Annotated in this window: 54 protein-coding genes (1 of these 54 only partly in view); 32 read left to right on the top strand and 22 right to left on the bottom strand. The window is 66.9% G+C overall.

Annotation, left to right across the window (positions count from 1 at the left end; genetic code table 11):
• Window positions 1-50: 50 nt before the first annotated feature.
• Complete coding sequence (locus tag P0086_RS20800; protein ID WP_275789537.1) at window positions 51-1,178, bottom strand: anhydro-N-acetylmuramic acid kinase; 1,128 nt, start codon at window positions 1,176-1,178, stop codon at window positions 51-53.
• Window positions 1,179-1,278: 100 nt separating this feature from the next.
• Here P0086_RS20800 and tyrS point away from each other — a divergent pair, with 100 nt between their 5' ends.
• On the top strand, window positions 1,279-2,532 hold the full coding sequence (gene tyrS / locus P0086_RS20805) for a tyrosine--tRNA ligase (protein ID WP_112610795.1): 1,254 nt from the start codon (window positions 1,279-1,281) through the stop codon (window positions 2,530-2,532).
• 325 nt (window positions 2,533-2,857) lie between these two features.
• On the opposite strand, the gene P0086_RS20810 is transcribed toward tyrS, so the two are convergent.
• Window positions 2,858-6,247 carry a DUF3971 domain-containing protein gene (locus P0086_RS20810; RefSeq protein ID WP_275789541.1) on the bottom strand — a complete coding sequence of 1,130 codons (3,390 nt, stop codon included), beginning with the start codon at window positions 6,245-6,247 and terminating at the stop codon, window positions 2,858-2,860.
• 155 nt (window positions 6,248-6,402) lie between these two features.
• Between P0086_RS20810 and bcp the strand changes: the two genes are divergently transcribed.
• The 5 genes from bcp to P0086_RS20835 all read left to right on the top strand — a co-directional run bounded on the left by bcp (window position 6,403) and on the right by P0086_RS20835 (window position 11,205).
• Entirely contained in the window at window positions 6,403-6,870 is a 468-nt protein-coding gene (bcp, locus tag P0086_RS20815) for a thioredoxin-dependent thiol peroxidase (RefSeq protein WP_275789544.1), read from the top strand.
• A gap of 4 nt (window positions 6,871-6,874) precedes the next feature.
• Window positions 6,875-7,720 (top strand): ferritin-like domain-containing protein, encoded by an 846-nt coding sequence (locus P0086_RS20820; RefSeq protein ID WP_148148991.1) that lies wholly within the window; start codon window positions 6,875-6,877, stop codon window positions 7,718-7,720.
• A gap of 91 nt (window positions 7,721-7,811) precedes the next feature.
• A complete protein-coding gene (locus P0086_RS20825; RefSeq protein WP_275789550.1) occupies window positions 7,812-9,113 on the top strand; it encodes a M23 family metallopeptidase in 1,302 nt (433 codons plus the stop codon).
• 178 nt (window positions 9,114-9,291) lie between these two features.
• On the top strand, window positions 9,292-10,782 hold the full coding sequence (locus P0086_RS20830) for a DEAD/DEAH box helicase (protein ID WP_112599876.1): 1,491 nt from the start codon (window positions 9,292-9,294) through the stop codon (window positions 10,780-10,782).
• 9 nt (window positions 10,783-10,791) lie between these two features.
• Window positions 10,792-11,205, top strand: a complete 414-nt coding sequence (locus P0086_RS20835; RefSeq protein ID WP_148653340.1) for an NUDIX domain-containing protein — start codon at window positions 10,792-10,794, stop codon at window positions 11,203-11,205.
• Between the two features lie 19 nt (window positions 11,206-11,224).
• On the opposite strand, the gene P0086_RS20840 is transcribed toward P0086_RS20835, so the two are convergent.
• The 7 genes from P0086_RS20840 to P0086_RS20870 are packed head-to-tail and all read right to left on the bottom strand — an operon-like array spanning window position 11,225 to window position 16,924.
• Window positions 11,225-11,557, bottom strand: coding sequence for a TfoX/Sxy family protein (locus P0086_RS20840; protein WP_275789555.1), 333 nt, complete (start codon window positions 11,555-11,557; stop codon window positions 11,225-11,227).
• 3 nt (window positions 11,558-11,560) lie between these two features.
• On the bottom strand, window positions 11,561-13,192 hold the full coding sequence (locus P0086_RS20845; protein ID WP_275789558.1) for a molybdopterin-binding/glycosyltransferase family 2 protein: 1,632 nt from the start codon (window positions 13,190-13,192) through the stop codon (window positions 11,561-11,563).
• Window positions 13,189-13,890, bottom strand: a complete 702-nt coding sequence (locus P0086_RS20850; protein WP_275789560.1) for an XdhC family protein — start codon at window positions 13,888-13,890, stop codon at window positions 13,189-13,191. The genes P0086_RS20845 and P0086_RS20850 overlap by 4 nt, the downstream gene beginning before the upstream one ends.
• Window positions 13,890-14,219, bottom strand: a complete 330-nt coding sequence (locus tag P0086_RS20855) for an XdhC family protein (protein ID WP_112599871.1) — start codon at window positions 14,217-14,219, stop codon at window positions 13,890-13,892. Before P0086_RS20855 ends, P0086_RS20850 begins: the two co-directional genes overlap by 1 nt.
• Before the next feature lie 11 nt (window positions 14,220-14,230).
• A complete protein-coding gene (locus P0086_RS20860; RefSeq protein ID WP_275789564.1) occupies window positions 14,231-15,475 on the bottom strand; it encodes a VWA domain-containing protein in 1,245 nt (414 codons plus the stop codon).
• Window position 15,476: 1 nt separating this feature from the next.
• Window positions 15,477-16,406 (bottom strand): MoxR family ATPase, encoded by a 930-nt coding sequence (locus P0086_RS20865; RefSeq protein WP_112610641.1) that lies wholly within the window; start codon window positions 16,404-16,406, stop codon window positions 15,477-15,479.
• A 23-nt stretch (window positions 16,407-16,429) separates the two neighbouring features.
• The gene (locus tag P0086_RS20870; RefSeq protein WP_112599868.1) at window positions 16,430-16,924 is read right to left on the bottom strand and encodes a flavin reductase; all 495 of its coding nucleotides are present in this window, start codon (window positions 16,922-16,924) and stop codon (window positions 16,430-16,432) included.
• 183 nt (window positions 16,925-17,107) lie between these two features.
• Between P0086_RS20870 and P0086_RS20875 the strand changes: the two genes are divergently transcribed.
• From P0086_RS20875 to purB, 6 genes are all read left to right on the top strand, one after another.
• Window positions 17,108-18,193, top strand: a complete 1,086-nt coding sequence (locus tag P0086_RS20875) for an ABC transporter substrate-binding protein (protein ID WP_275789568.1) — start codon at window positions 17,108-17,110, stop codon at window positions 18,191-18,193.
• A 1-nt stretch (window position 18,194) separates the two neighbouring features.
• Window positions 18,195-19,214 carry a P1 family peptidase gene (locus tag P0086_RS20880; protein WP_275789570.1) on the top strand — a complete coding sequence of 340 codons (1,020 nt, stop codon included), beginning with the start codon at window positions 18,195-18,197 and terminating at the stop codon, window positions 19,212-19,214.
• A gap of 146 nt (window positions 19,215-19,360) precedes the next feature.
• A complete protein-coding gene (gene rpe / locus P0086_RS20885) occupies window positions 19,361-20,038 on the top strand; it encodes a ribulose-phosphate 3-epimerase (RefSeq protein ID WP_112599865.1) in 678 nt (225 codons plus the stop codon).
• Window positions 20,035-20,763 (top strand): DUF2259 domain-containing protein, encoded by a 729-nt coding sequence (locus P0086_RS20890; RefSeq protein ID WP_275789572.1) that lies wholly within the window; start codon window positions 20,035-20,037, stop codon window positions 20,761-20,763. Before rpe ends, P0086_RS20890 begins: the two co-directional genes overlap by 4 nt.
• Window positions 20,764-20,768: 5 nt before the next feature.
• Window positions 20,769-21,290 (top strand): hypothetical protein, encoded by a 522-nt coding sequence (locus tag P0086_RS20895; RefSeq protein WP_275789575.1) that lies wholly within the window; start codon window positions 20,769-20,771, stop codon window positions 21,288-21,290.
• A 61-nt stretch (window positions 21,291-21,351) separates the two neighbouring features.
• Window positions 21,352-22,659: an adenylosuccinate lyase gene (gene purB, locus P0086_RS20900; protein WP_112599863.1), complete on the top strand. Its 1,308-nt coding sequence runs from the start codon at window positions 21,352-21,354 to the stop codon at window positions 22,657-22,659.
• Between the two features lie 95 nt (window positions 22,660-22,754).
• On the opposite strand, the gene P0086_RS20905 is transcribed toward purB, so the two are convergent.
• Window positions 22,755-23,069: a DUF1476 domain-containing protein gene (locus tag P0086_RS20905; RefSeq protein WP_112599862.1), complete on the bottom strand. Its 315-nt coding sequence runs from the start codon at window positions 23,067-23,069 to the stop codon at window positions 22,755-22,757.
• Window positions 23,070-23,312: 243 nt separating this feature from the next.
• Between P0086_RS20905 and purC the strand changes: the two genes are divergently transcribed.
• The 11 genes from purC to P0086_RS20960 all read left to right on the top strand — a co-directional run bounded on the left by purC (window position 23,313) and on the right by P0086_RS20960 (window position 30,869).
• Complete coding sequence (gene purC, locus P0086_RS20910; RefSeq protein ID WP_097140942.1) at window positions 23,313-24,077, top strand: phosphoribosylaminoimidazolesuccinocarboxamide synthase; 765 nt, start codon at window positions 23,313-23,315, stop codon at window positions 24,075-24,077.
• A gap of 64 nt (window positions 24,078-24,141) precedes the next feature.
• Window positions 24,142-24,384 (top strand): phosphoribosylformylglycinamidine synthase subunit PurS, encoded by a 243-nt coding sequence (purS, locus tag P0086_RS20915; protein WP_097140943.1) that lies wholly within the window; start codon window positions 24,142-24,144, stop codon window positions 24,382-24,384.
• 18 nt (window positions 24,385-24,402) lie between these two features.
• Entirely contained in the window at window positions 24,403-24,660 is a 258-nt protein-coding gene (locus P0086_RS20920) for a hypothetical protein (RefSeq protein WP_275789581.1), read from the top strand.
• Window positions 24,657-25,331, top strand: coding sequence for a phosphoribosylformylglycinamidine synthase subunit PurQ (gene purQ, locus P0086_RS20925; RefSeq protein WP_275789583.1), 675 nt, complete (start codon window positions 24,657-24,659; stop codon window positions 25,329-25,331). Before P0086_RS20920 ends, purQ begins: the two co-directional genes overlap by 4 nt.
• A 46-nt stretch (window positions 25,332-25,377) precedes the next feature.
• A complete protein-coding gene (locus P0086_RS20930; protein WP_112599859.1) occupies window positions 25,378-25,782 on the top strand; it encodes a hypothetical protein in 405 nt (134 codons plus the stop codon).
• Between the two features lie 88 nt (window positions 25,783-25,870).
• Window positions 25,871-26,218: an arsenate reductase (glutaredoxin) gene (gene arsC / locus P0086_RS20935; protein WP_148179922.1), complete on the top strand. Its 348-nt coding sequence runs from the start codon at window positions 25,871-25,873 to the stop codon at window positions 26,216-26,218.
• A 109-nt stretch (window positions 26,219-26,327) separates the two neighbouring features.
• Window positions 26,328-28,565, top strand: a complete 2,238-nt coding sequence (gene purL / locus P0086_RS20940) for a phosphoribosylformylglycinamidine synthase subunit PurL (protein ID WP_148657036.1) — start codon at window positions 26,328-26,330, stop codon at window positions 28,563-28,565.
• 20 nt (window positions 28,566-28,585) lie between these two features.
• The gene (locus P0086_RS20945; RefSeq protein WP_112599856.1) at window positions 28,586-28,819 is read left to right on the top strand and encodes a BolA family transcriptional regulator; all 234 of its coding nucleotides are present in this window, start codon (window positions 28,586-28,588) and stop codon (window positions 28,817-28,819) included.
• 10 nt (window positions 28,820-28,829) lie between these two features.
• Window positions 28,830-29,075, top strand: a complete 246-nt coding sequence (locus P0086_RS20950; protein ID WP_275789590.1) for a hypothetical protein — start codon at window positions 28,830-28,832, stop codon at window positions 29,073-29,075.
• A 122-nt stretch (window positions 29,076-29,197) separates the two neighbouring features.
• Window positions 29,198-29,533: a Grx4 family monothiol glutaredoxin gene (gene grxD / locus P0086_RS20955; RefSeq protein WP_112599854.1), complete on the top strand. Its 336-nt coding sequence runs from the start codon at window positions 29,198-29,200 to the stop codon at window positions 29,531-29,533.
• 127 nt (window positions 29,534-29,660) lie between these two features.
• Complete coding sequence (locus tag P0086_RS20960) at window positions 29,661-30,869, top strand: multidrug effflux MFS transporter (RefSeq protein ID WP_112612633.1); 1,209 nt, start codon at window positions 29,661-29,663, stop codon at window positions 30,867-30,869.
• A gap of 73 nt (window positions 30,870-30,942) precedes the next feature.
• Here the strand turns inward: P0086_RS20960 and P0086_RS20965 are convergent, their stop codons facing one another.
• The 4 genes from P0086_RS20965 to rpsD all read right to left on the bottom strand — a co-directional run bounded on the left by P0086_RS20965 (window position 30,943) and on the right by rpsD (window position 34,315).
• Entirely contained in the window at window positions 30,943-31,770 is an 828-nt protein-coding gene (locus tag P0086_RS20965) for an inositol monophosphatase family protein (protein ID WP_112610659.1), read from the bottom strand.
• A complete protein-coding gene (gene ttcA, locus P0086_RS20970; RefSeq protein WP_275789615.1) occupies window positions 31,754-32,626 on the bottom strand; it encodes a tRNA 2-thiocytidine(32) synthetase TtcA in 873 nt (290 codons plus the stop codon). The genes P0086_RS20965 and ttcA overlap by 17 nt, the downstream gene beginning before the upstream one ends.
• Before the next feature lie 55 nt (window positions 32,627-32,681).
• Window positions 32,682-33,611, bottom strand: coding sequence for a glutaminase (locus P0086_RS20975; RefSeq protein WP_112610663.1), 930 nt, complete (start codon window positions 33,609-33,611; stop codon window positions 32,682-32,684).
• 86 nt (window positions 33,612-33,697) lie between these two features.
• Entirely contained in the window at window positions 33,698-34,315 is a 618-nt protein-coding gene (gene rpsD / locus P0086_RS20980; protein WP_112599850.1) for a 30S ribosomal protein S4, read from the bottom strand.
• 359 nt (window positions 34,316-34,674) lie between these two features.
• Between rpsD and P0086_RS20985 the strand changes: the two genes are divergently transcribed.
• Window positions 34,675-35,733: an endonuclease/exonuclease/phosphatase family protein gene (locus tag P0086_RS20985; RefSeq protein WP_112610665.1), complete on the top strand. Its 1,059-nt coding sequence runs from the start codon at window positions 34,675-34,677 to the stop codon at window positions 35,731-35,733.
• A 31-nt stretch (window positions 35,734-35,764) separates the two neighbouring features.
• On the opposite strand, the gene P0086_RS20990 is transcribed toward P0086_RS20985, so the two are convergent.
• The 3 genes from P0086_RS20990 to P0086_RS21000 form a co-directional block, all read right to left on the bottom strand.
• Entirely contained in the window at window positions 35,765-37,279 is a 1,515-nt protein-coding gene (locus tag P0086_RS20990) for an ATP-binding protein (RefSeq protein ID WP_112600911.1), read from the bottom strand.
• Between the two features lie 151 nt (window positions 37,280-37,430).
• Window positions 37,431-38,234 (bottom strand): glutamate racemase, encoded by an 804-nt coding sequence (murI, locus tag P0086_RS20995; protein ID WP_275789618.1) that lies wholly within the window; start codon window positions 38,232-38,234, stop codon window positions 37,431-37,433.
• Window positions 38,221-39,054 carry an RNA methyltransferase gene (locus P0086_RS21000; RefSeq protein ID WP_148148970.1) on the bottom strand — a complete coding sequence of 278 codons (834 nt, stop codon included), beginning with the start codon at window positions 39,052-39,054 and terminating at the stop codon, window positions 38,221-38,223. Before P0086_RS21000 ends, murI begins: the two co-directional genes overlap by 14 nt.
• Before the next feature lie 177 nt (window positions 39,055-39,231).
• Between P0086_RS21000 and P0086_RS21005 the strand changes: the two genes are divergently transcribed.
• The gene (locus P0086_RS21005) at window positions 39,232-39,555 is read left to right on the top strand and encodes a hypothetical protein (RefSeq protein ID WP_275789620.1); all 324 of its coding nucleotides are present in this window, start codon (window positions 39,232-39,234) and stop codon (window positions 39,553-39,555) included.
• A 30-nt stretch (window positions 39,556-39,585) separates the two neighbouring features.
• On the opposite strand, the gene P0086_RS21010 is transcribed toward P0086_RS21005, so the two are convergent.
• Window positions 39,586-40,158, bottom strand: coding sequence for a hypothetical protein (locus P0086_RS21010; RefSeq protein ID WP_275789622.1), 573 nt, complete (start codon window positions 40,156-40,158; stop codon window positions 39,586-39,588).
• A gap of 277 nt (window positions 40,159-40,435) precedes the next feature.
• Between P0086_RS21010 and P0086_RS21015 the strand changes: the two genes are divergently transcribed.
• The 5 genes from P0086_RS21015 (at window position 40,436) to P0086_RS21035 (ending at window position 45,821) form a co-directional block, all read left to right on the top strand.
• Complete coding sequence (locus P0086_RS21015) at window positions 40,436-41,650, top strand: NADP-dependent isocitrate dehydrogenase (protein WP_112599843.1); 1,215 nt, start codon at window positions 40,436-40,438, stop codon at window positions 41,648-41,650.
• 110 nt (window positions 41,651-41,760) lie between these two features.
• The gene (locus P0086_RS21020) at window positions 41,761-42,162 is read left to right on the top strand and encodes a MarR family winged helix-turn-helix transcriptional regulator (RefSeq protein ID WP_275789624.1); all 402 of its coding nucleotides are present in this window, start codon (window positions 41,761-41,763) and stop codon (window positions 42,160-42,162) included.
• Between the two features lie 95 nt (window positions 42,163-42,257).
• Complete coding sequence (locus P0086_RS21025) at window positions 42,258-43,553, top strand: MFS transporter (protein WP_275789626.1); 1,296 nt, start codon at window positions 42,258-42,260, stop codon at window positions 43,551-43,553.
• A gap of 161 nt (window positions 43,554-43,714) precedes the next feature.
• A complete protein-coding gene (locus tag P0086_RS21030; protein WP_112599841.1) occupies window positions 43,715-45,052 on the top strand; it encodes a glycosyltransferase family 1 protein in 1,338 nt (445 codons plus the stop codon).
• 4 nt (window positions 45,053-45,056) lie between these two features.
• On the top strand, window positions 45,057-45,821 hold the full coding sequence (locus tag P0086_RS21035) for an HAD-IIB family hydrolase (RefSeq protein WP_275789628.1): 765 nt from the start codon (window positions 45,057-45,059) through the stop codon (window positions 45,819-45,821).
• Here the strand turns inward: P0086_RS21035 and P0086_RS21040 are convergent.
• The 3 genes from P0086_RS21040 to recA form a co-directional block, all read right to left on the bottom strand.
• Entirely contained in the window at window positions 45,818-47,047 is a 1,230-nt protein-coding gene (locus P0086_RS21040) for a GGDEF domain-containing protein (RefSeq protein ID WP_275789630.1), read from the bottom strand. The genes P0086_RS21035 and P0086_RS21040 overlap by 4 nt on opposite strands.
• 709 nt (window positions 47,048-47,756) lie before the next feature.
• Window positions 47,757-50,420 carry an alanine--tRNA ligase gene (alaS, locus tag P0086_RS21045; protein WP_148148963.1) on the bottom strand — a complete coding sequence of 888 codons (2,664 nt, stop codon included), beginning with the start codon at window positions 50,418-50,420 and terminating at the stop codon, window positions 47,757-47,759.
• Between the two features lie 387 nt (window positions 50,421-50,807).
• On the bottom strand, window positions 50,808-51,896 hold the full coding sequence (gene recA / locus P0086_RS21050) for a recombinase RecA (protein WP_112600352.1): 1,089 nt from the start codon (window positions 51,894-51,896) through the stop codon (window positions 50,808-50,810).
• A gap of 231 nt (window positions 51,897-52,127) precedes the next feature.
• On the opposite strand from recA, the gene P0086_RS21055 reads away from it, so the two are divergent.
• Entirely contained in the window at window positions 52,128-53,075 is a 948-nt protein-coding gene (locus tag P0086_RS21055; RefSeq protein ID WP_275789633.1) for a carbohydrate kinase family protein, read from the top strand.
• 64 nt (window positions 53,076-53,139) lie between these two features.
• Window positions 53,140-54,075 carry a pseudouridine-5'-phosphate glycosidase gene (locus tag P0086_RS21060; RefSeq protein ID WP_275789635.1) on the top strand — a complete coding sequence of 312 codons (936 nt, stop codon included), beginning with the start codon at window positions 53,140-53,142 and terminating at the stop codon, window positions 54,073-54,075.
• 104 nt (window positions 54,076-54,179) lie between these two features.
• On the opposite strand, the gene P0086_RS21065 is transcribed toward P0086_RS21060, so the two are convergent.
• On the bottom strand, window positions 54,180-56,745 hold the 3' portion of the coding sequence (locus P0086_RS21065; RefSeq protein WP_275789637.1) for a PAS domain-containing sensor histidine kinase. It continues 41 nt past the right edge of the window; 2,566 of the gene's 2,607 nt are visible here — the last part of the coding sequence; its start codon lies beyond the right edge, outside the window; its stop codon occupies window positions 54,180-54,182.

Below are 56,745 nucleotides of genomic sequence, written 5' to 3' on the forward strand. Positions count from 1 at the left end.
ACGGCGCCGCTTGAACCAACAGAATTGTTTCCAAATCACAACAGCACGCTCTAGCCACGCCGCTTCGCCACCACCCCGCCCGTGACCGCCGCCTTGACGCCCGTCGTGCCGGGAAAGGTCAGCGGCAAGCCTTCCAGCGAGCGGACCGCGAGATAGGCCCAGGCCTCGGCCTCCATGCTGTCGCCATCGAGCCCCGCTTCCTCCGCAGCCATCACCCGTGCCCCCTGCCCGCCCGCCAGATCGGCGAGGTCGGCCATGATGATCCGGTTCAGCCGCCCGCCGCCGCAGACCACGTAGGTCCTTGGTGGCTGCGGCAGATGTCCGGCGGATGTCAGGATGGCGGCGGCGGTGACATGCGCCAGCGTCCGCGCCCCGTCCTCCAGCGTCGCATCCCCGCCGGCCGGCGGGAGAAAGTCGTTGCGGTCCAGCGAACGCCGCACCGTCGCCGTGAAGAAGGGATGGTCGAGATAGCGCGCGGCAAGGCTGGCGACGACGCGGCCCTCGCTGGCGATCATGCCGCCCTGGTCGAAGGGGATGCCCGCCTGCGCCTCCACCCACTGGTCGATCAGCGTATTCCCGGGCCCGCTGTCGAAGGCGACGATCGCGCCGTCCGCGCCGACATAGGTCAGGTTCGAGATGCCACCGATATTGACGAAGACGACGGGAAAGGCGCAGTCGGCCGGCAGGTTGCGGGCGAGCGCCGCATGGTAGACGGGAATGAGCGGCGCCCCCTGCCCGCCCTCGGCCATGTCGTTGGCACGCATGTCGTAGACGACGTCGATGCCGGCCTCGCGCGCAAGCAGCGCCCCGTCTCCGAGCTGAACCGTCAGCGCCTGGTCGGGACGATGCAGCACGGTCTGGCCGTGGAAGCCGATCACGTCGACCGCCGCCGCCGTCAGGCCGTTTTCGTCCAGGAAGGCCCTGACCGCCTCGGCATGACGCAGTGTCAGCTCGCGCTCCACCGCCGCAAGATCGCCCGGCCGCTCGTCGCGGCGCCCGATCGCCTTCGCCGTTTCCAGTGCCGCCTGCAACCGCTTGCGGAATACCGGATCGTAGGCGACGCCCATCGTCGGCCCGCGCTCCACTGTGCCCTCGCCGTCCGTCCGCATCAGCGCGACGTCGATGCCGTCCAGGCTGGTGCCGCTCATCAGCCCGATCGCGGTTCGTATCCGTCCCATGACAAAATTCCAGAATCACTTTTGGAGTGATTATGCGCAAAAACAGTGCTAGATGCCGCGCCATTCGTTCGCATCACCTCCCCCACAAGAGAGAAGACCAATGTCGGGTTTCAAGTCAGATTTCCTTCGCACGCTCAGCGAGCGCGGCTTCATCCACCAGATTTCGGATGAGACCGGCCTCGACGACCTGCTCTGCAAGGAAACCGTGACGGCCTATATCGGCTTCGACCCGACCGCACCCAGCCTGCATGCCGGCGGGCTGATCCAGATCATGATGCTGCACTGGCTGCAGCAGACCGGCCACCGCGCGATCTCGCTGATGGGCGGCGGCACCGGCATGGTCGGCGACCCCTCCTTCAAGGACGAGGCGCGCCAGCTGATGACGCCGGAGACGATCGCAGCCAATATCGCCTCGATCAAGAAGGTGTTCTCCAGCTACCTGACCTATGGCGAGGGCCCGAAGGACGCGCTGATGATCAACAATGCCGACTGGCTGCTCGGCATCAACTACCTGGAATTCCTGCGCGACGTCGGCCGCCACTTCTCGGTCAACCGCATGCTGTCCTTCGACAGCGTCAAGATGCGCCTCGACCGCGAACAGTCGCTCTCCTTCCTCGAATTCAATTACATGATCCTGCAGGCCTACGACTTCGTCGAGCTGAACAAGCGCTATGGCACGCGCCTGCAGATGGGCGGCTCCGACCAGTGGGGCAACATCGTCAACGGCATCGACCTCGGCCACCGCATGGGCACGCCGCAGCTCTACGCGCTGACCTCGCCGCTGCTGACGACGGCCTCCGGCGCCAAGATGGGCAAGTCGATCTCCGGCGCCGTCTGGCTGAACCCGGACATGCTGTCGGCCTATGATTTCTGGCAGTACTGGCGCAACACCGAGGATGCCGACGTCACCCGCTTCCTGAAGCTCTACACGACGCTGCCGATGGACGAGATCGCCCGCCTCGCCGCGCTCGGCGGCTCGGAGATCAACGAGGTGAAGAAGATCCTCGCCACCGAGATCACCGCCATGCTGCACGGGCGCGAAAATGCCGAGCAGGCGGCCGAGACCGCCCGCAAGACCTTCGAGGAAGGCGCGCTCGCGGAGAACCTGCCCTCCGTCGAGGTCCCGAAGGCCGAGCTCGAAGCCGGCATCGGCCTCCTGTCGCTGATCGTCCGCGCCGGCCTCGCCGCCTCCAACGGCGAGGCCCGCCGACACGTGCAGGGCGGCGCCGTCCGCATCAACGACAAGGCCGTCAGCGACGAGCGGATGACGATCGGCAGCGCCGAAGTGACCGCCGACGGCGTCGTCAAGCTCTCGCTCGGCAAGAAGAAGCACATGCTGGTGCGTCCGGCCTGAGCCGGCCGAATCGCCATCGGAGGTGTCAATGTCCACAGAGGACGGAGCACACGAGTGGAGACGGTGCGACGAGTGTCGAAGCGAATACATCGCATCGACCTCCAAGATGCTGTCCCTGTGCCCCGAGTGCTCCCATCACCTCTATGGCTATGACAACTGCGATCATAGTTTTGAAGGTGGTCGCTGCGGGCTATGTGGTTGGGACGGCCAGAGGTCAAAATACATCCTGAAACTTATCGCCGGCTCGAACTGAATGGCCAACATGTCGTGAAGAAGCAGGGCCTTAAATGCTTCTTGCTTTCACAAGTGGAACGACGCCCCGCCCTCAGAACTCGAAGATGTTCCGGAACACGCCCGGCGCGATGACCGACAGCGGATTGACCATCAGCCGCGGCTGGTCGAAGGGGCCGGTCAGCTTGAAGGTGATGCCGATCAGGCCGCGGTCGCGGCCGTTGCCGAGGATGATGCCGATCAGCGGCAGTTCGGCAAAGAGGCGGTTGAGCCCGTAGGCGGGCATGAACGTGCCGGTCAGCTCCATCTGGCCGCTGGCATTGCGGACCATGCCCTGGAAGGTCGCGCCCACCGCATCGCCGCGCACCACGCCGTTTTCGACCCGCAACGTGCCGTCCTTCGACACGACGAAGGCAAAGCCCCGCTCGAAGCGCATCGAGCTCGTGTCGATCTCGCTGCGGACCGCGTCGTTGAGGCTCTTGCCGCCCGCGGGCGTCGATACCATCGAGCGCAGCTTCTCCTCGCCTTCCAGCCGGAACTGGCGGATGTCGACCGGGCCGCGCCAGGCGCCGTCCGCGCCCGCCTTCAACTTCACGTTCAGCAGCCCGCCGCCCATGTGCCGATAGATGTTGGCCAGCCGGGCGAGCGCGCCGGCATCGCCGGAGGTGATCTCCAGCGTCTGCTCGCCGCCCCCGCCGAGCTTCGCCACCACCGCTTGGCCGCTGCCCGTCACGCCGGACAGATCGAGATCGGTCATGCGGCTGCCGTTGTGCCCGTAGGATAGCTTGAAGCTGTCCAGCGCCTCGCCGTTGAAGCCGATCGCCCGGCCGATGTCGGCCCGGACCGACACCGCCGCCGCATCGCCGCCGCCACCGCCTGGACCGCCCGGCTTGTTCTTCAACCGCGCCAGCACCGGACGCAGGTCGGCGAGTTCCCCGTTCACCTTCGCCACATAGCCTCCGCGCGAGCGCGAGAGCTCGAGCGAATAGCGATCCTGGGCCGACAGGCGGACCTGTCCGAAGCGGGCGGAGCTTAGGCCGCCGTCCTTGAGCGCGAGCTCGCCGGTCACGGCAAAGCCGTCGCCGGAGAAGTCGAAATCGGACAGGCGCGTGACGCCGCCCTCCGGCTTGCCCAGCGCGAACGTCGCCTTGGCCGGGACCCCCGCCCCCTTCTCCCAGCCGATCCAGGGAAGCTGCACGAGGCTCTTGCCGAGATCGCTCTCGACCTTCTGGCTGCCGTCCGGCTGGGTGGTGATCAGGATGCCCACGGGCCCGGCCACGATATCGGCCAGCCCCGGAAACAGCCGTGCCCGGTCCTTCTCGGAGATGGTTCCCGAAATCGTCAGGTCGCGCTTCAGCCCGCCGCCCTGGCTCACCGGCTCGATCAGCGTCACCTCCAGCGGCACGCCGTCGATATACGCCTTCGCCTTGAGATCCGCCCGCTCGGGATTGATGACGAGATCGCCCTGGACGTTGGTGACCTTCCGGCCGGCCATCGGCTGCCTGAGATCGACGCCGAGCAGGTCGATATCGGCGGTCCATTGCGGCGGCGGCGGGTTCTGGTCGCGCACCAGGCCGAAGCGCGCCTTGACGTTGGCCTCGACGGGTCCCGAGAAGTCGTCCGGCACGAACGGCGTCTTCTTCAGAACGTCGATCGGCCGGTAGGTGACGAGTTCACCGATCGCGTCACCGGCGCCGGCGATGTTGAGGTCGATCTCGGCCATCAGCGGCCGCTCATAGGTGTTCGGCAGGACGACGGTGCCGTCCTTGACCGACACCGACCGCCCGGAGCCCATATAGGCCGTGCCGCCGGTAAGGCCGATCTCGATCCGCTCGCCATGCAATTCGAAATGACCGGCCGCGTCGCGCAGCGGCGGGATGTCGCCGGCGATGTTGAGGCGGGTGTCGGCGATGTCGAAGGTGATCGTCAGCTCGCTGCCGCGCAACTGCAGCCGACCTTCCGGCTCCGGCTCGCGATCGGCCGCCATCGAGACCTCGATGCGGCCGTTGGTCACCGTGCCGCCGTAGATGTTGGCGATCACCCACTGGCGTGCGCGCCTTCCGAGCCAGTAGGGCCAGAGCTGCTTGACGGTGGTGGCGTCCAGCGTATCGCCGACCATCGCGAAGTTCACCGCGGGGCTGCGGCCGCCGAGCGCGATGCCGAGCGAGCCGGCGAGCGAACCGCGCGGCGTCGAAACGCCGAGTTCGTCGAACAGGATCTGCTTGCTTTCCGGCAGCAGCCGGCCGGAGGCCTTCGCCTCGAAGCGCACCGGCGTCGCCCCCGTGTCGATCGGCGCGCCGACGGCGTTCTCCACGAGAACGTCGATGCCGAATCCCTTCTGCGTCTGGCCCGGCAACCGGTCCAGGTCGATCAGCCCGCCGGTGAAGGGGAAGGAGGATGCGCCGACATGCACCTCGGACTTGGCGATCTCGATCCCGCGGCGGTCATAGTCGTAGTAGGCCGCGACCCGGCTCGGCTTCACCTCCGCGCCCTCGCCGCCGAGATAGAGCATGCCGCCCTGCGTGGAGAGGCCGAGGTCCAGCCGCGGCTTCAGGCCCGCCCCGCCACGGACGGCGGAAACGGTGACGGCGACCGGCACGTCGAGGCCGGAACGGATGTCGCCCTCGGCGGTCCGCTGAAGCGTGAAGGGCGCCAGCGGAACGCCGGAGATCGTGCCGCTCACCTCTGTCGCGCCGCCGCTGCCGCTGGCCACGAGATCGATCGCGCCGGCCCTGCCGTCCAGGTTGAACTCGCCTGCAATCGACATCTCGCCGTCCCCGGTGCGGGCAAAGCCGATCTCCTCGATGTCGAGCGTCAGCGTCCGCCCGCCGGCGGCCGCGATCGGCAATGCCAGCTGGTTGATGCGGACGCGCCTCAGGTCGCTGCCTGCGACCATCGCCCCGATCCGCTCCAGCGCCGCAAAGGCCGCATCCTGATAGGCCGGGACGGCGTCGAGCCGCACCTTCGCAAGATCGATCGGTGGTCCCTTGGGCAAGAGCGCCGGGTTGAACATCGCCCCGTCGATATCGAGCCGCGAGGGCGCGACCCGGCCGGTGAGCAGGGCCAGCGGATCGAGCACGATCGCCACGGCCTCGGCGTTGGCGACGTTCTCGCCGCCGTCCTTGCGGCTGAAGGAGACATTCTCCGCGCGCAGCGCCAGGCCGCCGAGACTGGAGAAGCGGACGACCGTGTTTTCCACGGCGGCGGCATAGTTCGGGCCGACGGCACGATTGAGCGCGGCCGACGCCCGGGTGTTCAGCGTGCTGTCGATCAGCCCGCTCTCGACCGTCGCCACGACCAGGACGATGAGCAGGGCGACCACGCCGCAGATGCCGGCGAAAAGGCGCGCCAGAACCGAAAGATGGCCGGGCCGATCGGTGCAATGAAGGATGAGCGGCTCATGCGCCTGCGCAGACGGCAGTTCGTGCAGGGAGACGATATCGCCCCGGCCGAATCTCACCTTCTCGCCGCGGATGTCGCTCATGTCGCGGTTGTTCCATTCATCAAGTCGGCGCGCCGACGTCACCTCGCAGGACAGGCGTCCCGTCAGCCGAATGCGACTGGACGATTCCTGCTGGCACTATATACCGGGGATCGGGTCCGCATGACCTAAAAACCTGGCCAAAGAAAGGAAATACCATGGCGGAATTGTCTCCTGGTGCGCCGGCGCCGGATTTCTCCCTGCCGGCGGACGGCGGCGAGAACGTCTCGCTCGTGGCACTTCGCGGCAAACCCCTGGTGCTCTTCTTCTATCCGAAGGACGACACCGAAGGCTGCACGGTGGAAAACCTCGCCTTCTCGGCCCTCATCGGCGAATTCGACAAGGCCGGCGTGCGGGTGCTGGGCGTGTCGCCCGATCCCGTCAAGAAGCACGACCGTTTCAAGGCCAAGCACGACCTGAAGGTGACGCTGCTCTCGGATGAGGGCCACCAGACGCTGGAAGCCTACGGCGTCTGGAAGGAGAAGAGCATGTACGGCCGCACCTACATGGGCGTCGAGCGCACCACCTTCCTCATCGACAAGGACGGCAGGATCGCGGAGATCTGGCCGAAGGTGAAGGTGCAGGGCCACGCGGAAGCCGTCCTGGCGCGCGCGAAAGAACTTTAAGAAAATGCCTTATACGCCTGACCGGATAGACATTCCTCCGATCGGAAGCCTGCGCGGCGGCGCGACGCTGGCGATCCGTTCGGCCGACCTCGACGTCAAGACGGAGATCGCCCAGGAAACGGCGCGGCGATGGTTCGCCCGCACGCTTTCGGTGCGATCCCCGCTCGATCCGCCGCTTCCGGACCGACCGGGCCGGCCGCCGCGGCCGGAACTGGTGCCGCCGAAGAACATGAAGAAGCGCTCGCTGCACACGCTGAAGGGCCGAATCGCCCTCCTGCACGCGCTGGCCCATATCGAACTCAACGCCATCGATCTCGCGCTCGACATCGTCGCCCGGTTCACGACCCAGGGCGTGCCCCATTCCTTCTTCGACGGCTGGATGCAGGTCGCCTTCGAGGAAGCCAAGCACTTCCGGCTGATCCGCGACCGGCTGCGCGCCCTCGGCGCCGATTATGGCGATCTTCCGGCCCATGACGGGCTCTGGCAGGCCGCCCACAGCACCCGCAACGACCTGACGGCCCGGCTTGCGGTGGTTCCCCTGATCCTCGAGGCCCGCGGCCTGGACGTGACGCCGGTGCTGCAGGAAAAGATGCGCGAGACCGGCGACATCGAGAGCGCCGATATCCTCGACATCATCTACAACGACGAGAAGGGCCATGTCGCCGTCGGCGCCAAATGGTTCCGCTTCCTCTGCGCCCGGGAAAGGAAGGATCCGGCGGCGAGCTTCCAGCAGCTCGTGCGCGCCAACTTCCGCGGCTCGCTCAAGGCGCCGTTCAACGATGTCGCCCGGGCGGAGGCCGGCCTAACGCCGTCCTTCTACCGCAGCCTCGTTTCCGTCAGCCAGAGTTAACGATCCGCGCCCGCCCGCAAGCCTTTGTTAACCTTAACGGTGTGTAATTCCGTCTCACCAAGGGGCAAGACACTGGCTGTCGGGGGTTGTGGTGGCGGATCGTCCTGAAAATCGCGTCTTCGGCAAGAAAGAGCAGCAGCATATCATCATCCTCGCCTCCGGCGACCGCATCCGCCACATGACCATCCGCCCCTGGATGCTCGCCGTCACCTTCTGCTTCGCCGGCATGTTCACCATCGGCTACCTGGCCGCCACCTCCTACCTCGTGCTGCGCGACGGCCTGATCGGCGCCACCATGGCGAGGCAGGCGCGCATGCAGCACGACTATGAGGATCGCATCTCCGCACTGCGCGCCCAGGTCGACCGGGTGACAAGCCGCCAGCTTCTCGACCAGCAGGTGGTCGAGGAGAAGGTCGAGAAGCTCTTCCAGCAGCAACTGGCGCTGACCGAGCGCAACGGCAAGCTCGACTCGCTCCTGAACCGGGCGGACGACGCCGGTCTCCCCGCAACGGCCGAACCCGAGCCGCAGCCCGCAGAACTCGGATACGGTCGCCGCGCTGACGCCGCCCCGGGCCTGAAGGCGATCGACCGGCTGCTCGGCAAGAGCACGGCAGCCGTCGCATCGCAGCCGGCATCCGCGCCGGCCCTGGCCTACGCCGCGCCCGGCGAATCGGTCGCCGACCGCACCGACAGGATGTTCTCCCGGGTGACGCTCTCGCTGAAGGACATCGAGCGCCAGCAGCTCTCCCGGATCGCGACACTGACCACGGGCGCCGCCGAGACGGCCGATGCGATCGAGGCTATCCTTGCCCGCAACGACATCGCGGTGCCGGCCGAAGGCACCCCGGAGGGAACCGGCGACGCCATCGGCGGACCCTTCGTCGAGCCGGAGACCGGCGACAGCTTCGAGACCTCGATGGGGCAACTGGACACCGCGCTCAACCGGCTCGAACTGATGCGCGGCACCGTGCGCCGGCTACCCTTCGCCAACCCCTCGCCCGGCAGCCCGGTGACGAGCCGCTTCGGCAACCGCACCGATCCCTTTCTCGGCCGCCTCGCCCTGCATGCCGGCATCGATTTCCGGCTCCCGGTCGGCAGCGAAGTCCGCGCCACGGGCGCGGGGACCGTGGTGACAGCGGCCCGCACCGGTGGCTACGGCAATCTCGTCGAGATCGACCACGGCAGCGGCCTGACGACCCGCTATGCGCACCTGTCGCGGCTGCTGGTCAAGGCGGGCGACACGGTCGACGCCGGCGAGGCGATCGGCCTGTCCGGCTCCACCGGCCGCTCGACCGGTCCGCACCTCCACTACGAGGTCCGCCGCGACGGTCGCGCCAGCGATCCCGCCCGCTTTCTTTCGGCCGGTCGCAAGCTCTCGACCTACATGAATTGAGGCCATCGGGCGAAAAGCCGCAGGCGACCTTAACCTTGCCTTCACCTGCGGATCCGCAAGAACCGTTCGTTTCCTTGACTTTCCGGCGCTTTCAGACTATGTGCGCTGCATCCAGCGGGCATCCCTACAGCTGAAACCCCAAGCGTTCGCAAGAACCGGAACGGAAACAGATTTCCCTTTGACCACTTTTTCAGATCTTGGCCTGAGCCAAAAGGTACTTTCCGCAGTCACCGACGCGGGCTACACGATTCCCACTCCGATACAGGCCGGAGCGATCCCACCCGCCCTGCAGCGCCGGGATATCCTGGGCATCGCGCAGACCGGCACCGGCAAGACCGCATCCTTCGTGCTGCCGATGCTGACGATACTGGAGAAGGGTCGGGCCCGGGCGCGGATGCCGCGCACGCTGATCCTCGAGCCGACCCGCGAACTCGCCGCCCAGGTCGCCGAGAACTTCGACAAGTACGGCAAGAATCACAAGCTCAACGTCGCGCTCCTGATCGGCGGCGTTTCCTTCGACGAGCAGGATCGCAAGCTTGAGCGCGGCGCGGACGTCCTGATCGCCACGCCCGGCCGCCTGCTCGACCATTGCGAGCGCGGCAAGCTCTTGATGACCGGCGTCGAGGTTCTCGTCATCGACGAGGCCGACCGCATGCTCGACATGGGCTTCATCCCCGACATCGAGCGCATCGCCAAGCTCATCCCCTTCACCCGCCAGACGCTGTTCTTCTCCGCCACCATGCCTCCGGAGATCCAGAAGCTGGCCGACCGCTTCCTGCAGAACCCCGAGCGCATCGAGGTGGCCCGTCCCTCCTCCACCGCCAAGACGGTGACGCAGCGTTTCGTCGCCGCACACGCCAAGGACTACGAGAAGCGCTCCAAGCTGCGCGACCTGATCCGCGCCCAGCAAGAACTGAAGAACGCGATCATCTTCTGCAACCGCAAGAAGGACGTCGCCGACCTGTTCCGCTCGCTCGACCGCCACGGCTTCTCCGTCGGCGCCCTGCACGGCGACATGGACCAGCGCTCGCGCATGACCATGCTGGCCAACTTCAAGGACGGCAACATCCAGTTGCTCGTCGCCTCCGACGTCGCCGCCCGCGGCCTCGACATTCCCGACGTCAGCCACGTCTTCAATTTCGACGTGCCGATCCATGCCGAGGACTACGTCCACCGCATCGGCCGCACCGGCCGGGCCGGCCGCTCCGGCGCCGCCTTCACGCTGGTGACCAAGCGCGACACCAAGTTCTCCGACGCCATCGAGAAGCTGATCGGCCAGTCGGTCGAATGGCTGGACGGCGATCTCTCCACCCTGCCCGCGCTCACCGAGAGCGACGAGCGCGAGAAGCCGCGCAAGGGCCGCGGCCGCGAGCGCGACAGAGATCGCGACCGGGACCGGGACCGGGAACGTGGAAGCAGTCATAAAAGCGACAACCGCCGCGACGACAATGGCAAGGAAGCCATCGCAGCGGACAGAGGGAGCGATGCCGTGAAAGCCGACCGCCAGAACGACACGAGGCCGAGCCAGCCGGTGCGCAACCAGCGTCCTGCCAACGACGACAACCGCGATCGCCGCAGCCGCTATCGCCGCGACGAGGACGACGGCCCGACGCCGGTCGGCTTCGGCGACGACATCCCGGCCTTCATGCTGATCGCCGGCAAGGCCTGATCCGCATCCATGCCCGTTCCAGGCTCCGAGGTCCCCGGCGTCGGTTGCGGCCTCGCCGTGCTTCGCGACGGCAGGCTGCTGCTCTACCGCCGCACCCGCCCGCCGGAAGCCGGCCACTGGAACATCGTCGGCGGCAAGGTCGACCACATGGAGCATTCCCGCGACGCCGCGCGTCGCGAGGCCGAGGAAGAGACCGGACTGTCGTTCGGTCGCCTCGACTTCCTTTGCCTGTCGGAACAGATCATCGAGACGGACGGCCAGCACTGGCTGTCGCTGATCTACGTGACCGAGGACTTTTCCGGCGAGCCGAGGGTGATGGAGCCGGAGAAGCTGCCGGAGTTCGGCTGGTTTTCCCTGAACGAGCTGCCCCAGCCCCTGTCACGCTTCACCGCTGCCGCGGCGGCGGCACTGCGCGCTCGCTGACCGCGGCACGGGCACAACCTCACTTTTTCGTCGGGCCGGCGCGAATGGCCGCCTCGAGCGCCAGCTTCACCCAGCAGGCCATCAGGTCCGGATCGTCGAAGGCGTCGTCCGGAATGGTCCAGTAGGGCATGCGCAGCGGCATGCCGGTCTTGCGCCCCTCGTACACCCATTGCCGGCAGCCGGAGACCTCGAATTCGGGGATCGTCACCTCGTCGGCCTTGAGCAGCACCTCGCCGTCCACCTCGAGCGCGACGATCAGGTCCCCGGCATAGATCCCCTTGCCGCCGAACATGCGCTTGATGGTCACCGGTCCCAGCGACTGGAACATCTCGTGGATCGCCTCGTTGTTCATCGCCTACCCCTTCAGAACGCCGCCCGCCTCGGCGATCGCCTCCGGCGTGTCCACGTCCAGATGCGCGGCCGGCCCGATCTCGACGTCGATGATGTCGAGGCCGGACGTCTCGATGATCTGGCGCGCACCGACGTCCCCGGAAAGCGCGCGGACCGCCGGGAAGGTCGCACGCGGCAGGATCACCGGATTGCCGCGCTTGCCGGCAGACACCGCCCGCACGATCGCATTGCCGCCGGCCCCGGCGAAGGCATCGATCAGCCTGCGCAGGTCCGCCGCCGTCACGCCCGGCATGTCGGCGAGATGGACGAGCACGCCGTCGCAATCAGCTCCCACCGCCTCGAGACCGGCGTTCAGCGACGTCGACATGCCTTCCTGGTAGAGCGGATTGCGGGATATGGCCACAGACAGGCCCGCGACGGCGGCCTCGATCTCCGCGGCCCGGTGGCCGGTGACGAGCACGACCTCCGACGGCGCTGCCTCGATCGCCGCTGCAACCGACCTGCGCACCAGCGGCACGGCGTCGAACTCGGCGAGCAGCTTGTGGCGCCCGCCGGCTCCCATGCGTCGCGCCTGCCCGGCGGCGAGCACGACGATCGCGACCTTTGCCGCAGCCTCGCCGCCGCCACGACGCTCGCCCTTGACCTCGCGCGGCCGCGGCCGCGTCGGGATCTCGGCCAAAAGCCCGCCGACCCCCATGCCCGTCAGTTCCGCCCGCCCCGGCGTCTCACCGGCGAGGATGCGGGCGAGCACCCAGTCGAAGCCGTTCTCCTTCGGGCTGCGCGCACAGCCCGGCGCGCCGATCACCGGTGTCTCGCCGATATGGCCGAGGACGAGGAGGTTGCCGGGATCGACGGGCATCCCCACCTGCTCGACGCGGCCGCCGGCCAGCCGGATCGCGGCCGGGATCACGTCGTCCGCATCGGAGACCGCCGACGCCCCGAAGACGACCACCAGTTCGTTGTCGCGAACGGCCGGCCCGAGCGCCTCGGCAAGCGCCGGCGTCTCGTGCGCCACCCGCGTCTCGCCGCTGAGCGTGCTTCCCGACGGCGACAGCCGGTGTTCGAGGAGCAGCCTCGTCTTGTCCATCACGCTCGGCTTCAGCGACGGCAGGACGGTGGCGATCAGGCCGACCCGGCGCGCCGCAAACGGCTTGACGAGGAGCGCGCCGCCACCTCTCAGCGCCGCCGCCGCGCGTTCGACCGCGTCCTCGGCCACCGCCAGCGGAATGATCTTGATCGTCGCCACCATGTCGCCCGGGCGGACGGTGGCGTGATCCGGCAGGGTCGCGATCGTGATCGCCGGGTCGACGCGGTTGAAGCGGTCGATCGCCGTCCGGTCGGCGATCAGCAGGCCGTCGACGGCGGCATGAATGTTGACGCGCCCGGTCGCGGGCACGGTGAAGGTCAGGTGATCGGGGCCGATCGCAGCGGCGAGCCGGGCGGCGGCGGCGTCCTCGTCCAGGTCGCCGGGCTCCAGGCGCACGGCGATGACGCTCTTGACGCCCGCGCCCAGCAATTGCCGGCAATCCGCCTCGTCGAGCCTGCGCCCCTTCGAGAAGGAAACGCCGTCGCCGCGCACGCCGTGTGCCAGGATCGATCCGGCGGCCGCCCCGGCGGGGATTTCGCCGAAAATCATGCCGCAGCTCCCCGATAGAGTTCGCGCCGGCGGAAGGCCTCGATGACCTCGGCGAGGATCGCGACCGCGATCTCGGCCGGGCTTGCCGCGCCGATGTCGAGGCCGATGGGCGCGCGGATGCGCTCGATCATGGCCGCGCTCGCACCTTGCGAAAGCAGCCGCTCCACGCGCCTGGCATGCGTCTTGCGGCTGCCGAGCGCGCCGACATAGAAGCAGCCCGCCTCCAGCCCGGCCCGGATCGGGTAGTCGTCGATCTTCGGGTCGTGCGTCACCGCCACCAGCGCCGTATAGGCATCGAGCGGCCTCTGCTTCAGCACGTCCTCCGGCCAGTCGGCGACGAGATCGGTGCCGGCAAAGCGCTCGCCGGTGGCAAAGGCGGTGCGCGGATCGACGATCGTGAGATCGAAGCCTGAGACCTTCGCCATCGCCACCAGCGCCTGGCTGATGTGAACCGCGCCGATCACCACGATCCGCGGCGGCGGCAGGTGCACGTTGAGGAAATAGCTGCGCCCCTCGACCTCGACCACACCCGACCTGCCGGAGCGGAACGCGGCCGCGATCGCCTCGCCCAGCGGACCGACGACGGCATCGCCCTCGCGCACGAGCCGGTCGCGCCCGTCGCCGAGGTCGGTCAGGTACACCACGGCGCGGCGGGCGCGACGTTCGGCATTGAGTTTGCGCAGAATGTGCGGATCCATCAGCCGAGCCGCTCCAGGTAGACGCGGATGCGGCCGCCGCAGGAAAGCCCGACCCGCCAGGCCGTCTCGTCGGCGACGCCGAATTCGAGCATCCGCGGTTCGCCGCTGCCGATCACGTCGAGCGCCTCGGTGATGACCGCGCCCTCGACGCAGCCGCCCGACACCGAACCGTGAAAATTGCCGTCGCCGTCGATGACGAGGTGGCTGCCGGCCGGGCGCGGCGCCGAACCCCAGGTCTCCACCACGGTGGCGACCGCCACCGCGCGACCGTCATCCATCCAGCGCTCCGCCACGGCCAGCGGGTCGAGGGTATCCGTCGCGTCGTCCATGGCAGCCTCCGTCATGTCTGTGCGGCGAGAAACCGCCGCGGGTCAGCGCGCCCGCCGCTTTCGCCGGAAAGCGCTGCGACAAGTTGTCCGATGGCCTCTAGATTGTGCACGGCGCGCAGTTCGTCAACATGCGGCAGCATGGCCAGCACGCCCTTCGCGCGGGCCTCGAAGCCTTCGAAGCGCAGCAGCGGGTTCAGCCAGACGAGCCGCCGGCAGGAGCGATGCAGCCGGTCGATCTCCGCCTCCAGCGTCGCAATGTCCTCGCGCTCCAGCCCGTCGGTGATCAGGAGCACGATGGCGCCCTGCCCGAGCACGCGCCGGGACCAGAGCCTGTTGAACGCCTTCAGCGTCGCGCCGATGCGGGTTCCGCCCGACCAGTCCTCCACGGCCCGCGCGCACGCCTCCACCGCCTCGTCGGGATCGCGGTGGCGCATCTGCCGGGTGACGTTGGTCAGTCGCGTCCCGAACAAAAATGTGTGAACGCGCCGCCGCCGGTCCGTCAGCGCGTGCAGGAAATGCAAAAAGATGCGCGTGTACTGGCTCATCGAGCCGGAGATGTCGGCGAGCACCACGAGCGGCGGATGCACGAACTTCGGCTCGCGGTAGCGCGGCAGGATCAGCGCCCCGCCGGTGCGCATCGCCCGGCGCATGGTCGCGCGCGGGTCCACCGTCGCCCGGCCGGTGCTGGGCTGGAAGCGCCGGGTTCGGACCTCGTCCATCGGCAGGGTCAGGGCTGCGACCGCACGCTTGGCCTGGCGCAGTTCGGCCGCGGTCATCTGCGCGAAGTCCATCCTGCGCAGCACCTCGCTGACCGACGCGGTGAACCGGGCGTCGATCTCCACGTCCGGCTCCTCGCGCGGCGGCCGCCGGTCTTCGGGCGCGGCAAAGAGCGCATCGGCGATCCGCCGCTCGCCCGCCTTCCTGCGCGCTTGCTCCGCCTCCCGGCGCACCACCGGCGACATCATCGTAATCATCTTCTGGACGAGGTCGCGCGAACGCCAGAACAGCCGGAACGCCTCGTCGAAGATCGCCTGGTCCTCGTGGCGGGTGACGAGCGTGCAGTGGAGCGCGGTGTAGAATTCCTCGCGATCGCCGATGCCGATCGCCTGGACCGCCTCGATCGCGTCGGCGACGGCGGCCGGCCCGATGCGCATGCCGGCCTTGCGGAGCGCCCGGGCGAAGTGGACGATGTTGTCGGCCAGCCGGCCGTCGTCCGGCGGCCTTGCAGCGAGCGCGTCAGGCCCCGCCCCGGTCATCTCAGCCCGCCGCGCGCAGCTCGGACCTCACCTCGTCGAGGAGCTTGCGGCCCTCGCTCCCTTCGATCCGGGCGATGTCGTCCTGGTATTTCAGAAGCGTTCCGAGTGTGTCGGCGATCGTCTCCGGGTCGAGCGCGGTGCGGTCGAGCTCGGTCAGGGCGGTCGCCCAGTCGATCGTCTCGGCGACGCCTGGGTTCTTGAACAGGTCCATCGTCCGCAACCGCTGGACATAGGCGACGATCTCGCGCGACAGCGCCGCGTTGCAGCCGGGGATCTTGCGACCGATGATCTCCAGCTCCTGTGCCGCCGAAGGATAGTCGACCCAGTGGTAGAGGCAGCGGCGCTTCAGCGCATCGTGCACCTCGCGGGTCCGGTTGGTGGTGATGATGACGATCGGCGGCTCGGCCGCCCGGATCGTGCCGAGCTCTGGCACGGTGACCTGGAAATCCGACAGCACCTCGAGCAGGAACGCCTCGAAGGCCTCGTCGGTCCGGTCGAGCTCGTCGATCAGGAACACCGGCGCCCGGCCATCCGGCGAGGAGAGCGCCTGCAGGACGGGCCTGCGGATCAGGTAGCGGTCGGAGAAGATGTCGGATTCGATGCGGTCGCGGTCGGTGGTGCCCGCAGCCTCGGCGAGCCGGATCTCCAGCATCTGCGCGGGATAGTTCCACTCGTAGACCGCCGAGGACACGTCCAGCCCCTCGTAGCACTGCAGGCGGATCAGCGGCCGGTCCAGCGCCTTCGCCAGCACCTTGGCCACCTCGGTCTTGCCGACGCCGGCCTCGCCTTCGAGAAACAGCGGCCTCTTCATCTTCAGGGACAGGAACAGCACGGTCGCAAGGGCGCGCCCGGCCAGGTAGTTCTCCGTCGCCAGCATCTCCGCGGTCTCTTCGATCGACCGGGGAACGGATCCCGTCTTGTAAGCCGCCATGCGTCCTCCGCTTTCAAGCGAGGTTACAGCGAGCGATAGCCACGGTCCATATAGATGAGAGGCGGTTTCTGCGGGCCGTGAACGAGCCCGACGACCTCGCCGAACAGGATCATGTGCGTTGACATCACCTTGAACTCGATCAGCCGGCAGTCGAACGACGCCAGCGCCCCCTCCAGGATCGGCGCCCCGGTGACAAGCTCGCTCCATTGCCCCTCGGTGAAGCGGTCGCCGGGTATGGTCGGATCGCGGCCGGAAAAGACGTTGGCAAGCTCCACCTGGTCGGCTGCGAGCGCGTTCAGCGCGAAACGACCGCTCTTCTGAAAGATCTCGTTGCGCGGATTGGAGACGTTGAGGCAGGCCAGCACCATGGCCGGCGCGTCGGAAACCGAGCAGGCCGCGGTGATCGTCACCCCGCGCCTTTCGCCCTCGAATGCCGTCGTGACGATCTGGACGTGACCTGCGTATCGGCTCATGGCGTCGCGATAGAGCGGCGGGTCCAGCATCAATCGGTCCAACACAAAGATCTCCCTTGTTGTAAAAAGGGGATAGATGGAAACAATGAAGAAAAATGTAAGCGCCGCAACGGCGTTTTCCAATCTCTCGAGCCCGGGATAGCGGCATCCGCCCTAGCCTTCAATGCGAAAATTGACCGGAAGCAATCCGGTCGTGCAAGTATGCAGCGAAACGATACTGGTGAATTCATGCTCCGCCGCCTTCTTTTCGGCCTCATCCCCCTGCTGGCGCTGGCAGGCCCGGCCATCGCCGCCGGCCCCAGGATCGCCGTCGTCGCGCCGCTGTCCGGCCCGCTCGCCATTCTCGGCGAGCAGGTGCGCGCCGGCGCACGCGCGGCGGCGAAGGCAAGCGGGGCCGAGCTCGTCGAGATCGGCGAGGCCTGCGCCGAGGAGGGCGACAATGCGATCGCACCCGCCGTCGTTTCCGCCGGTGCGATCGCCGCGATCGGCTTCCTCTGCACCGAGGACCTGCAGTCCGCCCTGCCCGCGCTGGCGGATGCCAATATTCCCGTGCTGACCCTTTCCGCCCGCTCCGGCGTGCTGATGGAGGACGCGCTGAAACGGAACCGGCCCTTGTTCCGGCTGGCTCCGGCGCCGGGCATGGAGGCGCAGAAGGCGGTCGACGTGATCGCGGCGGAATGGGCGACGGAACCCTTCGCGCTCATCGACGACGGCACGATCCATGCCCGCGAGCTCGTCGAGGCCGTCAGGCTGAAGCTCGAGGAGCGCGGCATGAAGCCGGTGTTCGTCGACACCTACCGCCCGGCGCAGGAGCAGCAGATCGGGCTGGTCCGGCGATTGGCGCGGGCCGGCGCGACCCGCGTCTTCGTCGGCGGCGACCGCGGCGACATGGCCATCATCCTGCGCGATGCGCGCGCCGAGCGCCTGCCGCTCACCTTCATGGGCGGCGAGATGCTGATGGCCGCCGACACCCAGGTCAAGCTCGAAAACGGCGCCCGGGCGATCCTCCTGCCGACGGACGGCGTGACACCGGAGGCGATCGCGCTGGCGGCGGCGATGAAGCAGGCGGATCTCGTCGCCGAAGGCTACGTCTTCCCCGCCCATGCCGCCGTCACGGTCGTCAGCCGCGCCGCGGCCGCCGCCGGCGCGGCAAACCGGCCGTTGGCCGACGTGCTTCGGCAGCAGACCTTCCCCACCGTCCTCGGCCCGATCGGCTTCGGCGACGACCACGAACTGCGCGACAACCCCTACCTGCAGATGGAATGGCGGGACGGTCGCTTCCATCCGCTCGGCAACACGGCGGAGGGCGAGTGAGATGAAGCCCGGACCGCGCAACCTGATCACCGACGTCGAAGGCCTGCGGGTCGGCAACGCCGCCGACGCACGGCTGAAATCCGGCGTCACGGTCGTGCTCTGCGACAGGCCCGCCGTGGCCGCCGTCCAGGTGCTCGGCGGCGCGCCCGGCACGCGCGAGACGGACCTCCTCGAAGCCCACAACACCGTCCAGACGATCGATGCGATCTGCCTTTCGGGCGGCTCCGCCTACGGGCTGGACGCGGCCTCGGGCGTGCAGGCGGCGCTGCGGGAGATGGGGCGCGGCTTCGCCGTCGGCCCTCATCTCGTGCCGATCGTCCCGGCCGCGATCCTCTTCGACCTGATGAACGGCGGCGACAAGGACTGGGGCCGCTTTCCGCCCTATCGCGAACTCGGCCATGCCGCGACGCTTGCGGCCGCCGCAGATTTCTCCACCGGCACCGCCGGCGCCGGCACCGGCGCGACGACGGCGACCTTCAAGGGCGGCCTCGGCTCCGCCTCGACGGTGCTCGACAGCGGCGTCACCGTCGGCGCGCTGGTTGCCGCCAATGCGCTCGGTTCGCCGACCATCGGCTCGTCCCGTCATTTCTGGGCGGCGGCCTTCGAGGAGGGGGACGAGTTCGGCGGGCTCGGCCTGCCGCAGCTGATCCCCGCCGAGGCCCGGCGGCCGCGCACCAAGCTCGGCGGCGCGACGGACGCGCCCACCAACACGACGATCGCCGTCATCGCCACGGATGCCGTCCTGACCAAGGCTGAGGCCAGGCGGCTTGCGATCTCCGCGCATGACGGCTTCGCCCGCGCGCTGTGGCCTGCCCATACCGCGCTCGACGGCGACCTGGTCTTCGCACTCGCGACCGGGGCGAGCGGCAGGACGGTGGCGCTGGAAGGCTTCATCGAACTCTGCGCCGCCGCAGCCTCGACGATGGCGCGCGCGATTGCCCGCGGCGTCCACGACGCCACGCCCGAGCCGGGCGACCTCATCGGGTGCTGGCGCGACGCCCGCGCCGGGCAGAAACGCTGATCGGCTTCCGTTGCACTCCTTAGCCCTGACGACGTCGGCGCCGCAGCCCATGCCCGACGCCGCGCCTGCCGCCGCACGATCCGTCGTTGTCCGACATCCCCGGCAATGCTATGGGCACGGCAGCACAACATGCCTCGGAGCCCGACATGACCCGCCCCATCCGGATCGCCCCCTCCATTCTCGCCGCCGACTATGCCAGGCTCGGCCAGGAGGTGCGCGACGTCGTCGCGGCCGGCGCCGACTGGATCCATCTCGACATCATGGACGGCCATTTCGTGCCCAACATCTCCTTTGGCCCCGATGTCATCAAGGCGCTGCGGCCGCACACCGATGCCTTCTTCGACTGCCACCTGATGATCGCCCCGGCCGACCCCTATCTCGAGGCCTTCGCCAAGGCCGGCTGCGACAGCATCACCGTCCATGCCGAGGCCGGCCCGCATCTCGACCGGTCGATCCAGGCGATCAAGGCGCTCGGCAAGAGGGCCGGCGTCTCGATCAACCCGGCAACGCCCGAAGCGGTGCTGGACTACCTGCTGGACAAGATCGACCTCGTCCTCGTCATGACCGTCAATCCCGGCTTCGGCGGGCAGAAGTTCATTCCGGCGATGGAGGAGAAGATCCGCCGCGTGCGCAAGCTGATCGGCGAGCGGCCGATCGACCTGCAGGTCGACGGCGGCATCGCGCTGGACACGATCGCGCTTCCCGCGTCCGCCGGCGCCAACGTCTTCGTCGCGGGCTCCGCCATCTTCGGTGGCGGCCATGTTGACGCCTATCGCAAAACCATCGAAACTCTGCGCGCGAACGCAGAAGGGGCACGCGATTGAGGCAGATCGGCAAAATCGCCGCCATTGCGGCCGGCGCATTGCTTGCGCCGCCGGCTGCATTCGCCGGCGATTTCGCCCAGGTCCGCCCGATCGGCTTTTCCGAAGACGGCAAGATCTTCGCCTACGAGGAATTCGGGATCCAGGACGGCTCGGGTTCCGCCTACGCCAACATCTACTTTATCGACACCGCCAAGGATGAATATCTCCCCGGCTCGCCCATTCGCGTGCAGGCGCCGGAGAACGATTCGAGCCTCAGGCGGGTGCGGGCCGAGGCCGCAGCCAAGGCGAGCCCCGCAATCGCACACTACAGCCTCAACGACCATCCCGGCCAGCTGGTCGCCCTCAATCCCTACAGCGAGGTCGGCCCCGCCGCCGACAGCTTGCGCTACTACGCGTACCCGGCCGAACCCAGGGTCGGCGAGCCCTACACGCTTCGGCTCACCGAAACGCCCGCCCCCTTGCCGGCGGCATGCGAGGGCCTGGTCGACAAGGGCGTCGGTTTCACGCTCGAATTCACGGAAAAAGCCGGAAAGCCGGTATCGGAGGTCGTCTATTCCGAGGAGCGGACGCCGCAGAGCCGCGGCTGCCCGACCGGCTATCGCATCGCCGGCGTCGTGACATACGACACGCCGCAGCAGCCGATCCACATGGCCCTCGTCATGGTGCTGCGCTTTGGCTTCGAGGGGCTCGACGGGCGTTGGCTCGCCGTGCCGCTGAGGCCATAGCGGCGATGCACGTGCACCGCCAGCGACTGGAACTCGGGAAACCAACGCAAGCCGTACCGCTCCTGCCGGGATGGGTGGCGCTCGCGGGCGGGGCCGTCGTCTGGGGCCTGCTGATGGCCGCCTCGGCGCTCGTCTCCCTGTACGTCCGCAACCGGCTCGAGACCGCCCATCTCGCCCAACTGCTGGCGCTCTACCTTGCCGGCGGGGTCCTCGCCTGGCCGTTCGTGGTCTTCACTGCCCGTCTCGTCTCCCGCAACGCCCGGCTGGAGACCCGCTTTGCCGCTTGCCTGGTGCTGCTTGCCGTCGGAACCATCGCCATGACGGCCTTCCTGTTTGCGATGGACTATCGGCTCTTCTATTCGCAATGGCACCAGCCCTTGCTGACGAAGACCGGCATGCGCCAGGTCTTCGGAACCTCCGCTTCCGCGGTCTACCAGTTCGCCGTGATGGGGCTCGGGCTCTATCTTCCGGTCGGATTGCCGCTGCTTGCGGCGGTCAGCCTGTGGCTCGCCAAAGCCATGCGTTGAGCTTTCTGGCCATTCTTGGTAGAGGGGCGCCAACGCCCCCCTTGAAAGAAAGATCTAGCCGATGATCCCCCGCTATTCCCGCCCGGACATGGTCGCCATCTGGTCGCCCGAAACCAAGTTCCGCATCTGGTTCGAGATCGAGGCGCATGCCTGCGATGCGCTGGCCGAACTCGGCGTCATCCCGAAGGACGCGGCGAAGACCATCTGGGACAAGGGCGGCAAGGCGGTCTTCGACGTCGCCCGCATCGACGAGATCGAGGCGGTCACCAAGCACGACGTCATCGCCTTCCTGACCCACCTCGCCGAAATCGTCGGGCCCGATGCCCGCTTCGTTCACCAGGGCATGACCTCCTCGGACGTGCTCGACACGACCTTCAACATCCAGCTCGTCCGCGCCGCCGACATTCTGCTTGCCGGCCTCGATCGCGTCCTCGCCGCCCTGAAGACCCGCGCCTTCGAGCACAAGGACACCGTCCGCATCGGCCGCAGCCACGGCATCCATGCCGAGCCGACCACGATGGGTCTGACGCTCGCCCGCTTCTATGCCGAGATGAACCGCAACCGCGCCCGCCTCCTCGCCGCGCGCGCGGAAATCGCGACCGGCGCGATCTCCGGCGCCGTCGGCACCTTCGCCAACATCGACCCGCGCGTCGAGGAACATGTCTGCGCCGCACTCGGCCTCGTCCCCGAGCCGGTCTCCACCCAGGTCATCCCGCGCGACCGCCACGCCATGTTCTTCGCCACCCTCGGCGTCATCGCGTCCTCGATCGAAAACGTCGCAATCGAGATCCGCCACATGCAGCGCACCGAGGTGCTGGAGGCGGAAGAGTTCTTCTCGCCCGGCCAGAAGGGCTCCTCGGCCATGCCGCACAAGCGCAACCCGGTGCTGACCGAGAACCTGACCGGCCTTGCCCGCCTGGTGCGCATGTCGGTCGTCCCGGCCATGGAGAACGTCGCCCTCTGGCACGAGCGCGACATCAGCCATTCGAGCGTCGAGCGCGCCATCGGCCCGGACACCACCGTCACCCTCGACTTCGCGCTCAACCGGCTGGCCGGCGTCATCGAGAAGCTGGTGGTCTATCCGGAAAACATGGAGAAGAACCTCAACAAGTTCCGCGGGCTCGTTCATTCGCAGCGCGTTCTGCTGGCGCTGACGCAGGCGGGCGTTTCGCGCGAGGACAGCTACCGGCTCGTCCAGCGCAACGCGATGAAGGTCTGGGAACAGGGCAAGGACTTCCTCGAGGAGCTTCTGGCCGACCAGGAGGTGCGCGCGGCCCTTTCGGAAGAAGAGATCCGCGAGAAGTTCGACCTCGGCTATCACACCAAGCACGTCGACACGATCTTCAGGCGCGTCTTCGGCGAGGCCTGAGCCGGACGATACGAAAAAGGCGCGGTCGGGGACCGCGCCATTCTTCCATTCGAGTTCAGCCACCGCGCCATTAGGTGCGGCCGAGCAGGATGGTCTCAGCTGTTCTGGATCTGGTCGACCGCAACGCCGAGAAGCTCGACCATCTGGCTGCGGATGTCGTCCTCGCTCTTGGCGATGCCGGCAGCTTCGAAATCCGCCTTGATCTTGCGCACGACGTCCTCGTGTCCGGCTTCTTCGAAATCGGCCGCCACGACCTCCTTCGCATAGGCCTCGAGATCGCTCTTGCCGAGCAGTTGGCCGGCCCAGAGCCCCAGAAGCTTGTTGCGCCGCGCCTCGGCCTTGAAGCGAAGCTCTTCGTCCTTGGCGAACTTGGCTTCGAAGGCCTTTTCGCGATCCTGCATGGCGGTCATGTCACGACTCCCGTATATTTGATCCTGTTCCCGTAGGGACTGCCGACCCATAAATCAAAAGCGTGTCGAAAGTGCAATGTGAAGTTTGCGGCATGGCTTGCGGAAAGCCAAGGCCGGAAATCAAGGCCCTGAAATGCGGGGATCGGACGACTGGCCGATTGTGAAACCGGTACAATTCGTTTATGGACCCGGGAAAGAATTGATGCCGCGCTACCCAAGGGCGCCAAATACAGAGAAAAATCCATGAACCGTCGCCGCCGTATCTACGAGGGCAAGGCCAAGATTCTCTACGAGGGTCCTGAGCCGGGCACGCTGATCCAGTTCTTCAAGGACGACGCCACCGCCTTCAACAAGAAGAAGCATGACGTCATCGACGGCAAGGGCGTGCTGAACAACCGGATCTCCGAGTACCTCTTCACCCATCTGAACAAGATGGGCATCCCGACCCATTTCATTCGCCGCCTCAACATGCGCGAGCAGCTGATCAAGGAAGTCGAGATCATCCCGCTCGAGGTGGTCGTGCGCAATGTCGCCGCCGGATCGCTGTCGAAGCGCCTCGGCATCGAGGAAGGCACCGTCCTGCCGCGTTCGATCATCGAGTTCTATTTCAAGGCCGACAACCTCGAGGACCCGCTGGTCTCCGAGGAGCACATCACCGCCTTCGGCTGGGCGAGCCCGCAGGAACTCGACGACATCATGGCGCTCGCCATCCGCGTCAACGACTTCCTCTCCGGCCTCTTCCTCGGCGTCGGCATCCAGCTCGTGGATTTCAAGATCGAGTGCGGCCGTCTCTACGAGGGCGACATGATGCGCATCATCATCGCCGACGAGATCTCGCCCGACAGCTGCCGGCTCTGGGACGTCAACACCCAGGAAAAGATGGACAAGGACCGCTTCCGCCGCGACATGGGCGGACTGCTGGAAGCCTACCAGGAAGTCGCGCGCCGGCTCGGCATCATCAACGAGAACGAGCCGATCCGCGGCACGGGTCCCGTTCTGGTCAAGTAGTTGTGGCGGGACCGCCCGCCGGCCCTCAAGAGGGCCGCAAATGGACGCTTTTGAAGAGGAACACATGATCAAGGCACGCGTAACGGTCACGCTGAAGAACGGCGTTCTCGACCCGCAGGGCAAGGCGATCGAAGGCGCGCTCGGCAGCCTCGGCTTCGACGGCGTCGGCCACGTCCGCCAGGGCAAGGTCTTCGACCTCGAGCTGCAGACCGCCGACAAGGCGAAGGCGGAAGCCGAGCTGAAGGACATGTGCGAGAAGCTTCTGGCAAACACGGTAATCGAGAACTATACTATCGCCCTCGCCTGAAGGTTGAAGGAGCGTGCGATGGCCGACGTTGATGGTGACCTGCTCTACGAATTGCTCAAGAGAATGCAGTCCGATATCGCATCGCTTAAGTTCGAGATGGCGGGCACCAAAACCGAGATGATCAACATGCGCGGCGTAATGGTCTCCATGCAGCAAGACGTTCACCAGATCTATATGCGCCTCGACCGCGTTGACCAGCGCCTAGACCGTATCGACAACCGCCTCGAACTGCGCGAGCTCGCCGAGGCCCAGGCAAAGTTTGAGCCACACCCATGAAGTCAGCCGTCGTCCAGCTCCCAGGCCTCAACCGTGACCGCGACATGATCGCGGCCCTCACCAAGATCGGCGGCAAGGCGCCCGTCACCGTCTGGCAGACCGAGACGGAGATCCCCGCCGGCGTCGACCTGATCGTCATTCCCGGCGGCTTTTCCTACGGCGACTACCTGCGCTGCGGCGCGATCGCCGCCCGCATGCCGATCATGCAGGCGATCAAGGCCAGGGCCGAGGCCGGCGTGAAGGTGCTGGGCGTCTGCAACGGCTTCCAGATCCTGCTCGAGGCCGGCATGCTGCCGGGCGCGCTGATGCGCAACGCCTCGCTGAAGTTCGTCTGCAAGGAGATCAGGCTCGAGGTCGTCAATGCCGAGACCGCGTTCAGCCGCGCCTATGCGAAGGGCCAGATCCTGCGCTGCCCCGTCGCCCATCACGACGGCAACTACTTCGCCGATGCCGAGACGATGGCGAGGATCGAGGGCAACGGCCAGGTGGTCTTCCGCTATGCCGAAGGCACCAACCCGAACGGCTCGATGAACGACATCGCCGGCGTGATCAACGAGAAGGGCAACGTGCTCGGCATGATGCCGCACCCGGAAAACCTGATCGAGGCCGCCCATGGCGGCGCCGATGGCCGTGGCCTGTTCGCCTCCGCCCTCGACGTAATCGCCGCTTAACCATAGGCCGCTATCAAGGGCGCCCGTCCCGTCTGAAAGGCCCTCCATGCGCCCGTTTGCTCTCTCCGCGGCTCTCAACGCGATTGCCGTCACGGCAGTCTCCGTCCTCGTCGCAGCCTGCCAGTCGGCACCGCCGGCGCCCCGTGCGAACACGGCCGCCCTTCCGACCATGGAACGGATCGCGCTCGGCGCCAATTCCTGCTGGTTCAAGTCGGGGGATGCCGCCTTCAAGGCCTACCGCCTGGCGCCGGAGCTGAATTCCTTCTCCGGCAAGCCGCGCATTCTCGTGGTCCCGCGCCGCTCGCCCGAATCCCGTCCGCTCCTCGTCGTGCAGGCGGAAGGCCACCCCGCGCGGCTCAGCGCCTTCGGCCCGTTGATGGACGAACCGGTGGCCGGCCGCATCGCCGCCGACGTCAAGAGATGGGCGGCAGGCAGCACCGGCTGCAGCTGATCCGGCCCGGGTCGTTGCCCATCCGCCGTCCTTCACCGCCATCGCCGCTGCCGGGAACCTGCCCGACACAGTCTCGTTTACCGCCGTCATGACGATACAGATCCTCCACAATCCCCGCTGCTCGACCTCCCGCAATGTCCTGGCCAGGATCCGTGAAACCGGGCGGGAGCCGCAGATCGTCGAATATCTGAAGAACCCGCCGACCCGGGAGGAACTGGTGGGAATCCTGATGGCGATGGAGGCCGAACCGCGCGACATCCTGCGCACGAAGGAGCCGCTGGCCCGCGAGCTCGGCCTGCTCGACCCGCAGCGTTCCGACCGCGAGATCATGGATGCCATGCTGGCCCACCCGATCCTGATCGAAAGGCCGATCGTGATCTCCGGCAAGGGAGCCCGGCTCTGCCGCCCGGTCGAACGGCTGGACGAGATCCTCTGACCGATCCGCTCCGTCACCTTGTTGACGCGGCCATTTTCCTGTCGCGCCGTGCTGCCGCTTGCGCTAAAGAGACCGCAAAGCCCTCACCTCACGGACAAGACGAGAGACGATGACCATCTCCAACAGCCGCCCGATCACCCCGGAGCTCATTGCCGCCCACGGGCTGAAGCCGGACGAATACGAGCGCATCCTGTCGCTGATCGGCCGCGAACCGACGTTTACCGAGCTCGGCATCTTCTCGGCCATGTGGAACGAGCACTGCTCCTACAAGTCGTCCAAGAAGTGGCTGCGCACCCTGCCGACCAAGGGCCCGCGCGTCATCCAGGGTCCCGGCGAGAACGCCGGCGTGGTCGACATCGACGACGGCGACTGCGTCGTCTTCAAGATGGAGAGCCACAACCACCCCTCCTACATCGAACCCTACCAGGGGGCCGCGACCGGCGTCGGCGGCATCCTGCGCGATGTCTTCACCATGGGCGCCCGCCCGGTCGCGGCGATGAACGCGCTGCGCTTCGGTGCACCCGACCATCCCAAGACCCGCCACCTCGTCTCCGGTGTCGTCGCCGGCGTCGGCGGCTACGGCAATTCGTTCGGCGTGCCGACCGTCGGCGGCGAGGTCGAGTTCGACCCGCGCTACAACGGCAACATCCTCGTCAACGCCTTCGCCGCCGGCCTCGCCAAGAGCGATGCGATCTTCTACTCCAAGGCCGAGGGCGTCGGCCTTCCGGTCGTCTATCTCGGCGCCAAGACCGGCCGCGACGGCGTCGGCGGCGCGACGATGGCATCCGCCGAATTCGACGAGTCGATCGAGGAGAAGCGCCCGACCGTACAGGTCGGCGACCCCTTCACCGAAAAGTGCCTGCTGGAAGCCTGCCTCGAGCTGATGCAGACCGGCGCCGTCATCGCCATCCAGGACATGGGGGCCGCCGGCCTGACCTGTTCGGCCGTCGAGATGGGCGCCAAGGGCGATCTCGGCATCGAGCTCAACCTCGACCTCGTGCCGGTCCGCGAGGACCGCATGACCGCCTACGAGATGATGCTGTCGGAAAGCCAGGAGCGCATGCTCATGGTTCTTCGCCCCGAGAAGGAGCAGGAAGCCGAGGCGATCTTCCACAAGTGGGGCCTCGACTTCGCGATCGTCGGCAAGACCACCGACGACCTGCGTTTCCGCATCCTGCACCAGGGCGAGGAAGTCGCGAACCTGCCGATCAAGGAACTGGGCGACGAGGCCCCGGAATACGACCGCCCCTGGCGTGAGCCGGGCAAGCCCGCGCCCCTGCCCGCCTCGCTGGTGGCCGAGCCAAACGACTACGGCCTGGCGCTGCTGAAGCTCGTCGGTTCGCCGAACCAGTCCAGCCGCCGCTGGGTCTATGAGCAGTACGACACCCTCATCCAGGGCAATTCGCTGCAGATCCCGGGCGGCGACGCCGGTGTGGTGCGCGTCGAGGGCCATCCGACCAAGGCGCTCGCCTTCTCCTCCGACGTCACCCCGCGCTATGTCGAGGCCGACCCGTTCGAGGGCGGCAAGCAGGCGGTCGCCGAATGCTGGCGCAACATCACCGCCACCGGTGCCGAGCCGCTGGCGGCCACCGACAACCTCAATTTCGGCAATCCCGAGAAGCCGGACACGATGGGCCAGTTCGTCAAGGCCATCCAGGGCATCGGCGAGGCCTGCCGGGCGCTTGACTTCCCGATCGTCTCCGGCAACGTCTCGCTCTACAACGAGACCAACGGCGTAGCGATCCTGCCCACCCCGACGATTGCCGGCGTCGGCCTCCTGCCCGACTGGTCGACGATGGCGAGGATCGGCGGCGCCGCAGCCGGTGACCAGATCGTGCTGATCGGCAGCGACGGCAGCCATCTCGGCCAGTCGGTCTATCTGCGCGACGTGCTCGGCATCGTCGACGGCCCCGCGCCGGAAGTCGATCTCGTCGTCGAGCGCCGCAACGGCGAATTCGTCCGCTCGGCGATCCGCAACGGCCAGTTCTCCGCCTGCCACGACATTTCCTCCGGCGGCCTCGCCGTCGCCCTCGCCGAGATGGCGATGGCTTCCGGCAAGGGCATGCAGATCAGCCTGAAGGACTGCAACGGCCCCGCCCATGCGCTGCTGTTCGGCGAGGACCAGGGTCGCTACGTCGTCGCCATGCCCGCCGACATGGCGAACTTCCTCTGCGCCAATGCGGAAGGCGCCGGCGTGCCGTTCCGCAGGCTCGGCACCGTCGGCGGCACGGAGCTCGTCGTCGACGATCTGCTGCGGCTGCCGATTGAACAATTGCGCGACACCCATGAATCGTGGTTCCCTGAATTCATGGATGGCAGCTCGAATGCAGCCGCTGCCGCCGAATAACACAAAAGGGAGCACGCATTATGCCCATGGCACCAGGTGAAATCGAAGACATGATCAAGGCCGGCATTCCCGGAGCCAAGGTCACGATCCGCGATCTGGCAGGCGATGGGGATCACTATGCCGCAGAGGTCGTCGCGGAAGCCTTCCGCGGCAAGACCCGCGTCCAGCAGCACCAGATGGTCTACAACGCCCTGAAGGGAAACATGGGCGGCATCCTGCACGCACTCGCCCTTCAGACGTCTGCGCCGGAGTGAGAAGCTCCGGATGGCAAGCCTGATCGAGGATTTCGTCTCCGGCGTCGTCAGCAGCGCCCTCAAGGAGGTGCTGAAGAAGTCGGGCGTGAGGAAGACCACCAGGCGCACCCGTCGCCGGACCACGAAGGCGAAGACGGGCGGACTGATTGCCGACTTCGTCGAGGCGGCGCTGAAGAAGAAGCCCGCCCGCAAGCAGGTCAGCCGCCGCCGCACGGCCGCCGCCCGCAGCAAGCAGCGCCGCACCACCCGAGCCTGATCCCGGCCATCAGCACATTTGATGGGTCAATTCCGCGCGGGGTGATGGAAAATCGCCCCGCGCATGCTATCTAGGGGCAACAGCAGTCCGGACCTTGAACCCGGACAGGAAAGGATTGGAATATGAGTGGCATCAACGATTTCATCGACAACGAGGTCAAGAGCAACGACGTCGTGCTCTTCATGAAGGGCACCCCGCAGTTCCCGCAGTGCGGTTTCTCCGGCCAGGTCGTCCAGATCCTCGACTATGTCGGCGTCGACTACAAGGGCATCAACGTGCTTGCGGATGCCGACCTCCGCCAGGGCATCAAGGACTATTCCAACTGGCCGACCATCCCGCAGCTCTACGTCAAGGGCGAGTTCGTCGGCGGCTGCGACATCGTCCGCGAAATGTTCCAGTCCGGCGAGTTGCAGTCGCATCTGCAGGCGCAGGGAATTGCGGTCAAGGGCGCGGCCTGACGCTGCCCCCACCGCATCACATCATCAAACCGTTACAAGGCGCCGCGACCCACGGCGCCTTCTCTCTTTTTTCTGGATTTTCATCATGACTGCAATTGCACCCGACGCGTCCCAGCGCCTGAACGGCATGGGCAAGGGAGAGTTCATCGCGCTGATGGCGATGCTGATGGCGCTGAACGCGCTCGCCATCGACATCATGCTGCCCGGCCTCCAGGAAATCGGCGCCAGCCTCGGCGTCGTCAGCGAGAATCACCGCCAGTACGTGATCTCGGCCTACCTGCTCGGCTTTGCCTGCGCCCAGCTCCTCTACGGCCCCATATCCGATCGCTTCGGCCGCCGCATCCCGATGTTCGTCGGCCTCGGCATCTACATCGTCGCGGCACTCTCGGCCGTCGTGGTTCCGTCCTTTGCCGTGCTGCTCGCGCTGCGGTTCGTGCAGGGCATCGGCTCCGCGGCGATGCGGGTGATCACCATCTCGATCGTCCGTGACGTCTATGGCGGGCGTGCCATGGCCGAGGTGATGTCGCTGATCATGATGGTCTTCATGGTCGTTCCGGTGTTGGCACCCGGCACCGGCCAGGTCGTCATGCTGTTCGGCGACTGGCACCTGATCTTCATCTTCATGGGCGTCATTGCGGCGATGGTCGGCGCCTGGATGTACCTGCGGCTGCCGGAAACGCTGGCGCCGGAAGATGTCCGCCCGTTCACGCCCGCCTCCATCCTGGAGGGCTTCAAGATCGTGCTGACCGACCGGGTGGCGCTCTGTTACACGCTGGCGAGCACGTTCATCTTCGGGGCGCTGTTCGGGTTCATCAATTCCGCCCAGCAGATCTATGTCGGCATCTACGGGCTCGGCGTCTGGTTCCCCGTCGCCTTTGCCGGCGTCGCCGCCTTCATGGCGTTCTCCTCCTTCGTCAACGCCCGCCTCGTCGGCCGTTTCGGCATGCGCCGGCTTTCCCACGGGGCACTGCTCGGCTTTCTGGCCATCAATGCGCTCTGGCTGGCGCTGACGCTCGCCTCTAAGGACCACCACCTGCCGTTTGCGGTCTTCATCGTGCTCTTTGCGCTGGCGATGTTCCAGTTCGGCTGGATCGGCTCGAACTTCAACTCGCTCGCCATGGAGCCGCTCGGCCACGTCGCCGGCACGGCATCCTCCGTGCTCGGCTTCATGGGCACCGCCGGCGGCGCGGTTATCGGCGGCGTCATCGGTCAGGCCTTCAACGGCACCGCCGTGCCGCTGGTCTCCGGCTTCTTCATCCTCTCCGTCATCGGCCTGGTGTTCGTTCTCATCGCCGAGCGCGGCAAGCTGTTCCAGCCGCACAACCGGGCGGTCTGATCGCTGGCGACGGCAGACGCAAAAAGGGCCGGACGATCGCTCGTCCGGCCCTTTCTCGTTCCTGCGGCACCGCTCAGTCGACGGTAAAGACCTCGCGGCGCATCATCTCCCAGCTGTCGCGGTCGGGGGCCAGCAAAAGGCCGCCCTCGACATGGCGGGGCTTGTAGGGCGAGCCGTCGAAGCGGGCGGCATAGGCGCCGGCCTCCTGGCTGATCAGCGTGCCGGCCAGGTGGTCCCAGGGCATCAGCTTGTTGTACATCAGGTAGTGCAGGTGGCCGGCGGCGAAGGTGCGGTACTCGTGCGCAGCGCAACGGTAGTTCGAGGCGAAGGCGACCTTGGCGAGGTTGGCCATCACGCGGGCGCGCCTGTCCTGGGGCAGGAAGCCGGTCGAGGCCATGCCCGTCATGTCCTCCAGGTCGACCGGGGCGGCAGCCTTCAGGCGGATGGCCGGACGGTGCCCGCCCGTCTGCCAGGCACCGGCACCCTTTTCCGCCAGCACGAAATCGTCGCCCATCGGATCGTAGATCACGCCGGCGATCGTTTCGCCGCCGGCGACCACCGATGCCATCACGCCGTAGAGCGGCACGCCGGCTGCGAAGTTGAAGGTACCGTCGATCGGGTCGATCACGACGGCGAGGTCGGCCTCGGCGAGCTTCGGAAGCAGCGCCGGGTCGGCCGCGACACTCTCCTCGCCGACGAACAGCGCGCCCGGCAGGACCGCCTCCATGCCCGCCTTGATGAAGCGCTCGGCGGCCTCGTCCGCCTCGGTCACGAGGTCGATCGCTGACGTCTTGGCGCGCACGTCGCCCTCGGCAAGGGCGCGAAACCGCGGGCGGATCTCGACCTCGGCCGCCTGGCTGAGGAGTAAGGCAAGGGCATTGATGTCAAAGCTGGTCGTCATTTGAAGCTACCGTCGTCAGGGAGGAGAAATCGAAGAGCGCGGGATCGAGCAGGTGCGACGGGTTCACGTGCGCAAGCGCCCGCAGCATCGTGTCCTTGCGGCCGGGCATCCGCGCCTCGATGTCGGCGAGCATCGCCTTCATCGCGTTGCGCTGCAGGCCGTCCTGCGAGCCGCACAGGTCGCAGGGGATGATCGGAAACCGCATGGCGGTGGCGAACCTGGCAAGGTCGTCCTCGGCCGCATAGGCGAGCGGGCGCAGCACCATCAGGTCGCCGTCGTCGTTCAGGAGCTTCGCCGGCATCGAGGCGAGCCGCCCGCCATGGAAGAAGTTCATGAAGAACGTCTCGAGGATGTCCTCGCGATGGTGCCCGAGCACCAGCGCGTCACAGCCCTCCTCGCGGGCGATCCGGTAGAGATTGCCGCGTCTCAGCCGCGAGCAGAGCGAGCAGTAGGTCGCCCCCTCCGGCACCTTCTCCTTCACCACCGAATAGGTGTCCCGATACTCGATGCGGTGGCGCACCCCGATCGAAGACAGGTAGTCCGGCAGGATGTGCTTCGGAAAGTTCGGCTGGCCCTGGTCGAGGTTGCAGGCGATCAGGTCCACCGGCAGCAGGCCGCGCCACTTCAGGTCCATAAGCAGCGCCAGCAGCCCGTAGCTGTCCTTGCCGCCCGAGACGCCCACCAGCCAGCACTTCTGTCCCTTCAGCATGGCGAAGTCTTCGATCGCCTGCCGGACCTGCCGCAGGAGCCGCTTGCGCAGCTTGTTGAAGGAGACCGACTGCGGGGCGCCGGCGAACAGCGGATGGCGGTGGCCGCCGTCTTCGGCATCGTCGTCGATCTTGAGCGCAAGCGTCATCAGAGCGTCCGTATTCAATTCGTCCGGGTTGCAATGCCCCGAACGGCCGCCACAATCAAGCGCCAAAAACCGACCAGCCGGTGCGCGCCGCCAGCATTTCCAGCGCGATCGTGCCGAGCGCCGAGTTGCCGACCTCGTTGAGCCCGGGCGACCAGACGGCGATCGACGCCTTTCCGGGGGCGATCGCCAGGATGCCGCCGCCGACGCCGCTCTTGCCCGGCAGGCCGACGTGATAGGCGAAGTCGCCCGAGCCGTCATAATGCCCGCAGGTGAGCATCAGCGCATTGATGCGCCGCGCCCGCTGCGCGGAGACGACGCGGTGGCCGGTCAGCGGGTTGGTTCCGCCGGCGGCGAGAAAGAGCCCTGCCCTAGCCAGCTGGCGGCAGCTCATGGCGATCGCGCACTGGTGGAAATAGACGCCCAGCACATGATCGACCGGATGGATCAGCCGGTCGAAGGAGCGCATGAAATTGGCAAGCGCGGCGTTCCTGAAGCCAGTCGCGGCTTCCGAACGGGCCACCTCGTGGTCGATGACGATCTCCTCCTCGTCGGCCAGGTAGCGGACGAAGCGCAGGATCTCGCCGATCGCCTCCTTCGGCGGATGGCCGGCGAGCAGGAGGTCGCTGATCGCGATCGCCCCGGCATTGATGAAGGGGTTACGCGGAATTCCAGCCTCCCGCTCGAGCTGGACGATCGAGTTGAAGGCCGAGCCGGAGGGCTCGCGCCCCACCCGTTTCCAGATCGCATCGCCGTGCTTGCCGAGCGCGATCGTCAGCGTGAAGACCTTCGAGATGCTCTGGATGGAAAAGGCGACGTCCGCATCGCCGGCCAGATGGACGCCGCCGTCCACGGTCACGACGGCCAGGCCGAACCGGTCCGGCGCCACCCGCGCCAGCTGCGGGATGTAGTCCGGCAGCCGCCCCTCGCCGAACCGCGGCGAGAGTTCCCTGTGTATATCGGCCACGATCGTCTGCAGGTCGGGCATCGGCGATCCTCCGGCAAGAGATCCCTAAAGACGAAAAAGCCGCCCGTTTCGGGGCGGCTTTCGCAATGGTCAGCGTCGCGTTGAAATCAACGCGAATAGAATTCGACGACCAGGTTCGGCTCCATGACGACCGGGTACGGGACGTCGGACAGGCCGGGAACGCGTGCGAAGGTGGCGACCATCTTGTTGTGGTCGACTTCGATGTAGTCCGGAACGTCACGCTCGGCGAGCTGAACCGATTCCAGGACGGAAACGAGCTGCTTGGACTTCTCGCGGACTTCGATGACGTCGCCGGCCTTGCAGCGGTAGGAACCGATGTTGACGCGGACGCCGTTGACCTTGACGTGGCCGTGGTTGACGAACTGGCGGGCAGCGAAGACCGTCGGAACGAACTTGGCGCGGTAGACGATCGCGTCGAGGCGCGATTCCAGCAGGCCGATCAGGTTCTCCGACGTGTCGCCCTTGCGGCGGTTGGCTTCGTCGTAGATCGAGCGGAACTGCTTTTCGCGCAGGTCGCCGTAGTAGCCCTTCAGCTTCTGCTTGGCGCGCAGCTGCACGCCGAAGTCGGAGAGCTTGGACTTGCGGCGCTGGCCGTGCTGGCCCGGGCCGTATTCGCGGCGGTTGACCGGGGACTTCGGGCGGCCCCAGATGTTTTCGCCCATGCGGCGGTCGATCTTGTACTTCGATGCAGCGCGCTTGCTCATCGCATTTCCTTTCAAACAGTTACACCGGCCCGTTACCAGACCGGATCAAGGAAACACGCCCTCCTCTGAATGCCGTTTTCGGCTTTCTGACAGATTTCTCACGATACGCGACCGGAGAAACCACGGGACATGTTAAATGAAACACCGGACATCTCTGCCCGGCGTTGGCGGGTCTCTAGCCGCTATCGCCGGTGAAGTCAACGTCTTTGTCCGCCTGCGAAGCCTCGCTCCGTACCCCTTCCGGCCAATGGAAAGGCGGCACAACTCATGGTATAGTCCACCACGGACATCCATTCGTGTCGCGACAATCCAACGCCATCAGCCGCCCCGTACCGAACGACCCGCGCAGGAGGATTGAAATGGCATTCTATCAGATGCTTCGCAACGAAAGCCTCTATCCGCGCGGCGAGGCCTCGCCCGGCCAGGCGGGCTGGATCGCCGCCCGTCTCCTGCGCCTGCGCGCGCTCCTGAACGGGGAGATCACCTCGAAGCGGCAGCCCGACACGCTGATCATCGGCTCGTGGAACATCCGCCATTTCGACGGGGGCCGCCTCCGCCTGCCGGAGAGCTATCACTACATCGCCGAAATCATCGATCACTTCGACATCTGCGCCGTCCAGGAGGTCAAGGACATCAAGGCCGTGGAGCGGCTGGTCCGGCTCCTCGGCCCGAACTGGGATTTCTTCGTCAACGACAGTTCCGGCCCCGGGCGCGGCAACAACGAGCGCATGGCCTTTCTCTTTGACCGGCGCAAGGTCTCCTTCCGCCACCTGATCGGCGAACTGGTGCTGCCGAAGGGTGCCCTGCCCGGCGACGAGCAGATCGGCCGCACCCCGTTCTTCGCCTCCTTCCAGGCCGGATGGTTCAAGTTCACGCTCTGCTCGGCGCATATCGTGTTCGAGGAGCAGGCCAATCGCCCGTTGCGCGAGGATGAGATCCGGGTGATCGCGACCGCGCTCGCCAAGCGGGCGAAAGAGGCGGACGAGGTGCATGTCATGCTCGGCGACATGAACATCGAGGATCCCGGCGATGCCGGCATGCAGGCGCTCGTGAACAACGGCTTCAAGGCCGTGCCGCTCGGCCCGACGACGCTTTCGGGCAACAGGCACTACGACCAGATCGCCTTCACCGGCCCGCACAACGAGACGAACCTCGTCGGCCATGGCGTGCTCCGCTGGCAGGATGCGGTCTTCACCGACGCCGAGGCCGAAGGCTACCGCAGCGTCGCGCCCACCGGTGGCGAACCGGACGGCGGCGAACCCGATGCGGACTGGCCCAGGGCCTACCGCGCCTGGCGAACGCACGAGATGTCCGACCACCTTCCGGTCTGGATCGAGATCAGGACCGACTATTCCAACGAGTATCTTCTGGAAACGCAGCGGCTTCTGCCGGGCCAAGGAAGGCCTCCAACCCGCTGAGCGGGCTTTGCCGGAGCCAGGCCGGGTGCGCCTATTCCGCTGCCGGCCGCAGCGTCTCGGTCAGGTCCGGCCCGTTGGCGTCGCCGGGCGCGGTCTCGCAGGCCAGATCCGGGAAGGCGACGATCCTCAGCCCGGCCGCATCGCTGTGCACCACGATCAGCCCCTGTTCCTCGAAATAGCCGAGCAGGCGCCGCGCGCGGCGGGCGGAGTGCGTGCCGTAGGCGCGTGCGATCATCGCATCCGACGGACACGGCAGACCGCGAACGGCCGATTGCGCCACCAGCAGGAAGACGGCCTGCAGGTCCTCGCTCACCTGCCGCGAAAGCTCGAGCGCGGTCGCCCAGGCCTCGGTCGCGGCCGTCTCGGCATCGACGCCCGACCGCGCGACCGCCATCTTGCGGCGGAAAGCCGGCAGCGACAGCGGTGCGCCGGGCACGCGGCGGATGCGGCAGCGGACGAGAAAATCCTGGAACAGTTCCGCATCCGGGCGGAAGGCCGCGCCCGGATTGTCGAGGATTTCGGAGAGCACGTGGTCGAGCAGCGCCTCGCGCTCCTCCGCCGGCATTTCCGGTGCTGCCGGCCGCGCCGGCTCGGCGGCGACGGGTTCCGGCCGCGCGCGCGACAGTTCGGCGAGGATGTCGGTGGTCGGGCGCGGCTGCGGGGCGACGCGGCGGACGAGCGGCCGCGTGAACTCCTCCGGATCCGGCGTGAAGATCAGGTCCTCGACGTCCTGCGGCGCCTCCGGCAGCGGCATCAGCCTGGGGCTCGTCGAGCGCGCCGAGGTCTCGACGGCGCCGATCGTCACCGACAGCGGCCGCCGCGACAGCGCCGGACCGAGCGCCACGAAGGAGCCGCGCTTCAGGTCGCGGAACATTTCCGCCTGCCGTCGGTCCATGCCGAGCAGGTCGGCGGCGCGCGCCATGTCGATATCGAGGAAGGTTCGGCCCATCAGGAAGTTCGAGGCTTCGGCCGCGACGTTCTTGGCGAGCTTGGCGAGCCGCTGGGTGGCGATCACGCCGGCAAGCCCGCGCTTTCGCCCGCGGCACATCAGGTTGGTCATGGCGCCGAGCGAGAGCTTGCGCACCTCCTCGCCGACATCGCCGCCCACCGAGGGCGCGAACATCTGCGCTTCGTCGACGACGACGAGCACCGGATACCAGTAGTCCCGGTCGGCATCGAACATCGCGTTGAGGAAGATGCCGGCCGTGCGCATCTGCTGCTCGACCTCCAGCCCCTCGAGCGAAAGCACGCAGGAGACGCGGTGCTGGCGGATGCGGGTCGCGATCCCGACGAGTTCGGCGTCGGTGCGCTCGCCCTCGACGACGACATGGCCGAACTTGTCGGCGAGCGTGACGAAGTCGCCCTCCGGATCGATGATGCACTGCTGCACCCAGGGTGCCGACTGCTCGAGCAGCCGCCGCAGCAGGTGCGACTTGCCCGAGCCGGAATTGCCCTGGACGAGAAGACGGGTGGCCAGCAGTTCCTCGATATCGAGCGTGGCCGGCGCGCCGCCCTGCGCCGTTCCCATGTCGATGCCGACCTTCATGCGATCCTCGTGCCCAACCAATCGATTCGTCCGGCCGCAGAGTGCCGGGAAATAAGGGCGAGACCTAGCACGAAAGGCAGCCCGTGCGGGGGCTGGAAAAGAAGAAACCCACAGGAAGCTGCTGCGGCCGCGCGCGACTGTGATACGGGCGCTACACCCTGAGCCCGAAACCCTGCATGAGCCGCCGGGTGGCGAAATCGGGTTTTCCGGAGGTGAGGATGGCGATGTCCTCGCCCGCTGCAAATCCATCGAGCGCGGTGCCGTCGAGCGCCGGCACGAGCCGCCGGGCCTGGCGGGCGATCGCCTCCGCCGGGTCGAGCCAGTCGACCGGCCAGGGCGCAAGCCTGCGAAACAGGTTGGCCATGAAGGGATAGTGCGTGCAGGCGAGCACGACGATGTCGGTCTTCCTGCCGTCCTGCTCCAGGAAGCACTGGGCGATCTCCGCCCGCACGTCGTCGTCCGACAGGCTCTCGCCGCGGATATAGGCCTCCGCCATGCGCGCGAGGTTTTCCGAGCCGACGAGCCGCACATGGCACTGGCTGGCAAACGACTGGATCAGGTCGCGCGTATAGGCCCGCTTCACCGTTCCCGGCGTCGCCAGCACCGAGACCAGCCCCGAGCGCGTGCGCTCCGCGGCCGGCTTGATCGCCGGCACGGTACCGACGAAGCGCATCTGCGGGAAGGTCGCCCGCAGATCGGCGCCGACGAGCGTGAAGGCGGTGTTGCAGGCGATGATGCAGACTTCGGGATCGTGCTCGGCCAGAAGCCGGTCGAACAGGGCGACGATCCGCGCCTTCAGCGCGCCCTCCTCCCAGCTGCCGTAGGGAAAGCCGGCGTCGTCGGCGACATAGGTGAAGTGCCGCTCCGGCATCATCACGCGGGCCTCGCGCAGCACCGTCAGCCCGCCGATGCCGCTGTCGAACACGAGAACGGGTTTGGCGCTATTCGTCGTCACGTTCGGCCTTCGGCCTTCTGTTGCGGGTGCGATTGGGCGCGGGCGTGCCGCGCGGCGCCTCGCGGGTGAAACGATCGAGACAGGAGACGATGCCGCGCAAGACCTGGATTTCCGAGCCGGTGAAGGAGGGACGCGTCAGCGCCGAGCGCAGGTTTTCGATCAATTTCGGCTTTTTGGCGGCGGGGCGGAAGTAGCCGCGCGCGTCGAGCGCCTCCTCCACATGATCGAACAGCCCCTGCAACTCGTCCTTCTTGGCCGGCCGCTGCGGCAGCGCCGAAAATGCCGTTTCCTCCGGCGAGCCAACCCCCGTCTTCATCCACTCGTAGCTCATCAGCAGGACGGCCTGCGCAAGGTTCAGCGAGGCGAAGGCGGGGTTGACGGGAAAGGTGACGAGTTCGTCGGCGAGCGCGATCTCCTCGTTGGTCAGCCCCGTGCGTTCGCGCCCGAACAGGATGCCGGTCTTCTCGCCCGCCCTGAACCGCGCCCGCAGCGTCTCGGCCGCCACCACCGGCGAGCGCACCTCCTTGTAGCCGTAGCGGTCGCGCGCCGTCGTGGCATAGACGAAGTTGAGATCGGCGACCGCCGCCTCCAGCGACGGATACACCTTCGTCGCGGTGATGACGTGATCGGCCTTGCTCGCCGCCGAGATCGCCTTCTCGCTCGGCCAGCCGTCGCGCGGATTGACGAGACGCAGTTCCGCCAGGCCGAAATTCGCCATGGCGCGTGCGACCATGCCGATGTTCTCGCCCAGTTGCGGATGGACCAGGATGATCGCCGGCCCTTCCGCTATCAGTTCTCGCTCGCTGTTCGTTCCCGCCATGCCTTCAACCGTCGCGTCCAATGATCTGACCCGGAGCAAGTCCCGGCCCGCTGCCGGTCCCTGCCACATTCGGCGGCAAAAGAAAAGAAAGGCTCCTAGCGTCAACACACGCCGTAGACGCAAGACCTCAGGGATACTACTGCTGCTTTGTTCGACTCACGCCCAGGCACTGCCGGAATGAAGCAAATCTTGCCCTTCTCATTCTTGATGGCCCACGCCCTGCTGTGGATCGCCCTTGCCGTCGCGGCCTACGCCAATGCCGGCAGCTACACATTTGCCAGTTGTTGGCAGATCCTCATCTTCTACATTCCTCCGCTACGTATCCTGTTGCTCGGAATGATCGTGTTAAGCCCGGGGATACTGATCGGCTCGATTTTCTATCCGGCGCTGCGCGGCAGCAGAACCCAGTGGTTTGCGGGCCATAGCATGATCGTGGTCGCCGGACTTTTGGCCTGCAACCAGGCAGCCTCTGCCGCAGCGGGTCAGGTCTCGTGCCTCTGACGTCAAACCGGTGGCCGATCCCGGCCTCCGCTACTCCGGCGTAACCTCCTGCTCCGGCGTCGGGTTGGCGCCCTCCTTGGCGATCGCCAGCATCTCCGTCTTCAGCGAGCCCGGGTCGCCGTCCTGCGGCCGCAGGATGTCGTCGATCACCGCCCGGCCGTCTTCCTCGACCACGTTGAAGTCCACCTCGGCCGGCTTCCAGTCCGGCTCGCGCTCGCCGAAGCAATGGGTGTTGTCGAACGTCGTCTTGACGACCGTGACGCCGCCGGCCGGCGGCTGCGCCTCGATCTTCAGGTCGTTGATCGTGCAACCGTCCTGCCCCATGGCGATCACGTCGTAGTCGAACGGCGAGCCGCCGTCCTCGTAGGCCGGATATTTCGCCGCCTCGCGATAATTCGCGATGAAATCCTTGCTGTAGAGCCGCTGCAGGAACTCGTCGTTGAAGTAGTCGACGTAGTCCGGCGGATTGCTGTCGTCCTCGGCTACGTCGGCCCAGTTCTTCGTCACCGTCTCCATGATCTCGCGAACCGGGGTGGCGGCATCGGCGGCCAGCGCAAGAGACGGCAGCAGCACGAGGGTGGCGGTGAGGCACAGGCGTATCATGGAATTCTCCCGAGCGGGCGGATAGGGCCGGAAGGCCGATGAAAGGGATTCGTGTCGCCGTGAAGACAACATCGGCAATGGGGACAAATTCTGGCAGAGCGAATCGGGCGCCGCCCCGCGGCCACCAGCGACCATATTTCCGGCCTGCGAGAAAGCGAAAATAACGTCCGCCGGCCCTTGCTCGCCTTTGCCTTCCCGCCATCCGGTGCTATAGGCGCACACGATCCAACCTTCACGAAACGGGGCAATCCGCCCTCATCAGGCAGCGAGGCATTCCATGGCAAAGATCAAGGTCGCAAATCCGGTCGTCGAGCTCGACGGCGACGAGATGACCCGCATCATCTGGCAGTTCATCAAGGACAAGCTGATCCACCCCTACCTCGACATCGACCTGAAGTACTACGACCTCAGCGTCGAGAACCGGGATGCGACGGAAGACCAGGTGACGATCGATGCCGCCAACGCCATCAAGAAGTACGGCGTCGGCGTCAAGTGCGCGACGATCACCCCGGACGAGGGCCGCGTCGAGGAGTTCAAGCTGAAGAAGATGTGGAAGTCGCCGAACGGCACCATCCGCAACATCCTCGGCGGCGTCATCTTCCGCGAGCCGATCATCTGCAAGAACGTGCCCCGCCTCGTGCCCGGCTGGACCAAGCCGATCATCGTCGGCCGCCACGCCTTCGGCGACCAGTACCGCGCCACCGACTTCAAGTTCCCCGGCAAGGGCAAGCTGACGATGAAGTTCGTCGGCGAGGACGGCAAGGAGATCGAGTACGACGTCTTCGACGCGCCGTCCGCCGGTGTCGCCATGGGCATGTACAACCTCGACGATTCGATCACCGAATTCGCCCGCGCCTCGTTCAACTACGGCCTGCAGCGCAAGGTGCCGGTCTACCTCTCGACCAAGAACACCATCCTCAAGGTCTATGACGGCCGCTTCAAGGACATCTTCCAGGAGGTCTTCGACAAGGAGTTCGCCGAGAAGTTCAAGGAAGCCAAGATCTGGTACGAGCACCGCCTGATCGACGACATGGTGGCCTCGGCGCTGAAGTGGTCCGGCGGCTATGTCTGGGCCTGCAAGAACTACGACGGCGACGTCCAGTCCGACATCGTCGCCCAGGGCTTCGGCTCGCTCGGCCTGATGACCTCGGTGCTGATGACGCCGGACGGCCAGACGGTGGAAGCCGAAGCCGCCCACGGCACGGTGACCCGCCACTACCGCCAGCACCAGAAGGGCGAGGAGACCTCGACCAACTCGATCGCCTCGATCTTCGCCTGGACCCGCGGCCTCGCCCATCGCGCCAAGCTCGACAACAATGCCGAACTCGCGAAATTCGCCAACACGCTGGAAAAGGTCTGCGTCGACACCGTCGAGGCCGGCTTCATGACCAAGGACCTGGCGCTCCTGATCGGCCCCGACCAGCCCTGGCTCTCCACCACCGGCTTCCTCGACAAGATCGACGAGAACCTGCAGAAGGCCATGGCGGCCTGATCCAAGCGATCGTCATCGACCGCATCCGAAGGACCCGGCCTCGCGCCGGGTCTTTCATTTTCCGCTTCCGCCATCTTGCGCCGGAAGCGTTGCGGGTATATACCCGCGACATGTCCAGCGATACCTGTCACTGCATTCTGCTGCGCAAGGCCTCCCGCAAGGTCTCGTCCTACTACGACGAGGCGCTGGCCCCGCTCGGCGTGAATATCGGCCAGTTCAGCCTTCTGAGGAACGTCAACCGCCTGGCGCCGGTGTCGCTGACGGATCTCGCCGCCCGCGTCGAACTCGACCGCTCGACCGTCGGCCGCAACGCCAAGGTTCTGGAACGCATGGGCATGGTGGCGATCGGCCACGGCGAGGACCAGCGCGAGGCCGTGCTGACCATCACCGAGCTCGGCCGCGCGATCCTTACCCAGGGCGCGCCGCTGTGGGACGGCGTGCAGGAGGACATCGAGTCCCGGCTGGGTCCCGACAAGACCAGGCAGCTGCAGGAACTGCTCGCGGCTCTCTAAGAAATTTGGCCAGAAACGGGTATATGCCCAGAAAAAACGGGCAGATACCCGCATCAATCCGCCCGCATGCGGCGAAAAGGAAAGGGAATTTGAACATGCTCTCCACAAGCCTCGCCGGATGGATGGCCCGCCGGAACCTTCACTACGGGTGGGTAGTCGCGGCGACCACGTTCCTGACCATGCTGGCGACCGCCGGCGCCATGGGCTCGGCCGGCGTGATGATCCAGCCGCTGCACCAGGAATTCGGGTGGGACATTGCCGACATCTCCACCGCCATGGCGGTGCGCCTGGTGCTCTTCGGCCTGCTCGGCCCCTTCGCGGCCGCCTTCATGAACCACTTCGGCATCCGCCAGGTCGTCACCACCGCCCTTGGCCTGATCCTGTTCGGCATCGCCGCCTCCTTCTTCATGACGGAGGTCTGGCAGCTCCTCCTGCTCTGGGGCGTCGTTATCGGCATCGGCACCGGCATGACCGCGCTGGTGCTGGGTGCGACCGTTGCCAGCCGCTGGTTCTCCAAGCGTCGCGGCCTCGTCGTCGGACTGATGACGGCGAGCAACGCCACCGGCCAGCTCGTCTTCCTGCCGGTGCTCGCCGCCCTGACCGAAGCCTATGGCTGGCGCATGGCCCTTGCGCTCGCCGTCTCCGTCATTGCGCTCGCCATGGTGCTCGTGCTCCTGCTGATGCGTGACCATCCCGCCGATGTCGGCCTGCCGGCCTATGGCGAGACCGCGATCGCGACGCCGCCGAAGCAGGATCACAAGCTGCTCGCCACCCTCGTCTCGCCGCTGGTCACCCTGAAGGGCGTCTCCGGCAATCCGGCCTTCTGGGTGCTGTTCGGAACCTTCTTCGTCTGCGGCCTGTCGACCAACGGCCTCATCCAGACCCACTGGATCTCGATCTGCGGCGATTTCGGCATGGCGGCCGTCACCGCCGCCGGCACGCTGGCCGTGATCGGCATCTTCGATTTCGTCGGCACCATCTTTGCCGGCTGGCTTTCGGACCGTTACGACAACCGCTTCCTGCTGTTCTGGTTCTACGGCCTGCGCGGCCTGTCGCTGATCTACCTCTCGCTCTCGGGCTTCAGCTTCGTGGAACTGTCGATCTTCGCCGTCTTCTACGGCCTCGACTGGGTCGCGACCGTGCCGCCGACCGTCAAGCTCGCCGCCGAGAATTTCGGCCGCGAGAAGGCCGGCCTCGTCTTCGGCTGGGTCTTCACCGGCCACCAGTTGGGTGCTGCGACCGCAGCCTTCGGTGCCGGCTACTTCCGGAGCGACTTCGACACCTACATGCCCGCACTCCAGATCGCCGGCGTGATGTGCGTGCTTGCGGCCGTCTCGGTCCTGCTCCTCGGCCGTCCGGGATCGGTGAAGCTGACGCCGCAAGCGGCCTGATCGCCGCGCGACCGACGGGAGACGGCGGCCGGCCGCGACGCCGGCCGCCGCCACGGAGCGTCATGCGGGATCTACGAGTATATCGCCTGCCGGGACGGCGTCATAAAATGCCCGTCTCGGGGTTGAAGCCTCGCCGGTGCGCCCTATCCTAGTCGGTCGATATGACTGAAAAACATGAAAATGAAACCCTCCCTCGAATAGCCCTCGTCTCGACGCACGGCTATGTTGCAGCAAATCCTCCCCTGGGCGCCGCCGATACAGGCGGCCAGGTCGTCTATGTTCTGGAACTTGCAAAGAAACTTGGCCGGCTCGGATTTCTGGTCGACATATACACGCGCCAGTTCGAAGATCAGCCTCAGTTCGACGAGGTCGACGACCGGGTTCGGGTCGTGCGCATTCCCTGCGGCGGCCGCGACTTCATCCCGAAGGAATACCTGCACAACCACCTGATGGCCTGGTGCGAAGCGGCCATCCGCTTCATCCGGGCGAACGGTCTCGAATATTTCTTCATCAACAGCCACTACTGGGATGCGGGTGTGGCCGGGCAGCGTCTGTCGGAGGCGCTCGCCGTCCCGCATATCCATACGCCGCATTCGCTCGGGATCTGGAAGAAGCGGCAGATGGAGACCGACTATCCCGACAAGGCCGACACCTTCGAGGCGGAGTTCAATTTCTCCGATCGGATCAAGCATGAGCTGATCGTCTATCGCAGCTGCAACCTCGTCATCGCCACGACGCCGATCCAGCTCGACATGCTGATCAACGACTACGGGCTGAAGCCGGAGCGGGTCCACATGATCCCGCCGGGCTATGACGACAACCGCTTCTTCCCCGTCTCCTCGGCATCGCGCGAGATGGCGCGCCAGCGCTTCGGCTTCCGCGGCAAGACGGTCCTGGCCCTCGGGCGGCTTGCGACCAACAAGGGCTATGATCTGCTGATCGAGGGCTTCTCGGTGCTGGCCGAGCGGGAACCGGAAGCGCGCCTCCACCTGGCGCTCGGTGGCGAGACGCTCGACGCGCAGGAAACGGCGATCCTCGACCAGCTCAAGCAGCTGGCGCGCGACCGCGGCCTCGAGGACCGGATCGACTTTTCCGGTTTCGTCTCCGACGACGACCTGCCCGACTACTATCGCGCCGCGGATCTGTTCGTGCTCTCCAGCCGCTACGAGCCGTTCGGCATGACGGCGATCGAAGCGATGGCGAGCGGCACGCCGACCATCATCACCATCCACGGCGGCCTGTTCCGCTCCGTCAGCTACGGACGTCATGCCCTCTTTGCCGACCCGTTCGACAAGTACGACCTCGGCATCACCATGATGAAGCCGCTGAAACATCCGCGCCTCTACAGCCGCCTGTCCCGAATGGGCGCGCACAAGGCGCGCAGCCTGTTCACCTGGACGGGCATCGCCCAGCAGCTGATCGCCCTCGTCGAGGGCCGCCCGATGCGCCAGGCGCTCGACGTCGACGACTGGGCCGAACCCTGGAACGACGGGGACTGAGACCGTGATCCGCCTCCTCTCTTCCGACCTGGACGGGACCCTGCTCGGCGACCGGCGGGCGACGCAGCGTTTCCGCACCTATTGGGAGGCGCACAATCCCGCAACCCGTCCGCTCCTCGTCTACAACAGCGGCCGGCTGGTGGACGACATCGAGGCGCTGCTCGCCGTCTCCGACCTGCCGCATCCCGACTTCATCATCGGCGGGGTCGGGACGATGATCGGCGGCCGGCTCGACGACGACGGCCGCCGGCGCTTTCGCGCTACGCTCGGCGCCCCGTTCGACCGCGAGGCGCTGATGCGCGTGATGCGGCAGGTCGACGGCATCCAGCTGCAGGACGAGGCCTATCAGCACGCCTACAAGCTGAGCTGGCATCTGCACGACGCCGACGACGATCGCGTCGCCGAACTGGAGGAAAATCTCGCGCAGGCCGGCATACCGGCGCGCCTCGTCTATTCGAGCAGCCGCGATCTCGACGTGCTGCCGCGCACCGCCAACAAGGGTGCAGCACTCCAGTGGCTCTGCCGGGAGCTCGAAATCGACCTCGCCGAGGTTGCCGTCGCCGGCGACACCGGCAACGACCGCGACATGTTCCTGCTGCCCTCCGTCCGCGGCATCGTCGTCGGCAACGCACTGGAGGAACTGCGGAAGCTCGCCGCACGCGAGCCCCGGCACTATCAGGCACGGCGTGCCTGCGCCGACGGCGTGATCGAGGGTCTGGAGCATCTTGCAGCGCTGGCCGAGAAGAGGCCGACCGCAACGCCTGTCTAGAGCGCGACCGACATGTTGCCGGCGACGGCGTCCGCCTCCCGCATCCGTCCCGCCACCTGCATGAGGCTTTCGGCAGGCCCGGCAACGCCGACGCGGTTCCGGCCGTCCGCCTTCGCCCGGTAGAGCGCGCAGTCCGCGGCCGCGATCAGGGTGTCGAGGTCGCCCTCGCAGAGCAGCGCCGAGGCCACGCCGATGCTGACGCTCACCGATATCAGCCTGCCATAATGGCCGACCGACAGCGCCGCCGTATCCTGCCGCAGGCGATCGGCGAAGGCGACCCCCTCGTCGAGATCCTGATCGGGCACAAGGAGCGCAAACTCCTCCCCGCCGAATCGCCCGAAGACCATGCCCTCGTCCAGCCGTGCGATGGCCGCCGAGGCAAAGCGGCAGAGGACCTTGTCGCCGGCCTGATGGCCAAAGGTGTCGTTGATGGTCTTGAAGTGGTCGAGATCGAGCAGCAGGAGCACCCCGCCCTGGGGTTTTCGGGAGAGCGCCCTCGCCGCCTCCTCCATGAAGGCGCCCCGGTTCAGCACGCCCGTCAACGCGTCCGAGCGCGCCGCCTGGCGGAAGATGAACTCGCTGCGCTCCTTGAGCAGGATGAGGACGGAGACCGCCACGATCAGCGTATGCAGGAAGATTTCGAGCGCAAACGCCGCAAACCAGGGAGAGACCGCAGGTCCGTCGGCAACGGGCGCGAACAGCGCGAACGGAATGCGCGCCGCATAGATCGCCGCGTGCGTGGCCAGCAGCAGTGCGATCACCCGCCGCGAGGGCAACGCCTCCCGCCTGCGGCCCAGCAGCAGCTCGCGCGTCATCGCCAGCGAGTAGGCCGAGACGATCACCGACATGAGGATGACCCGGAGGCTCATGTCTGCGGCGAAGGTGTCGGAAAGCACATAGGCGGCACCCCAGGCCGCGGGGCCGGCGGCAACCGCCAGCCGCGAAACGCGCCGGTCGTCGAAGGCGCGGAAGCCGGCCCATGTCAGGCTGTAGCCGAACGCCGCCAGCGCATTGCCGAGCCCGATCGAGAGCTCGGGCGCAATGATCCCGCGCAGACCGAGAAAGGCACTCGCAGCCGTGCCGACCCACATCGACACGCACCAGTAGCCTGCGGCCAGCGGACCGCGCCCGGCCAGCCAGTGGAACGCCAGGAAAATGGCGACGACGAGCGTCGAAAGGAAAGTGCAGACCAACACGGTCGGCAGGCTGATCAGGTTGTCTAGCAAGAATCACACCTCTTCGGTGGCCGGAACGCTAGCACCGAACACTGAAGACTTCGCAAAGAAAGAAAGCCCCGGGACGACACTTCGCCGCCCCCGCCCCGTGTCGCGCGGACGCCCAGGCAGGTTGCTGGCAGTCCCATCCCGGACCTTGGCAAGACCGAGCATCGTCGGCGCTCGGCGCACCGGCGACATTCCACCGTGGCGGAGGAACGTCCGCGTCGCTGGAAGAATGGATTTTCCCAGCCATAACCGAAGACACAGACATTTCAGGACGTTGATGCTTGCGTGATCGAAGATGAGCCTGAAGCCATCCGCGTCGCAACCCCGCCGATCAAGATCCCATGGACGGTATGGGGCATCACGGCGACTACCGCGGTCGGTCCTTGCATCGGCTGAGAAAGCCACGGGCTCGTGGGAGCGCTGACATGGGGATTCCTCGGTCTCGCCGCTGGCGGTTTCCTCAGTTCGCCATCGGCTTTCTTGCCGATGCTATCCCAAATACGCCTTAGACTGGGCATCTTGGTCGCAGGAACGGACGCGCCGTTACCGTCAGAAGGCAACGTGCCGAATTTCCGCCACGGCCATCTCACCGCCGCGGCAAGGCTCCGCAGCGCGCGGCACCACGGTCACGGCCACGGGGTCGCGGCGGCATGCCGGCCGCTCCCGTCGCCTCGCCCATGTCCTGCGTGACGATGCCCGCAGCGCCGGCCAATCAGCCGGCGAGTGCCGCGGCCACCTGTTCGACTGCCTCGCCGGCGCGCTGGCCGTCCGGCCCGCCCGCCTGCGCCATGTCCGGCCGGCCGCCACCGCCCTTGCCGCCGAGGGCGGCCGAGGCGATGCGGACGAGGTCCACGGCGCTGAAGCGACCAGTCAGGTCGTCGGTGACGGCGACCACGGCGCTGGCCTTGTCGTCGGCCGAGACGCCGACGAAAGCGACGACGCCCGAACCGAGGCCCTTCTTGCCTTCGTCCGCCAGGCCCTTCAGGTCCTTCGGCTCGACGCCGGTCACCACCTTGCCGAGGAACTTGATCCCGGCGATCTCGCGAACGGCATCGCCGGCGCTGCCGCCGCCACCGCCGAGCGCCAGCTTCTTCTTGGCCTCGGTCAGTTCGCGTTCGAGCCTGCGCCGCTCGTCGAGGAGCGCGTCGACACGCGCAAGCACCTCGCCCGGCTGCACCTTGAGGCTGGCGGCCAGCGTCTTCACCCGCTCGTCCTGTTCGGCGAGATAGGCGCGCGCGGCCTCGCCCGTCAGCGCCTCAAGGCGCCGCACGCCGGCGGCAACGGCGCTCTCGCCGACGATGCGGACCAGCCCGATCTCGCCGGTGGCGCCCACGTGGGTCCCGCCGCAGAGCTCGACCGAGTAGGGCCTGCCGGCCTTCGTGCCGCGGATTCCGGTCCCCATCGACACGACGCGGACCTCGTCGCCGTACTTTTCGCCGAACAGCGCCATCGCGCCCTCGGCGATCGCGTCGTCGACGCTCATCAGCCGCGTTGTCACCGGCGTGTTCTGCACGATGATCTCGTTCGCCATCTCTTCCACGACCTTCAGCTCGTCCGCCGTCATCGGCTTCGGATGCGAGACGTCGAAGCGCAGCCGCTCCGGGGCGACCAGCGAGCCCTTCTGGGTCACATGGGTGCCGAGCACCTCGCGCAGCGCCTCGTGCAGCAGGTGGGTTGCCGAATGGTTGGAGCGCAGCCGGCCGCGGCGGGCATGGTCGACCTCGAGTGCGACTGCGTCGCCGACCTTGATCGAACCCTCGGCGACGACGGCGTTGTGGACGAACAGGCCATCGGCCTTCTTCTGGGTGTCGGTGACTTCGAGGCGGCCGTGATCGAGGCTGATCACGCCAGTGTCGCCCATCTGGCCGCCGGATTCGCCGTAGAACGGCGTCTGGTTCAGGACCAGCTGCACCTTGTCGCCGGCCGAAGCCGCATCGACGGCTGCGCCGTCCCGCACGATCGCCTGGACCACGCCTTCGGCCGTCTCCGTGTCATAGCCGAGGAACTCGGTCGCACCGTGCTTTTCGCGCAGTTCGAACCAGATCGTCTCGGCGGCCGCATCGCCCGAACCGGCCCAGCTCTTGCGCGCCTCCGCCTTCTGCCGCTCCATCGCGTCGGAGAAACCGGAGAGATCGACGCCGATGCCGCGGTTGCGCAGCGCGTCCTGGGTCAGGTCGAGCGGGAAGCCGTAGGTGTCGTAGAGCTTGAAGGCGGTCTCGCCGTCGAGGATGTCACCCTTGGTAAGGTTGCCGGACGCATCCGAAAGCAGCGACAGGCCGCGTTCCAGCGTCTTGCGGAACCGGGTCTCCTCCAGCTTCAGCGTCTCGGAGATCAACGCCTCCGCCCGCACGAGTTCCGGATAGGCCCGGCCCATCTGCTGCACCAGCGCCGGCAGCAGCTTCCACATCAGCGGCTCACGCGAACCCAGGAGCTGCGCATGGCGCATCGCCCGGCGCATGATGCGGCGGAGCACGTAGCCGCGCCCCTCGTTCGACGGCAGCACGCCGTCGGCGATCAGGAAGGCGGACGAGCGCAGGTGATCGGCGATCACCCGGTGGCTGGCGCGGCGCTCCGGATCGTTGGCGTCGACGCCGGTCGCTTCCACCGACGCCGCGATCAGCGCCTGGAACAGGTCGATGTCATAGTTGTCGTGCTTGCCCTGCAGGAGGGCCGCGATCCGCTCCAGACCCATGCCGGTGTCGATCGACGGCCGCGGCAGGTCGATCCGCTCCTCCTTCGTCAACTGCTCGAACTGCATGAAGACGAGGTTCCAGATCTCGATGAAGCGGTCGCCGTCCTCTTCCGGCGAGCCGGGCGGGCCGCCCCAGATATGGTCGCCATGGTCGTAGAAGATCTCCGAACACGGCCCGCACGGGCCGGTATCGCCCATCGCCCAGAAGTTGTCGCTGGTGGCGATGCGGATGATGCGGCTGTCCGGCAGGCCGGCGATCTTCTTCCACAGGTCGAACGCCTGGTCGTCGGTGTGATAGACGGTGACCAGCAGCCGGTTCTTGTCGATGCCGAACTCCTTGGTGATCAGCCCCCAGGCGAGCTCGATCGCGCGCTCCTTGAAATAGTCGCCGAACGAGAAGTTGCCGAGCATCTCGAAGAAGGTGTGGTGGCGCGCGGTATAGCCGACATTGTCGAGGTCGTTGTGCTTGCCGCCGGCGCGCACGCACTTCTGCGCGGTTGCCGCCGTCGAATAGGGCCGCTGCTCCAGTCCGGTGAAGACGTTCTTGAACTGCACCATGCCGGCATTGGTGAACATCAGCGTCGGGTCGTTGCGCGGCACCAGCGGGCTGGACGAGACGACCTCGTGTCCGTTCTTGCGGAAATAGTCGAGAAAGGCCGACCGGATCTCATTCACGCCGCTCATCTTGCATCCCTATCATACTTGCAGGCGTTCGGGCCGAGCCCTGCCTTGAACCACACATTCGACCGGCTCGCACCGATCCAGACCGCTGCCCGCGCCGCCGGCGAGAGGCCGTCCCGCGACCGGCGCAGCGCCCGCACCGTCGAGCAGAAGCCTCCCCGGCAGGGCATGGGGCCGGCCGATCCCGCCCCATGCAGCAAAACCCGGTCCCGACCTCGGAAAACTGATGGCTTTTATCGTCCGCCCTCTCCCCTGTCCAGACGAGAAAGCCGGCCTTCGCCCTCGCGAAGACCGGCTTGAATATGCGGACCGGGAGAGGCCTGACGCCACTCGCCGCGGAGGAACTGTCGGGTCAGGACCTGCTCCCGACCCGAAACCCGACCCCGGCGATCACATCTCCGCCGCGCTGTCGCCGTCGTCATCCTCCGGCCGCCCGCTGTCGAGCAGCTTGTCGGCGATCAAACCGGCATTCTGGCGGAGCGCCATCTCGATCTCGCGTGCGGTATCGGGATTGTCGCGCAGGAACTGCTTGGCGTTCTCACGCCCCTGGCCGAGCCGCTGGCTGTTGTAGGAGAACCAGGAGCCGGACTTCTCGACGATGCCGGCCTTGACGCCGAGGTCGATCAGTTCGCCGGTCTTGGAGACGCCCTCGCCATACATGATGTCGAACTCGACCTCCTTGAAGGGCGGCGCCATCTTGTTCTTGACGACCTTGATCTTCGTCTGGTTGCCGATCACCTCGTCGCGCTCCTTCACCGCGCCGATGCGGCGGATGTCGAGGCGGACCGAGGCATAGAACTTCAAGGCGTTGCCGCCGGTCGTCGTCTCCGGCGAGCCGAACATGACGCCGATCTTCATGCGGATCTGGTTGATGAAGATGACCATGGTGTTCGAGCGCGAGATCGACGCCGTCAGCTTGCGCAGCGCCTGACTCATCAGGCGCGCCTGAAGGCCCGGCAGGCTGTCGCCCATCTCGCCCTCGATTTCAGCGCGCGGCGTCAGTGCTGCGACCGAATCGATGACGAGAACGTCGATCGCCCCCGAGCGCACCAGCGCATCGGTGATCTCGAGCGCCTGCTCGCCATTGTCCGGCTGCGAGATCAGAAGGTTCTCCAGGTCGACGCCGAGCTTGCGGGCATAGACCGGATCGAGCGCATGCTCGGCATCGACGAAGCCGCAGATGCCGCCTTTCTTCTGGGCCTCCGCGATCGTCTGCAGCGCCAGCGTCGTCTTGCCCGAGCTCTCCGGTCCGTAGATCTCGATGATCCGCCCCTTGGGCAGGCCGCCGATCCCGAGCGCGATGTCGAGACCGAGCGAGCCGGTCGGGATGGTTTCGATCTCGACGACACTGTCCTTCGAGCCGAGCTTCATGATCGAGCCCTTGCCGAACGACCTCTCGATCTGAGAAAGTGCCGCTTCGAGTGCCTTGCTTTTGTCCACCGATTTATCCTCTACGAGCCGCAAAGAGTTTTGTGCCATTTGCTCCACCTTTAGGTTATTGGGACCAGACAGGCAATGAAGCTGCCGATGGATGCTATGTACACTTTTTGTTCTCGTTTGGCAACAGCACACCATGCGATTGATTAGGCTTGATATTCAGGGGCGTGTTCCGTTTTCGTTTCAGCGCGCCCGCTCGACAGTATACCACGGCGCAGCCGGCCGTTGCGACGGCGATCGCCGCACGAATCGCGCCTCCGCCGGAGGGCCGCGATGACGGCTGTCAGGATCCTCGCCCTCGGCGGCGCCCATGTCGACCGGCGCGGCCGCATCCATGGCCAGACGGCGCCGGGCGCCAGCAATCCGGGCAGCTGGTTCGTCGAGGCCGGCGGCGGCGTCTTCAATGCCGCGCGCAACCTCGCCCGCCTCGGCCACCCCGTGCGGCTGATCGCGCCCCGCGGCGGCGACGCCGACGGCGAGATCGTCGCGGCGGCGGCGGAAGCGGCCGGCGTGGAGGACACGCCGTTCACCTTCCTCGACCGGGCGACGCCGAGCTACACCGCGATCATCGAGGCCGACGGCAACCTGGTGATCGCGCTGGCCGACATGGAGCTCTACCGCCTGTTCTCGCCGCGGCGCATGCAGCAGCGCGCCGTGCGCGAGGCATTCGCGGCCACGGGCGCCGTCCTCACCGACGCCAACCTGCCGGAGGAGACGATCGCGGCGATCGCCGACGCCGCGCGCCGCCACGCCCATCCGGTCTTCGGCATCGCCATCTCGCCGGCGAAGGTGGTCCGGTTCCGCCCCGTCCTTCCGGCCCTGGCCGGCCTGTTCATGAACGAGGCGGAGGCCCGCGCACTGATTGAGACGCAGCCCGACCGGCCGCAGGACTGGCCGGCGCTGCTGCGCGCCGCCGGCCTCGCCCGCGGCGTCATCAGCCGCGGCAGCGAAGCGGCGATCGCCTTCGACGAGACCGGGGCGGCAATGCTGGCGCCGCCCCGGCTGGAGATCCTGGGCGACGTCACCGGCGCCGGCGACGCGCTCGCCTCCGGCTTCCTGTCGGCCCATCTCGCCGGCCGGCCGCTGGCGCAGGCGCTGCGCCAGGGCGCGGCCGCCGCCCTGATCGCCGTGCGTTCGCCGCTCGCGGTGGCCGAGGAACTCGAGCCGGAATTGCTCGCCCGCGTGACGGGGCTTGTCCCCGAGGCGGAAATGCTGTCATGAGACCCTTGCGGCCCGGCAGACGGGCCGACCGGGCCGCAAGCCGACGATATCCGAGGAAGAGACGATGACCAGATCCACCCCGCTCCTGCCGATTGCCTATTCCGACGAAGTGACGGCCGCAAAGGAGCGCGGCGCGCCGCTGGTCGCGCTGGAATCGACCATCATCACCCACGGCATGCCCTATCCGGGCAATCTGGAGATGGCGCGCAGCGTCGAGAATATCATCCGCGAGGAGGGCGCCGTGCCGGCGACGATCGCGGTGATCGACGGCGTGCTGCATGTCGGCCTCGACGACGCGACGCTGGAGGCCCTGGCGCAGACGAGCGGCGCGATGAAGCTGTCGCGCGCCGACCTCGCCTTCGCCATCGCCGAGCGCCGCACCGGCGCCACCACGGTGGCTGCGACCATGATCGCGGCGGCGCTTGCCGGCATCCGCGTCTTCGCCACCGGCGGCATCGGCGGCGTGCACCGCAAGGCCGAGGAGAGCTTCGACATCTCGGCCGACCTCGACGAACTGTCGCGCACCGGCGTCATCGTCGTCTGCGCCGGCGCCAAGGCCATCCTCGACATTCCCAAGACGCTCGAGGTCCTGGAAACCCGCGGCGTTCCGGTCGTCACCTATGACAGCGTGGATTTTCCCGCCTTCTGGTCGCGCCAGTCGGGCCTGCCGAGCCCGCTGATGCTGAACAGCCCCGCCGCCATCGCCCATTTCCAGAGGGTGCGCGAGCAACTCGGCATCGACGGCGGCATGCTGGTCGCCAATCCGGTCCCCGAGGAGAACGAGATCCCGCGGCGTGAAATGGAGATCTACATCCAGCGCGCCCTCGACCACGCCGAGCGCGACGAGATCACCGGCAAGGCCGTCACTCCTTACCTGCTCGACACCATCTTCCGCCTCACCGACGGCCGCAGCCTCGCCACCAACATCGCGCTGGTGGAGAACAACGCCCGGCTGGCCGCCGAGATCGCAGTGGCGCTCGCCGTCGGCAGCGGCCACTGATCGACGGCGCCGCTGCCACGGCGCCTCATCCGGTCCATCTTAAGTGGTTTCAATCGCGGTACGCCGCGCTCTAGCATGCGCCCCGCGGTTTCGCCGGATGGCCCCTACCCGTCCAGCATCTCGCGCACGGCTTCGGCCAGCTGTTTCAGCGAGAACGGCTTGGGCAGGAAGCCGAACTTGGCGTCGGCGGGCAGGTTGCGGGCGAACGCGTCCTCGGCGTAACCGGAAACGAAGATGAACTTCAGGTCGGGATAGCGCTTGCGCAGTTCCGTCAGAAGCGTCGGGCCGTCCATCTCCGGCATCACCACGTCGGACACGACGATGTCCACCGCCCCGCCGAGCTCGTCCATGATGTCGAGCGCCTCGACCCCCGATCCGGCCTCGTGCACGGTGTAGCCGCGCGTCTCCAGCATCCGCTTGCCGCCGCGGCGCACCGCCTCCTCGTCCTCGACGAGCAGGACGACGGCCGAGCCGCCGGTGAGGTCGCGCGGCTCCCGGGCCGGTGCCGCGGCGGGTTGGGAAACGGCGACCGCCGTCTCCTGGGCGCCCTCGCCCACAGGCTCCGCCGTCACGATCTCCTCGATCTGCCGCGGCATGAAGATGCGGAACGTGGTGCCCTCGCCCAGCTCGGAATCGACGAAGATGTAGCCGCCCGTCTGCTTGATGATGCCATAGACCATCGACAAGCCGAGGCCGGTGCCCTTGCCGACCTCCTTGGTGGTGAAGAAGGGCTCGAAGATCTTGTCGCGGATCTCCGGCGGAATGCCGGTTCCCTGGTCGACCACGTCGATCTCGACATAGTCCTGCGCCGGCAGTTCCCGGTAGCCGAGGGCTGCGACATCGCCCGCCGGGACGTTGCGGGTGCGGAAGGTGATGGTGCCGCCGTCGGGCATGGCGTCGCGCGCGTTGACCGCGAGGTTGATCAGAACCTGCTCGAACTGGCCGAGATCGGTCTTCACCGGCCAGAGGTCGCGGCCGTAGTCCACCTCGATCTTGACGTTCGTGCCCGTCATCCGGTCGACCAGCATGCGCAGGTCGCCGATGACGTCGGTCATCTGCAACACCGTCGGCCGCATCGTCTGCTTGCGCGAGAACGCCAGCAGCTGGCGCACCAGCACGGCGGCGCGGTTGGCGTTGCGCTTGATCTCCATCAGATCGGCAAAGCTGGCATCGGACGGGCGGGCCGACAGCAGCAGATGGTCGGAAGACAGCAGGATGGCGGTCAGCACGTTGTTGAAGTCGTGCGCGATGCCGCCGGCGAGCGTGCCGACCGCGTTCATCTTCTGCGTCTGCGCCATCTGTTTTTCGAGCGCCTTCTGCTCGGTGGTCTCGACCGCATAGACGATCGCGGCCTCCTCCGGCGCTTGGTCGGTCTGGTCGATGACGGCGTTCACATAGAAGCGGAAATGCCGGCCCTCGTCGCCCGGCAGCAGCGAATCGATCGGGGCGATGTCGCCCTGCCGGTCGCGCGCCGCCTCCAGCGCGGCCGCAAGCTGCGGCCGGTCGCCCGGATGCACGATGGTTTCCAGCCGCGCGCCCCTGTCGATCTCGTCGCGCGAGACGATGCCGGAGAAGTGTTTCAAAAACGGCGCGTTCGTCCGCAGGATCCGGCCCTCGCCATCGACGGAGGCGATCGCCATCGGCGTGTTGTTGAAGAAGCGGGTGAAGCGCATCGTCGCGGCGGAAGCCGACTGGTCGCCGTCGTCGGCGGCGGCGCGGGCGAGCACGATCGTCCGGCTGTCGCCCGGCGCCCCGTCGCGCGCCGCACTGACCCGGTGGACCAGGCGGACGGGCAGGCTCTGGCCGTTGGACTTGCGCAGGTCGAGATCCAGCATCTCCGTCTTCTTCGATCCCGGCTCGGCCTGGACCGACTGCACGAGCGCCAGCCCCTCGCCCGCCACCAGGTCGCCGATCGAAAGCTGCCCGGCGTGGAATTTCGTCAGGTCGATGCCGAGCCAGTCGGCGAGCGTGGCGTTGAGATAGACGATCTCCCCCTTGCGCCCGGCGGAAAAGAAGCCGGCCGGGGCATGATCGAGATAGTCGATCGCGTTCTGCAACTCCTTGAAGAACCGCTCCTGGTCGTCACGCTCGGAGGTGATATCGGCGATCTGCCAGACATAGAGTGCCGGCCCGCCGCCCTCGCGGCTGGGAAGCACGCGCGCCTTCAGGCGATACCAGCGGGCGCCCGTTCCGCTGCCGGTGGCCGGGTTCAGCGGCTTGAGCAGGCGGAATTCCTCCGCCCCTTCCTTGCCCTCGTGCAGCCCGTTGGTCAGCCGGTAGACCGATTCGGTCGCCTCCCGGTCACGCGAAAAGAGCGTCTCCAGCGTCTGCGCCTCGCTCTCGCGCGTCGCCCCCGTCAGCGCGCCGTAGGCGGCGTTGGCGTAGACGATGCGGCCCTTGCGGTCGGTGATGAGCGTGCCCTCGGGCTGGCTGTCGACGAAGGTGCGGGCAAGTTCGTCCGGGCGCGACTGCGGCATGATCTCGATGAAGCCGATCATCGCCGACACGAAGAAGAAAATGCCCACCATCGCCAGCACGCCGAGCAGGCCGAGCACGAACTCGTTCTCGAGCTGGTTCTTGAAGACGATGAAAGCGCCCGCCGAGGCGGTCAGCACGATCGCGAGCAGCACGATCCGCAGGATCACGCCCGGGCGGCTGCTCCGCTCGACG

The sequence above is a fragment of the Mycoplana sp. MJR14 genome (genome assembly GCF_029210525.1).
Lineage (GTDB): Bacteria > Pseudomonadota > Alphaproteobacteria > Rhizobiales > Rhizobiaceae > Mycoplana.

Bases quoted from the DNA above. Each gene is read 5' to 3' on its own strand.
- P0086_RS20965 (WP_112610659.1), bottom strand. From the start codon at position 31,770: ATGACGACCAGCTTTGACATCAATGCCCTTGCCTTACTCCTCAGCCAG.
- P0086_RS21005 (WP_275789620.1), top strand. From the start codon at position 39,232: ATGAAGCAAATCTTGCCCTTCTCATTCTTGATGGCCCACGCCCTGCTG.
- P0086_RS20985 (WP_112610665.1), top strand. From the start codon at position 34,675: ATGGCATTCTATCAGATGCTTCGCAACGAAAGCCTCTATCCGCGCGGC.
- P0086_RS20880 (WP_275789570.1), top strand. From the start codon at position 18,195: ATGAAGCCCGGACCGCGCAACCTGATCACCGACGTCGAAGGCCTGCGG.
- P0086_RS21060 (WP_275789635.1), top strand. From the start codon at position 53,140: ATGACCAGATCCACCCCGCTCCTGCCGATTGCCTATTCCGACGAAGTG.
- alaS (WP_148148963.1), bottom strand. From the start codon at position 50,420: ATGAGCGGCGTGAATGAGATCCGGTCGGCCTTTCTCGACTATTTCCGC.
- P0086_RS20990 (WP_112600911.1), bottom strand. From the start codon at position 37,279: ATGAAGGTCGGCATCGACATGGGAACGGCGCAGGGCGGCGCGCCGGCC.
- P0086_RS20820 (WP_148148991.1), top strand. From the start codon at position 6,875: ATGCCTTATACGCCTGACCGGATAGACATTCCTCCGATCGGAAGCCTG.
- P0086_RS20810 (WP_275789541.1), bottom strand. From the start codon at position 6,247: ATGAGCGACATCCGCGGCGAGAAGGTGAGATTCGGCCGGGGCGATATC.
- ttcA (WP_275789615.1), bottom strand. From the start codon at position 32,626: ATGACGCTTGCGCTCAAGATCGACGACGATGCCGAAGACGGCGGCCAC.
- P0086_RS20860 (WP_275789564.1), bottom strand. From the start codon at position 15,475: ATGACCGGGGCGGGGCCTGACGCGCTCGCTGCAAGGCCGCCGGACGAC.
- rpsD (WP_112599850.1), bottom strand. From the start codon at position 34,315: ATGAGCAAGCGCGCTGCATCGAAGTACAAGATCGACCGCCGCATGGGC.
- rpe (WP_112599865.1), top strand. From the start codon at position 19,361: ATGACCCGCCCCATCCGGATCGCCCCCTCCATTCTCGCCGCCGACTAT.
- arsC (WP_148179922.1), top strand. From the start codon at position 25,871: ATGACGATACAGATCCTCCACAATCCCCGCTGCTCGACCTCCCGCAAT.
- P0086_RS20905 (WP_112599862.1), bottom strand. From the start codon at position 23,069: ATGACCGCCATGCAGGATCGCGAAAAGGCCTTCGAAGCCAAGTTCGCC.
- P0086_RS21000 (WP_148148970.1), bottom strand. From the start codon at position 39,054: ATGGCGGGAACGAACAGCGAGCGAGAACTGATAGCGGAAGGGCCGGCG.
- P0086_RS20855 (WP_112599871.1), bottom strand. From the start codon at position 14,219: ATGGACGACGCGACGGATACCCTCGACCCGCTGGCCGTGGCGGAGCGC.
- P0086_RS20960 (WP_112612633.1), top strand. From the start codon at position 29,661: ATGGGCAAGGGAGAGTTCATCGCGCTGATGGCGATGCTGATGGCGCTG.
- recA (WP_112600352.1), bottom strand. From the start codon at position 51,896: ATGGCACAAAACTCTTTGCGGCTCGTAGAGGATAAATCGGTGGACAAA.
- P0086_RS21020 (WP_275789624.1), top strand. From the start codon at position 41,761: ATGTCCAGCGATACCTGTCACTGCATTCTGCTGCGCAAGGCCTCCCGC.
- P0086_RS20875 (WP_275789568.1), top strand. From the start codon at position 17,108: ATGCTCCGCCGCCTTCTTTTCGGCCTCATCCCCCTGCTGGCGCTGGCA.
- purB (WP_112599863.1), top strand. From the start codon at position 21,352: ATGATCCCCCGCTATTCCCGCCCGGACATGGTCGCCATCTGGTCGCCC.
- P0086_RS20930 (WP_112599859.1), top strand. From the start codon at position 25,378: ATGCGCCCGTTTGCTCTCTCCGCGGCTCTCAACGCGATTGCCGTCACG.
- P0086_RS21030 (WP_112599841.1), top strand. From the start codon at position 43,715: ATGACTGAAAAACATGAAAATGAAACCCTCCCTCGAATAGCCCTCGTC.
- tyrS (WP_112610795.1), top strand. From the start codon at position 1,279: ATGTCGGGTTTCAAGTCAGATTTCCTTCGCACGCTCAGCGAGCGCGGC.
- purS (WP_097140943.1), top strand. From the start codon at position 24,142: ATGATCAAGGCACGCGTAACGGTCACGCTGAAGAACGGCGTTCTCGAC.
- P0086_RS21025 (WP_275789626.1), top strand. From the start codon at position 42,258: ATGCTCTCCACAAGCCTCGCCGGATGGATGGCCCGCCGGAACCTTCAC.
- P0086_RS20895 (WP_275789575.1), top strand. From the start codon at position 20,769: ATGCACGTGCACCGCCAGCGACTGGAACTCGGGAAACCAACGCAAGCC.
- P0086_RS20835 (WP_148653340.1), top strand. From the start codon at position 10,792: ATGCCCGTTCCAGGCTCCGAGGTCCCCGGCGTCGGTTGCGGCCTCGCC.
- P0086_RS20975 (WP_112610663.1), bottom strand. From the start codon at position 33,611: ATGCCCGACCTGCAGACGATCGTGGCCGATATACACAGGGAACTCTCG.
- purL (WP_148657036.1), top strand. From the start codon at position 26,328: ATGACCATCTCCAACAGCCGCCCGATCACCCCGGAGCTCATTGCCGCC.
- P0086_RS21015 (WP_112599843.1), top strand. From the start codon at position 40,436: ATGGCAAAGATCAAGGTCGCAAATCCGGTCGTCGAGCTCGACGGCGAC.
- P0086_RS20920 (WP_275789581.1), top strand. From the start codon at position 24,403: ATGGCCGACGTTGATGGTGACCTGCTCTACGAATTGCTCAAGAGAATG.
- P0086_RS20800 (WP_275789537.1), bottom strand. From the start codon at position 1,178: ATGGGACGGATACGAACCGCGATCGGGCTGATGAGCGGCACCAGCCTG.
- P0086_RS20950 (WP_275789590.1), top strand. From the start codon at position 28,830: ATGGCAAGCCTGATCGAGGATTTCGTCTCCGGCGTCGTCAGCAGCGCC.
- P0086_RS20840 (WP_275789555.1), bottom strand. From the start codon at position 11,557: ATGAACAACGAGGCGATCCACGAGATGTTCCAGTCGCTGGGACCGGTG.
- grxD (WP_112599854.1), top strand. From the start codon at position 29,198: ATGAGTGGCATCAACGATTTCATCGACAACGAGGTCAAGAGCAACGAC.
- P0086_RS21010 (WP_275789622.1), bottom strand. From the start codon at position 40,158: ATGATACGCCTGTGCCTCACCGCCACCCTCGTGCTGCTGCCGTCTCTT.
- purQ (WP_275789583.1), top strand. From the start codon at position 24,657: ATGAAGTCAGCCGTCGTCCAGCTCCCAGGCCTCAACCGTGACCGCGAC.
- P0086_RS20945 (WP_112599856.1), top strand. From the start codon at position 28,586: ATGCCCATGGCACCAGGTGAAATCGAAGACATGATCAAGGCCGGCATT.
- P0086_RS20865 (WP_112610641.1), bottom strand. From the start codon at position 16,406: ATGGCGGCTTACAAGACGGGATCCGTTCCCCGGTCGATCGAAGAGACC.
- P0086_RS20845 (WP_275789558.1), bottom strand. From the start codon at position 13,192: ATGATTTTCGGCGAAATCCCCGCCGGGGCGGCCGCCGGATCGATCCTG.
- P0086_RS21055 (WP_275789633.1), top strand. From the start codon at position 52,128: ATGACGGCTGTCAGGATCCTCGCCCTCGGCGGCGCCCATGTCGACCGG.
- purC (WP_097140942.1), top strand. From the start codon at position 23,313: ATGAACCGTCGCCGCCGTATCTACGAGGGCAAGGCCAAGATTCTCTAC.
- P0086_RS20850 (WP_275789560.1), bottom strand. From the start codon at position 13,890: ATGGATCCGCACATTCTGCGCAAACTCAATGCCGAACGTCGCGCCCGC.
- bcp (WP_275789544.1), top strand. From the start codon at position 6,403: ATGGCGGAATTGTCTCCTGGTGCGCCGGCGCCGGATTTCTCCCTGCCG.